Origin of the sequence: Kitasatospora sp. NPDC101157, from assembly GCF_044768255.1 — a bacterium.
Lineage (GTDB): Bacteria > Actinomycetota > Actinomycetes > Streptomycetales > Streptomycetaceae > Kitasatospora.
Genome location: NZ_JBIWPL010000021.1, coordinates 42,226 through 97,462, shown reverse-complemented (window position 1 = coordinate 97,462; position 55,237 = coordinate 42,226). Strand labels below are relative to the sequence as shown.

Below are 55,237 nucleotides of genomic sequence, written 5' to 3'. Positions count from 1 at the left end.
TGCGCCAGCCCGTAGCCGGTCTTCAGGTAGGTCGGCAGGTAGACCGAGAAGGCCACGTACCCGCCGAAGGCCACCGCGTACAGCGCGGACGCCTGCCAGGTGACCTTCAGCCGCAGCGTGTCCGCCAGCCGGGCGGCCATGGAGCCCGTCGGTGCGGCGCGACCCGGGGCGTCGCGCAGCAGCAGGGCGGCCAGCAGCGCGTACAGCGCGAGCACGACGGCGGTCACCGTGAACGGGGTGGCCATTCCGTCGGCCTTGACCAGCTTGACGGTGGTCAGCGCGCTGATCGCGGTGCCGCCCATGCCAGCCCCGAACACGCCGATCGCCAGCCCGCGCCGCTCGGGCGGGAACCAGGCGTTGACGAACGGCACACCAACCGCGAACGCGGTGCCGCCGATGCCGAGGAAGAGCCCGCCGACCAGCAGCCCGGCCAGCGAGGCATGGCCGCTCCACCCCAGGTAGAGCACCGGGACGATGGTGGCGGCCGACACCAGCGGGAACATCACCCGCCCGCCGAACCGGTCGGTCAGCGCGCCCACCGGGATGCGGCCCAGCGAACCGACGACCACCGGCACCGCCACCACCAGGGCCTGCTGGAACGCGCTGAGGTGCAGCGAGTCCTTGAAGCGCGGGCCGAGCGGGCTCAGCAGCGCCCAGGCCCAGAAGTTGACGGCAAAGCCGATCGTGACGAGCGCCAGCATCGCGGCGCGGCGACCGTTCGAAGCGGCGGGCGGCACAGCGGCCTGTGGCCGTACGGAAGGCGAGTTCATGGTCAGGTGTCTTTCCACTTCGCACACATGGCAGGGAGCGGCTGAATTGCCGTCCGCGTACCTCATGGTCGTCACCGTTCATGGGCCTTCCTAGGGACCTTCGGGCCCGTCCGGCGCGGACGTTGGTCGCCTTCCACGGCGTCCGCCCGCTCAACCACCCCAGCAGGAACGTGTCCGGCGGTGAGCCTCGGAAGAGTGAACGGCATCCACCCTGCCCCGGATCCCACCGCGCCCTGCCGCCGAGGTGCCCGTCCACACCCTGCCGCCGCCCGGCACGGCCGGCCGGATCAGGGACCAATGGCCCCATGACAAGGGCCTCTCGGCGCCCCGACCGGGCGGTTCGCGCCTTGCATGCTGGCGCTGATCGAATCGGAGGCAGCACATGAACGACCGCCCGCTGCGGCAGCCTGGCCGCTATCCCCGCCCACGGCCGCGGCGAGCGCGCGGCGCCTTCTGCGTCGTTCTCCGAGGCGGTCATGCTCCGGCTGTCCGCGACGTCTGCCCCGGCCCGCGAGCGGTCGGACGTACGCTCGGGAGCCGGCGGTGACCGGCGTGCGGACGTCCGCGACGGGTGGGACACGGGACGCGGGCCGGGCCCACGCGGGCGGCCCCCGTCCGGGGAGCGCCGGACAGCCGGTCCGGCGGCAACGCCAGAACACCGCGGAGCGGCCCTTCATCGTGATCTGGGAGTCCACCCGGGCCTGCCCGCTGGCCTGCCTGCACTGCCGCGCCGAAGCCGTCCCGGATCGAGACCCCCGTGAGCTCGACACCGAGGCGCCCAAGGACCTGATGCACCAGGTGGCTGCCTTCGGTCAGCCCGCCCCGCTCTTCGTGATCACCGGCGGCGACCCGTTCCAGCGGCCCGACCTCCTGGACCTGATCTCGTACGGCCGCGAGGCCGGCGTCAGGGTCGCCGTCTCGCCCTCCGGCACACCGACCCTGACCACCGATCGGCTGCGCGCCGTGCACGAGGCGGGTGCGGTCGGCCTCTCGCTCAGCCTGGACGGCTCGACCCCCGCCCTGCACGACGGCTTCCGCGGCGTGCCCGGTGTCTACCGCTGGACGCTGGGCGCCTGGGACACCGCCCGCGCACTGGGCATGAAGGTGCAGATCAACACCACCGTGACCCAGCACAACCTGCACGACCTGCCGGACGTCGTCCGCCTCGTCCACACCCACGCGGCAATGCTGTGGAGCGCCTTCTTCCTGGTACCCACCGGACGCGGGGCGGCACTTGGCGCCCTGACGGCCGAGCAGACCGAGGACGTGCTGAACTTCGTGTACGACGTCGGCCTGGCCGTTCCTGCCAAGACGACCGAGGCCCACCACTTCCGCAGGGTCGCCCTGCAGCGCCGCATCCTCGCCGACCGCGGTGAGGACCACGAGAGGGCACTGCGACTCGGCCCGCTGTACCGGGAGCTGCGCGACCGGGCGGCCGAACTGGGCCTCGACACGGGTGAACGCCGGGTCCGCCGCCCGCCGCTGGACGTCAACGCGGGCCGCGGCTTCGTCTTCGTCTCCCACACCGGGACGGTGCACCCCAGCGGGTTCCTGCCGCTGGGCGCGGGCAACGTGTGGGAGCGTCCGCTGGCCGAGATCTACCGGACCTCGGAGCTGTTCACTGGTCTGCGCGACGCCGACCGGCTGGCCGGCCGGTGCGGAGCCTGCGAGTTTCGTCAGGTCTGTGGCGGCTCCCGCTCCCGCGCCTACGGCCTGACCGGCGACCCGTACGCCGAGGAGCCCTGGTGCGGCTACCTGCCCGGAAGCTTCCCCCACCAGCGCGAGTTGGCCGAGCTCCTTGCCGGGCTGACCACGCGGAACTGCGACGGTGATCGGTCCGTGCCCCCGCGAGACGCGTCATGAGCGGCATCGAGGACACGCCCCGGGCGGACGGGTGCCGCCAACTCCCCCTCCTCCAGCCCGCGAACACCGAGGCCGGGACGGACGCCAAAGACGGCACGCGTCCCAGCCGGCTCCAGCGGTCAGGGGTGCGCGCCCGTCACCTGCGGGCGCACGTCCTGGTCGCGGGCTGGGCCGCCCTGGCGCTGCTGGCGGCCACCGCCCAGGGATCGCTGCCGGTGGCCCGCTGGCTGGCGATCCACCTCTTCCTGCTCGGCGCCGCCACCACCGCGATCGTGGTGTGGAGCGAGCACTTCGCCGTCGCGATGCTGCACGCCCGGCGGCCGGACCAGCGGTGGAGCACCGTACGACTGGCCGGGGCGAACCTGGCCGCGGCCGGTGTCGTCCTCGGGGTGTGGGCCGACCTGCCGGCGCTGATCGTGGCTGCCGTCACCGGATTGGTCGCGGCTCTCGTGGCGCACCTGGTGGTGCTGATCCGGCTGGGCCGGGGGGCGCTGGGCGGCCGGCTGGCACCGGTCGCCGCGTTCTACCGGGCCGGCGCCGTGGCGTTGGTCGCCGGAGCGGTGTTCGGCGGGCTGCTCGCCACCGGTGCGGCCGGGACGCGGTGGTACGCCGGACTGCGGCTGGCCCACATCCAAGTCGCTCTGTTCGGTTGGGTCGCCCTGCCTGTCCTGGGCACCCTCCTGATGCTCTGGCCCACCGTCCTGGGTGTGCGCATGCACGAGGGCACCACGCGGACGGCCGGCCGGGTGCTGGCCCTGACCGGCGGCGGCCTGACCGTTGCGGTCGCCGGGTTCGCTGCCGGGCCGGCGCTCGGCTGGCGGGCCGCGTCGGTGGCCGGACTCGCCGCGTACGCGGCTGGACTCGTCCTTGTCGTACGACTGTTCGCCATCACCGCGCGGCGCGGACACCGGCCCGTCTCGAAGGCCGCCGCATGGACATTGGCGGCGTCCGCCGGGTGGTTGGTGACGGCCGTGGTGCTTGACCTCGTCCTGATCGCCACCCGCGCTCCGGTGGCCGCGCAGGACGGCGTCGACACGTTGGTGGTGATGCTGCTGCTGGGCTTCGTCGCCCAGGTCCTGGTCGGCGCACTGACCTACCTGCTGCCGGTGGTCCTGTCCGGCGGCCCCGGGCAGCGGACGGAACTGCGGGCGGTCCTGGAACGGGCCTGGCTGCCCCGCCTGGCCGCTCTCAACCTCGCCGTCGCGCTGCTCGTCCTACCCCTGCCGCACCCCGCGTCCACGGTCGGTACGGCGCTGGCTGCTGCCACGACGACCGGGTTCCTCGCCCTCGTCGTGGCAGTGCTGGTTCGGCGCGACGGCCCGCAGCGGACACCGTTGCGGACGCCCGCAGTGCTCGGCACCGCGGTCGGCGCGATCGTGACCGTTCTCGCCGTCCTCGTGGCTAACAGCGGCCCCATCGGTAGCGGTTCGCAGGTGAGCGCCCCGGCGGGAGACCGGGCCACGGCCACCCGCACGGTGACCGTCACCCTCCAGGACATGCACATCCTGCCGACCCGGATCGAGGTCCCCCGAGGCACCGCACTGCGCCTGAGCGTCACCAACCACGACGCGCAGCGCCATGACCTCACCGTCGACGGCGGCCCCACCACCGCCCTGCTCGCGAGTGGGCAGACCGCCACCCTCGACCTGGGCCCGATCACCACCGGCCGGAAGGCATGGTGCACCGTCCCGGGTCACCGCGCTGCCGGCATGACGCTGGACATCGTGGTGACCGGCACCACCGCGCCCGACCCGCGGGGCGGTACTGGGATGCCGAACGGCATGCCGATGCAGGGCGGCACGCAGGACACCGGCGGCCAGGGCGGTGGCTCGGCGGGCCCCGGACTCGACCTGGCCGCGAACTTCTCCGCCGGCTGGCAGCCGCGCTCCGCCGCCCTCCCGTCGGCGGACACCGCCACCGTGCACCAGCTCGAACTGCACGCCACCACCACGACGGTGGAGGTCGCACCCGGCCTGCGGCAGCAAATGTGGACGTTCGGCGGCATCGCGCCCGGGCCCACCCTGCGCGGCAAGGTCGGCGACGTCTTCGTGATTACTCTGGTCAACGACGACCCGGTGATGGGCCACGGCATGGACTTCCACGCCGGCGCCCTGGCCCCTGACGGACCGATGCGCACCATAGGTCCTGGCCGGCGGCTGGTCTACCGGTTCACCGCCCAGCGGGCTGGGGCCTGGCTCTACCACTGCAGCGCCATGCCGATGCTCCAGCACATCGGCAACGGCATGTACGGCGCGGTGATCATCGACCCGCCCGGCCTCGGCGCGGTCGACCGGGAGTACCTGCTGGTCTCCTCCGAGCTCTACCTCGGCGCACCGGGCAGCACCGCCCAGGTCGCCAAGATGCGCCAGGACGCTCCGGACGCCCGGGTGTTCAATGGCATCGCCGCCCAGTACGCCAAGGCCCCGCTGAGTGCGCGCGCCGGTCAGCGGGTCCGGTTCTGGGTGGTCGCCGCGGGACCCAGCGACGGCATCGCCTTCCACGTCGTCGGAGCCATGTTCGACACCGTCTACAAGGAGGGCACCTACCTGCTGAAACCGTCGGACGCCGGCGGCTCCCAGGTCCTCGACCTGGCCCCGGCCCAGGGCGGCTTCGTCGAGGCGGTGTTCCCGCAGGCCGGCCACTACTCCTTCGTCGATCACGACATGCGCCACGCCGAGGCCGGGGCGCAGGGCGTGATGGAGGTGAACTGATGGGCGCGGTCGGCTGGTGGCAATTGGTGCGCTTCCTGCACGTGACCGGCGCCGTGCTGTGGGTCGGCGGCCAGCTGGCGTTGTCGCTGGTGGTGCTGCCGCTCGCGCGGCGTCTCCTCGCCGAGGAGGAACGGGACCGCCTCGCCGCCGACGTCGGACGACGGTTCGGGATCCTGACCGGAGCCCTGTTCCTGCCCATGCAGTTGGGCACCGGTTGGGCCCTCGGCTGGCACAGGGGCGCCACCTGGGCCTCGCTGAGCGAACCGGGGTACGGCCGGACACTGGCCGCCAAGCTCGGACTGTTCGCCGTGGTGATGCTTCTGGCGGCGGCACACGGCTGGGCCCACGCCAAGTGCCGCCCCGACCTCGCCCGGACGCTCGCCGTGGCCTCGCTGGTCGGCTCCCTCGGCATCGTCCTGCTCGCCACCGCGTTGCCCGCCACCTGATCCACGCGCGCGGCGGCCACCACGCGCCGCTGCGGCATCCAGCGGCCTCCGGGCCACCCGACACCCACCGGGAGCTGTCATGCAGACACCCGAACTCACCGCGGCCGCTGTGGAGAGCCTGTTGGCCGCGGCCGTCGCGGCGCCATCCATTCACAACACCCAGCCGTGGCGGTTCGGCATTGACGTGAATGCACCGGCGATCACGGTCCGTGTCGAGCCGCGCCGGCTGCCCATGGCCGATCCCCGTTTTCGGGCACAGCACATCTCCGTCGGCGCGGCCGTCTTCAACCTCCGCGTCGCCGCGGCCCACCTGGGCTGGCATCCCGTGGTACGACTACTGCCAGACCCGAACGCCCCCGACCTGCTGGCCAGTGTGCGGCTGGCACTTCCCGCCGCGGACCGGCCGCCGTCCTACGGCTGCCAGTACGAAGCCGTCATGCGGCGTCACACAAGCCGGATGCCGTTCACCGGCCGACCGGTGCCGGACCAGATCGTGAACGACATGGTCACGGCCGCCCGGGTCGAAGGCGCGCACCTCGACGTCCCCGGCCCCACCGGGACCCGAGAGTTGCTGCAACTGACCGCGCTGGCCGAGGCACGCAACGCCGCCGACCCCAACCGCACTGCCGAGGCCCGGACCTGGATCACACCGCCGGGAGCGCAGGCTCGCTACGGCATCCCCATCACGTCACTCGGCCCCCCTGACGCGGCCGGCCGGATACCGATGCGTGACTTCACCGGCCCGGGGCCGGGCTTGCGCCTGCCCGCACTGCGCTTCGAACGACACGCCCAGGTGGCCCGGTTGGACACCGCCGACGACCGGCGGGTCGACTGGCTGCGGGCTGGACAGGCCCTGGAGCGGGTGCTGCTGGTGGCCACTGGGCAGAGCGTACGGACCTCGATGCTGCACCAGGCGATGGAGTGGCCGGACCTTCGGGCGGCGATGGGCACACCGAACCGCCACTGCCGCAGCTACCCCCAGGTGCTGATCCGCTTCGGCTACGGCCCCGACGGCGGTCCCACTCCGCGCGCGGCCGCCGCCATGGCCCGGCAGTCGGGAGCCGGCGGGTCCTGACGGGACCACGGGTGGACGGGTCGTAGGCCAGCCATGCCCGCCGGGATCGACGGACGTACCAGAGCCCGTACTCGCTGTTGTGCGAGCACGGGCCCTGGTGCGTTGGCTGGTCAGTGGGGCCAGCTCCAGTCGGTGACTTCGGGCAGGTCGGTGCCGTGTTCGCGGATCCAGCTGTCGTGGCGGGTGCGGACGTCGGCCATCTGCTGGCGGACGTTCGCGGGCCCGGACGGCCAGGCCGGGAACGCGGTCGATGACGTCCATGACCAGGCGGTAGCGGTCGAGGTCGTTGCGCAGCACCATGTCGAACGGCGTGGTGGTGGTGCCGATCTCCTTGTAGCCGCGCACGTGGATGTCGGGGTGTCCGGCGCGGCGGTAGGTGAGGCGGTGGATCAGCCACGGGTAGCCGTGGTAGGCGAAGATCACGGGCTTGTCGCGGGTGAGGACGGCGTCAAACTCGCGGTCGGGCATGCCGTGCGGATGCTCCTCGGCCGGCAGCAGGCGGGCGATGTCGACCACGTTGACGACCCGGACCGCGAGATCGGGCAGGTGCCGGCGGAGCAGGGCGGCGGCGGCCAGCACCTCCATGGTGGGTACGTCCCCGGCGCAGGCGAGGACCACGTTGGGCTCCCGCGTGCCGTCCTCGGTGCCGGCCCAGTCCCAGATGCCCAGCCCGCGCGCGCAGTGCACCCGGGTCTCCTTCAGCGTCAGCCAGTCGAAGCAGGGCTGCTTGCCCGCGATGACGACGTTGACGTAGTCGTTCGAGCGCAGCACGTGGTCGGCCGTGACGAGCAGGGTGTTGGCGTCCGGCGGGAAGTAGACGCGCACGGCTTCGGGGCTCTTGTTGAGGACGTGGTCGACGAAACCCGGGTCCTGGTGGGAGAAGCCGTTGTGGTCCTGGCGCCACACGTGCGAGGTGAGCAGGTAGTTCAGCGAGGGGACGGGCGCGCGCCAGGGCAGTCGGCGGGTGGTGCGCAGCCACTTGACGTGTTGGTTGACCATCGAGTCGATGATGTGGACGAACGCCTCGTAGCAGGAGAAGAGGCCGTGTCGGCCCGTCAGGGTGTAGCCCTCCAGCCAGCCCTGGCAGACGTGCTCGGAGAGGATCTCCATCACCCGGCCGCCGCGTTCCAGGTGCTCGTCGGTCGGCAGCAGCCCCGCCTCCCACGCCTTGCCCGTGGCTCGGTAGACGGCCTGGAGCCGATTGGAGGCGGTCTCGTCCGGGCCGACCAGGCGGAAGTCGCGCCGCTCGGCGGTGTCGGCCATGACCTGCTCCAGCAGGTCGCCGAGCACCCGGGTGGGTTCGTGTGTGGTCGCACCGCGCTCGTCCACCGTCACCGCGTACTTCTCCAGTGGCGGAATCGGCAGCTGACGGGTAAGCAGCCCGCCGTTGGCGTGCGGGTTCGCCCCGAGCCTGCGCTGACCTGCGGGCAGGCAGGCGAGCACGTCCGGCACCGGGCGGCCCCGGTCGTCGAAGAGCTCGTCGGGGCGGTAGGAGCGCAGCCAGGCCTCCAGCTGGGCGAGGTGTTCGGGGTTGTCCCGCACCTGGTCGAGCGGCACCTGGTGGGCGCGCCAGGTCCCCTCCACCGGTACGCCGTCGACCTCGTGCGGGCCGGTCCAGCCCTTGGGTGTGCGCAGCACGATCACCGGCCAGCGGGGGCGCTCGGCGACGCCGTCGGTGCGGGCCGCGTGCTGGGCATCGGCGATCCGGTCGAGTGCGGTGTCCATCGCGGCCGCCATCGCCCGGTGCACCTGCGCCGGTTCGTCGCCGGCGACGTGCAGCGGTTCGTGGCCGTAGCCGCGCAGCAGTGCGTCCAGTTCCTCGTGCGGGAGGCGGGCGAGCACGGTGGGGTTCGCGATCTTGTAGCCGTTGAGGTGCAGGATCGGCAGCACCACGCCGTCGTGGACCGGATCGAGGGCCTCGCCGTCGCCGATCACGCAGGCGACCACCAGGCCGGGGTTGTCCAGCGCGGCGCCGTACGCGTGGGCGAGCGCGTAGCCCAGCTCGCCGCCCTCGTGGATGGAGCCCGGTGTCTCGGGGGCGGCGTGGCTGGGCACGTCGCCGGGGAAGGAGACCTGCCGGAACAGCGCGGCCATCCCCGCCTCGTCGCAGGTGATGTCGGGGTAGTGCTCGGTGTAGCTGCCGTCCAGCCAGGAGCCGGCCAGCACGGCCGGACCGCCGTGGCCCGGACCCCAGACGCAGATCGCGTCCAGATCGCGGGCCATGATCACCCGGTTGAGGTGGGTGTACACCAGGTTCAGGCCGGGGGAGGTGCCCCAGTGGCCGAGCAGCCGGGGCTTGACGTGCTCGGCCCGCAGCGGTTCGCGGCAGCGGATTGGCCATCAGGTGGATCTGGCCGACGGCCAGGTAGTTGGCCGCACGCCACTGGGCGTCCAGCTGGGCGAGTTCGCGCTCACCCAGCGGGGTGTGGGCACGGGGGCTGTTCGACTGCTCGGTACGCATCGGGAGTCGTCTGCGTCGGTGGTCGCTCGTAGCGTCTTCCCACGAAAGTCCCGCTCAGCGCTGCCGCCCCCGGCGTCGTCGACACCGGGGACGGCTTCACCCGGTCGGGTACGGCGGCGTGCTGCTCAGGCGGCGGCGCTCTCGGGCAGCCACAGGTCGGGGCCGAAGACCTCGTAGTGGATGCGGTCACCGGGCACGCCGGCCTGGCGGAACTGGGCGCGGACGGCGCGCATGAAGGGCAGCGAGCCGCACAGGTACACCTCGGCGCCGGCGGGCAGGTCCAGCACGCTCAGGTCCATCAGCCCGGTCTCGGCCTCCGGCTCCTCGACGCCGGGCTGCTCGTACCAGAACACGGCGCGGGCGTCCGGGAGTTCGGCGACGAGCCGGCGGGTCTGCGTGCGCAGGGCGTGGTCGGCAGGGGAGCGGTCGGCATGCAGCACCAGCACGGTGCGGGTGGAGCCGGTGGCGGCCAGGTGGTCGAGCATGCCGACCATCGGGGTGCAGCCGATGCCGGCGGACGCCAGCACCAGTGGCCGGTCGCCGTCGTCCAGGACCACGTCGCCGAATGGGGCGGAGAGGACGAGCTGGTCGCCCGCCCGCACCCGCTGGTGCAACAGGGCGGAGACCTCGCCGTCGGGGGTGCCGTCGCCGACGACCCGCTTGACGGTGATGCGGCGCAGGTCACCGTCGCCGGCGGGGTCGCTGGATAGGCTGTACTGGCGCAGCTGGTGGACGCCGTCGGCCATGAGCACCCGGACGCTGACGTACTGCCCGGCGCGGGCCCGGGGCGCGGGGGCGCCGTCGGCGGGGCGCAGCAGGAACGAGACGGTGTCCGGGGTCTCGTCGTGGCGCTCGACCACCGTCCAGGGTCGCCAGGTGTCGCCGGGCGTCACGTCGGCGGCCTGGTAGAGGCGGGCCTCGCGGGCGATCAGCGCGGCGGCCATCTGCCAGTACACCTCGTCCCAGGCGGCGGCCACCTGCGGGGTCACGGCGTCGCCGAGCACGTCGGCTATCGCGGCGAACAGGTACTTGTGGACGATGGTGTACTGGTCCTCCGTCACGCCGACCGCGGTGTGCTTGTGGGCGATCCGCTCCAGCAGGGCGTCCGGCGTGGCCTCGGGGTCGTGCACCAGGGCGCCGGCGTAGGCGGCGATGGAGCCGGCGAGGGCCTGGCGCTGGGCGCCGCTGGCCTGATTGCCGCGGTTGAACATGCCGTCCAGCAGTTCCGGCCGGTCGGCGAACATCGTCGCGTAGAAGCGGGTGGTGATCTCGTCCAGTGCGCCGCCCACGACGGGCAGGGTCGCGCGGATCACGGCAGCCGATTCGGCGGAGAGCATGACGACTCCAGGGGAGGGGAGGAGGGGAAGTGGCGCCGTCGAACGGGCCAGGGACTGGTCTACCAAGCCCCGGACGCCCCAGCCTTGGGCCGAACGTCCCGGTGCGCGGGATCAGGGCCGAACGGCCCTACGAGAGGGGCCGGCCGACCCCACGGAGCGACGCTGGCCCTGTGCCGAACGGCCTACGGCGCACCGGGTCCCTCGGCCTTCGAGGTGCGTGGGAGGGTCACCGAGGAGACGACGACGGGAATGGGGACCAACGGCCCTAGGCAGCCGGGCGCGGCCTGCCTTCACTGGGGACCATGCGCACGACCGAAGACCCGACCGAACACGGGCAGACCTCGCAGGCTTCCGAGGGCGTCGCCACCGGGGCACCGACCGGTTTGTCCCCGCGCAGCGCGGAGCTGTCCCGCGGTGAGGCATGGGAGCTGCTCGGCAGCATCTCCTACGGCCGGGTCGTCTTCAGCCAGTCCGCGCTGCCCGCGATCCGGCCGGTGAACCACGTGCTCGCGGACGACTGCGTGATCATCCGCACCAACCGCGGGGCCGCCCTGCTGAGCCCGGCGCAGGACGGTGCAGTCCTGGCCTACGAGGCAGATGTTCTCGACCCACTGACGCGCTCGGGCTGGAGCGTCATCGTCACCGGGATCGCCACACTCGTCACCGACCCCGAGGAGCAGCACCGCTACAGCGAACTGCTGCAGCCGTGGATCGGCGGCCATATGGAACACGTCGTCCGGATCAGCGCCGACCTGGTGACCGGCTACCGCATCGGCTGACCGCGAAGTCTCAAGCAGTCGTTCAGCGTGCTATGCCTCAGCTGTGGGCGTGCGGCAAGCGTTCGATCACGTTCCAGGCTCGCCGACGCAGGTCGTCCGGCATATTCGAGCGAGCGGCGACGTCGCCCACCAGAAGGGCCACCAGTGGCTGGATCGGGTCGCTCGTCGCTCGGAGCCGTTTGGACGGCTGAGCCGGACCAGCCGGGGGCGAGGTCCGAGCCTCCAAGCTCTCCCGCGACCCCTGCCCGGCTGTCAGTGGCTTCGCCCCCCAGCTACAGCTTGGCCGATGATGTGACATGTCCAGAGGCCGGGTGAGGGCGCTGACTCGGGAGAACAGGGCGCGCAGGGAGATCTCAGCAGCACTGCCCTCGACGGCCAGCCCTGGCCGGAGTTTCTGGACTGTCACCCCGCGTTGGTCCTGCCTGCTGCTCCCCGGCCGCGTCCTTCTGCTTGGAGGACGGCTGGGCTGACCGGCACACAGCCCTGAAACTCGCCCGGCCCGGAGGGTCTTGGTCGGCGGTACTCAGGCACTCCCACCTGGCCATTCACCGCCCCGGCGGAGTGCCATGGTTTGACGGCGAGATCGCCGCGGTTTGCGAATGGCGCCGAGCCCTCCGAAGCCACCGGGCACTATTTCTGATCATCGGCCCGTTCACCAGCGTCTTCGAGTTCTCGGTCGCCGCCGCGGTCGGCGAGTTGTTGCTCACGACCGTGCCGGCCCGCTTGGAAGGCGACAACTTCTGGTCCAGCGACCTGCGCAGCACACGACTCAGCCAGAATCAGCCGGGCTCGTTCCCGCAGGTCACCCCGCAGGGCGTCCCGCAGCGCATAGAGCGCCTCGATGTCGGCACGCGCGGAGAACAACCGCAGCAGCTGACTGATCCGCCGATCGTCGCCTGCGCTCACCGCCGCCACGATGCTCTCGATCAGGACAGCGGCGGCTTCATCGGACCCGTCCATCACGTTGCCTCCGACTCGCGCTCTATCGGGACCGCACCCCGACGGCCCGAACCGGCAACCAGCATCTCCCACACGGGATCAGGCTGACCTGGCAACGTCCGATCAGTCACCTGCCACAACGCCGCCAGCTGCGAGTAGATCGGCACATCAGCGAGCGGAAAACCGCGCTCGCGGCCAGCTCCGGAAGCATCACGGATCTCGTCATGCCTGCCCAACGACGGCGAAGGACTATCGGCACGCCCCGGTCAACCCCTGTCAGCGCCCGCGCCCGGTCGGCCCGCCCTCCCCATGGCGAGCTCAGATTCAGAGGCGGACGACAACCAGGGCGATGTCGTCGGGGCCGCCACGGGCGACGCCAAGTCGGGCGAGCAGGCTGTCGGCTAGGTACTCCGTGCCGAGTTCCGCGCACTCGGTCAAGGTGTCCATCAGTCGCGCGATGCTGGTGTCGATGTCCTCGCCGCGGCGTTCGATGAGACCGTCCGTGTAGAGGACCGGGAGGTTGCCGGGCGTGTAACCGAAGGTCGCCTGCGGGCGTGGGACATGGTGGGGCGTACTTCGAGCGGCGGGTCGGTGGCCTGATCCAGCAGGAGGCAGCCGCCGCCCGGGTAGGCGAGTACCGGTGGGGGTGGCCGGCGGTGCTGTAGATGAGCAGGCGGCTGCGCGGGTCGATGAGTACCTTGACGGCGGTGGTGCCCTGGGCACCGTCGGCGGAACAACAAGGCTCTCCCGGCCAGGCAGGCGGCGAATGCTGCCCCTCATGCCGCCGCGCCTCCCGGTGGCGCCCGCCCATCGAGGGCTCCCTCGCAGGGCAGCATTGGAACCCGCCCGCACGCTACCCTCCACCCGAGGGTTGATACCTCAGCGCCACCTGCAGCTGGTCGGCGCCCGCGCGGCGGGGAGTGGCCGGAGTGTGCCGCGACCGGTGGCCATCCCCGGGTGTACGCGGTGTCTCAACCCTGCGGTCGACGACGACTCCCGCGCCGCGGGCCTAGTGTCGTGTCCCACGGGTGAACCGGACGAGCAACACGGATGACCCGCCCACTCCGAGGTCACGCCTCTCGACGACGAGAGCCAGGACCGCGGTTGTCAGACGACGGCACTGCCGCCGTCGTCCCGATCCGTACTGGGGGAAACACCATGGCACCGAACAAGAGCACCACACTGTTGCTGGGAGGCCTCGCAGCCGCCGCCCTCGGCCTCAGCAGCCTACTCGGCGCGACCACGGCCACCGCCGCACCCGCCCGTCAGGCCATCACCCGCACCGCCAACATCCAGGCCGTCAACAACCTGGGCCTCAGTACCTCCGAAGGCCGCAGCGTGCAGTGCTATGTCCGCGACAGCGGCTACGACCCCGGCACGATCGACGGTCAGCTCGGTCCCAACAGCTGGAAGGCCTGGCAGCGTTTCCTCAACGATTCCGGCTACAACGCCGGTAGCGTCGACGGTCAGGTCGGCCCCCACACCATCCGTGCGCTCCAGAGCTTCCTCGTCGACTGGGGCTACGACACCGGCGGCATCGACGGTGACGCCGGACCGAAGACCAGGGCCGCCTGGAAGGCCTTCGCGGACAACGGCGGAGGCTGGTGCTGAGCGTGCGCCGCGGCGCTTCGTGAGGGCAACGTCGCGCGGTCCGGCCCAGACCGGGCCGGACCCCGGCAGACCGCTGGCCGGCCTTTCGAGGGGCTGTTTTCCAGCGCCCCGTGAGCTGGAGGCGGGCTCGGCAGGCCGTCACGGGCACCTTGGAGACATCGCGATCCGCACTGGCCGGCGAGCCCGCCGTGACTGGTCTGGGCCAGGGCTGGCGGTAGCGTTGGCGGTCGACGCCGCTGGAACTCAGCCACCGTCCATGGTGCTGACGCGAGCTTCTGCCGTGGGCGCGGCGAGATGATCAGGAAGTGTCCCATTGACTGGTCGGCTTCCGCTTCGGGCGACGGCGCCCGCGGAGATCCGGCGCTACTTCGCGCGGTCGAGGGCCTCCTGCTGCCGCTCTACGGGCGGCGGGTTCTGCTGGCGGCCACCTATCTGGACGACCGGATCAGTTCCGGTGTCCTTCGGATCGCCGAGGGTGACGGTCCCGACGCCAAGGTGGCGGTGTCGTCGGTTGTCCAGCTGGCCGAGGTAGTCGACGGGTGTGAGGACGGCGGCCGCCATGAGGACTGCCCGCGGCTGAACTGCACGGAAACGGCTCATATGGAGAGCGAGCACAGAACTGGGTTCCACCACCTGCACGCCGCCAGCGCGTTGCTGGTCGACAATGCCGACGCGATTCGCTTCGCCGTACCGCCCCGGCGGGTAGGCCAGGGCTGGTTCCTCGTGAGTGGTGAGCCGACGGGCCAGGCAGGGGAACGCTGTTGCCAGGACGTCGCAAGGACGACGCGGATGTCAGCCCCACCATTCTGAGGCGATGTTCTCCAGACGTCGACGCTCCTCCTCCGCCCTGGCTCGTTCCGCCGCCTTACCCAGTTCGACCAGCGTGTTCAGCGAGGCCGCGGCGGCCTCCGCCGTCTGCGACACCCGCATGATCGCCTTCAGCGCACCATGCCGGTCACCGCTGTTCCACCGCTCAAGGGCAAGCATGGCCAGCCGTCCGGCCTCGGTGAGCTCCTCGAGCACTACCTCCGGCAGAGATCCCAGCGATCCCTCGCCCATGTCCATGCTCCCGGACTGGTCGCCGCGTGGCGGGTCAGCGGGCGCCATGGTGCCCGGCCTTGGTGGCGCGGAGACGGTAGGACTCGGTGCCGGTCTCCAGCTCCAGCGTCTTGCGCCCCTTCCGCACCGGCGGGCGAAGCGCCTCCGCCACCGTGTTCCGGCTCACCCTGTAGCGCAGAGCCAGCTGCCGGCCCAAGACCGTCGGATCCTGACGGCGCTCGCACCGGATGTTCTGAGATACCAACTCGCGCGGCAGAGCCAACCCCGCCTCCTGACATGACCGTGATCAAGGATCATAGCCTGTCGCGGCCGACCGGAGCAGTCGACGACCCTGCTCCGCACGCGGCGTGTCGCACCCTCAGAGAGCGGTACGCAAAGTATGTGCCCGATTTCTCTCTGGCGCGGGACGGACTTGCAGGGCACATCAGTTGCGTGGCCTGCTGCCGCCCTCGCGGCCTGGGATCGAGACAGAAGAGGGCTGTCGAAGCCGGGCTCTTCGGCATACTGCGGTCATGAGCGACGAATCGGCACGGCTGGCGCGAGCCCTCGTCGAGTTCCGTGAAGCCGAAGGTATCTCGGAACGCGAGCTCGCACGACGTACCTGGCTGAGTCACGCGGCAATCAGGACCTACGAACGCGACTGCGGGGACCTACCCACTCCTACCGTTGCCCGCAGGTTCGAGGAAGTCCTTGGGTGGGCTCCGGGGAGCATCAAGGCCGCGCCGTCCGAGGCGACGAGCCTTGAGTCATCGGCCGATTCGAGTTCAGGCCTCGAGTATGTGCGCTGGTCAGGGTTGCTTGCCGGATGGCTATGGTCGCAGGGCGAACAGGCCCGGTTCGGGCTCGGCCAGGATATTGCGTCCGGTCAGGCGCTTGAGCTTCAAACGGACGTCGTTGATGTTGTTCGGAGCCGGCTCCAGGCCCATCGCCTCGCACACACCCCGTGCCCGTAGCGGACGGTCTGTCTGGGCGAACACCGCCAAGAGCGCGGCGGTACGGCCTCCGGCGGCCTGAAGTTCGGCGGCGAGCACTCGCGGGGGTTGACGGCGCTGCCGCACGTCGGCCGGAGGCCAGGTCGTTCTGGTTTCGGCTGCCGCGCGCCACCAGCGTCCGACGTCGCGTTCACGGTCGGCGGCGACATCCTCGTCGGGAAGCGGCTTATGGTCGTCTGTGTGGTCACCGGCGCTGGACGTGCGGCTCGCCAGTGAACACGGACGGCGCTCCGCGGCGGCTGTCCAAGCCCCTCGTCCAGGTCATACCCCCCAGGAACGTCTCACCGTGCGCGTCGACCTCGCCGACGGCAAGGTCACCGCTGCCGTGGCCGCCGCCCTGCTCGCAAAGGCCCGCAGCGGCTACCCCGTCCGCGGCTTCCCCCACGACCCCGTCTCTCAAACCCTCCACCAGAGTCGGTGCGCACTCACCCAGGCCGGAACGGCGGCCACCCGCCGACGCGGCCTGCCCTACTCACCGAGGCTGTCCCCTTCGATACCGCGACCACCTACCCCTCGTCGGCTCGGCTCCGCTCCTGTCACCATCATGCCCGGCTCCCTGTACATGCAGCCGGGCCCTCGATCGTCGGCTCCTGGGGTCGCACCGGCAGCCCGGCCGGCACCCGGCACGTGGGTGCCGGCCGGGCTGCCGGTGTACGGGGTGCGGTAGTCTGAGCAGCTCTACTGGGTGGCGTCGTCTTTCCAACCGGCTTTAGCGCACTCTGCGACGATCGCCTGGAGGGCGTCATTGTTAATGCGCGCAATGACATCCGGCGGGGTCGTGATCCGTTCGGCGTTCTTCTTGATGTCAGCATTGTCAGCAAGGGGCCTGTCGGCAGCGAGGGCAGTGATGTCACCCTGCGCCGCTTCCCCGCAGATTTTTCGGTCACCGTTGCTCAGCGATGACAGGTTCGACGACGAACAGCCAGCCGACGCCATGGCGATGCAGACGGCGATGACGGCGGCTGCGGTGGTCCGCGTTGACGCCCGTGACATGGATACCTCCTGGGAAGCAATGGAATGAAGGCCTGCGCTGACGGCGAGGGAACCGGGGCGCGCCTGCCGCCAAAGCGCCGGGCGCGTAGATGAGGCCCGCGGCCACGCAGCAGCGGAACACTGCGAGGATGGCTCGACTCAGAGCTGCCTGGCGTCAACCGCTCGGTTGAGATCCCTGTAAACCCTGGCTGTACTATGCGGTGCCGAAGCCGACCTCTCCGGCGGCCCGCGCCCGGGTGCTGGGCCAAGGGCCTTGGCGACTCTGAACGGCGGGCGGGCTCGCGGGACTCGGGCTCCCAGCGGCGGCTGCCGGCATCACGTCATCAACCCGAGGGTGGACGACCTCCGATGTGGAGTTCCTTACTCTGCTGGGATGCAGATAGGCACATGGCGGCGTCGTGTCGATCCGCTGGTGACGGACACAGCCCTTGCGTGCGTTCTGGCGATCGTCACCATCGTTTACGCTCGGCAGAGTTATGGGGCCCGCTACCAGAGCGAGGGATGGCCTTCCTTCGGGCTCCTCGCGGTCGCGCTCAGCCTTGCGGTGAACCTTCCCCTGGCAGTGCGCCGTCGGGCCCCGTGGCTGGTGTTCGCCGTCTCGTGCACGATGTTCGCGGCGTATACCGCAACAGGATTCCAGCCGTCGGTGAACCTGTGGGCGCCACTGCTCGCCTGTTACACGGTGATCGCGCGGGAACCCGCGGGCCGTGCGGCCTGGGCGGCCGCAGCGACGGCCGCAGCGTGGATCGGCAGTGGTCTGGCGGCGCACCTGTCGCCCGAGCTGTCGGTGGCGCAGACGGCGATCGGGGTCGGCGTCGTTTGGGCCTTCGCGACCGGCAGCCGACGACTGGCCCACCGCAACGCCCAACTGGCCGAGCTGACGGCGCAACTGGAACGTGAACAGGAACTGCGCGCCCAGCACGCGATCACCGAGGAAAGGTTGCGGCTCGCCCGGGAACTCCACGACATCGTCGCCCACCACCTGTCGGCACTCGCGGTCCAGGCGGGACTGGCCGACTTCGTTTTCACTTCCGACCCCGCGGCTGCCCGCCAGGCCGTGGTGTCGATCGGGGACAGCAGCCGGCAGGCCCTGGAGGAGATGCGCGGGCTGCTCCATGTGCTGCGTGAGGGCACCGGCTCCGGTGACACCGACCACCTCTACCGGTCATCGCCCGGCCTGACACGCCTGGACGAGCTGGTGGAGCGCGGCCGCTCGGCCGGTTGCGAGGTGTCCCTGTCCCTGTCGGGGCCCCGGCGCGCCTTGCCCCAGGGCGTGGACCTGTGCGCGTACCGGATCATCCAGGAAGCGCTGACCAACACCGTCAAACACGCCGGCCCGCAGGCCCGGGTCACCGTCAGCCTGGAGTTCGGTACGAACCACCTGACGGGGCAGGTGACCGACGAGGGCGGCAAACCACCAGCCGCGTTGCCCTCCAGTGGCCTGGGCTTGCTCGGGATGCGTGAGCGGGCCAGACTCTACGGCGGGTCGCTGCGGGCCGGTCCCCGAGCCACGGGAGGGTTCGAGGTCGTCTTCACCCTGCCGCTGGCCCCGCTCGACAAAGCCGCGGACAGCTGACGACTGCCCGGCATCTCACAAGGGGGAGAGGTCACGATGACACGCCTGCTCGTCGTGGATGACCAGGTACTCATCCGGGCCGGGCTCGCAGCCCTGGCTACGGCCGCGCCCGGCTTCGAGGTCGTCGGTCAGGCCGCCACGGGCGAAGAAGCCGTCGACCTGGCAGCGGCACTTCGCCCGGACGTGATCCTCATGGACATTCGCCTGCCAGGCATCAGCGGCATCACCGCCCTGGAGTACATCCTGGCCCAGGCCGTCGACCCCAAACCGAAGATCGTCATGCTGACCGTTTTCGACCTCGACGAGTACGTATACGCCGCGCTCAGGGCCGGCGCCAGCGGCTTCCTCCTCAAAGACACTCCGCCCGAACGCCTCCTGGCCGCCGTCACCCTGATCGCCGACGGCGAGATGCTCTTCGCCCCGACCGTCACCCGCCGGCTCATCGAGACCTTCGCTCCCCAGCCGACCGAACCTCGGCAGCACCCGGCATCTCTCACCGAACTCACTGCGCGGGAAACCGACGTCCTTCACCTCGTCGGACAGGGCCTCACCAACGAACAAATCGCCCAGCATCTGGTGGTGAGCACCGCCACCGTCAAGACCCACCTCAACCGGGTGATGTCCAAACTCGGCCTGATCAGCCGCGCCCAGGCCGTCGTCATCGCCTACGAGAGCGGCCTGGTCGTTCCGGGCCAGCACGCGCACCACACCCCATGGGCGAGCGGCGCGAGCCCTGTGACCTCGGAACCCGGCCCGTGACCGGCACCCATATGGCAGCGGGCGTCGCCACTACAACCGCCCGCTGCCATACCGTTATAACCCACCACTGCCCGCCAGCGCACGGCAACCATCCCCTTTGCGCCTTTACCAGCGCGACCCTGGCCGCGGCACCACGGAAAGATCAGTTCCCCGATCAACAGCGGTGCGGGTTACCAGTTCTTCGCGAGGCCCCAGGTGCCGCTCAGCCCGCCGTGCCCGGCGCAGTACACATAGGAGCCCCGCCGGTCACCGGCCCAGCGCTCGACACCGTAGCTGGAGAAGCCGTCGTTGCAGAGACCGAACGCGTAGTACCGCTTCGTCGGGCCATTGCCGTCGCACCATCCGCCGCCCGTATTCCGATCGTGCCAGTAGTGGCACTTGCCGCCCCACGACTTCGCCCCACTGTCGCCGGCCGCTGCCGCCGGGAACGCCAAGAGGACACCAGCCCCCGAGCCCATGACCATCAGGGCGAGGACGCCGAAGACGCGTACCCGAATACTTTTCGCGCGCTTCATGGATCGGTACCTTCCACTCGCCGAGGCGCCCGGTGCGCCCGAGCGGTACGAGGCTAGGCGCGCAGCATCAGCCAGTCGTCCACCGCATGGTTGAGCCGCCCCTTCCAACCTGGGTTGGACGCCGGTCGCGGCCTCCAACCCATGCAGTGCTCAAATCCGCCCGCTCGTACCCGAACAGGGACGCCGCGGTCCGTCGGGATCTTCGATGATGGCCCGTGCCCCAGGCGGTCTTCTCGAGCTCATGGCCGACCGATACCTGGGACGACGACTGGGACGGTCCCATGTCCGTCCACCCGGACAAATCCGTGCCTGCTCTGCGTGTTCTCCCGGTCGTGGTTCGCATCCGCGCGAGGCGCTCACGCCGGACCTGCGGCACGCCCACCCGGACGAGTGGCGGCAGTGGCCAGCGATTCTCGATCCCGTGTCAGTTCGGCCAGTCACATGACCTGTCACGTGCCGCGAATGGATGACGGGGAGCTGCCTTCAGTACGAGACGGATGCCAGTGCTCGGCCCCGTGCGTGCTCTACCTATCCCCGGACTCCCCTTCAAGGAAGCGAGAGACTTCGGAGGCGATACTGGTACGGGCGGTGCTGGGCCGCGGGCCGCGCCCTGTGGATTGCTCGTCTACTCCTACACCGCCAGCCCATACATACCTGCGTGACTGGACGCCATCGATGTGCAGTCCTACCTGGATATCCATCGTCTTGAGCCTCGAAGCGAGTCCGGCGCCGAGGATGCTGGCCGTCGCACGGTGCATCGGGTAGACGTTGAATCCGCGGATGAGTTTCGAGTTGTACTCGTCGACGAGGGCGCTTTCGCCGTCCTTGCCGATGCGTACATCGAGGCCCCACCGGTCGAGGTCGATGGTGAAGTACTCGTCGGCGCGGTTCTCCACGGTGACGCGGAAGTCGAAGTAGCTCAGGCCCTTCGCATCGTCATGACGAAGCCTCGGGGGGTCGACACGTTTCAAGTCGTACACACGTATCCGGACGCCGGCGAAGGCGTCGTCGTACTCCTGCCAGTCTCCGACGATGTTCGGCACGTGCATAGCTGCTCTCCAAGGACATGGGCCAGCGACTTTGATGCCTCCGCTCCGCCTGCGGTGGGAAGCGGTCCACCTTACGACCTCGCGCATGGTCGGCTGCGACCGACGCCTGGTGGAAGCCCGCTTTCGTTGATCAGGCGGCCTGCCCGTCGCGATTTTGGGCAAGTGTGTGCAAGCCCTTCAAGTGGGTGCTGCCGTGCTTGGCTGGCTCACGGGCGAGGAGCGCCCGAAGGCTCCCCGGGCAGTGTTCGGAGTTCCAGTGCCGCGACAGCGCGGCTGCCTGGCCGCGCAGTTCAGGACACCACGAAGGCGACGCTGTGCCTGGCCCGGGTGACCGACTTACCTTGCGGACGGGTCTGCGGATGGACGAGCTGCCTCGCGCGCACCTGCGGTTTCCGACGTGAAGGACGGCCGAACCCGTCGCCGCCCGTTGAACCCACAAGGTAGGTCTTCACAACTTCGGCGGGCGCCGCGAAGCCCGCTGGTCAGCCGCGGCCGGCGCCGCACCTTCGCGCCCGACGCGACCGCTGATGGTGCGGTCCGTCCTTCTCATCTCCCTCACCCGGCGCCGGCGGCTGGACAGCGCCGACGGCTACGGCCGCGCCGGGTGGCATGTCGGTCAGCGGATGGGGCGGCGTCCCCCATGGCGAAAGAGCACGCTGCCCAGGACCAGGGCGACAACGAACACGACAATGCCGATGACCAGCAAATACAGCAGGCCCTTGACGACGGCGCCGATCAGGCCGAGCGCCACGGCCACCAGGACGAGCAGCAGGATCCCAGACCACGGCGAGAGCCCTTTCCCTCAGCGGCACGCCAGCTGCCATATGAAAGCTCCTCTCCACCCATGGTGATGGCACAGCGTCCGCGCCGCCCGACGAACAACCCAGGGGTTTACCCGACACTCGCATCGACGTCGCCAACAGTGCGAACCAGGACAGCCTGGACGGACAGCGTCCTCAACTGCCGGTGATCACGTCGGGAAGCGAGGGCCAGGACGGCGCGTCCACTAACGGCCACGTGACGATGGTTCCCGCCTGAAACGGACTACGCGCAGGGGACGACTCCTCACGATCCACTCGTTCACCGGCCGACTCACGTACCTGAGGAGGGCTGGCGCGCGTGGTGGTGGGGGGGCCTCGTGGCCTGCGGGGCGGGATCGTATTCTGCGGGCATGACCAACGCCCTTACCCTGAGTCCCCAAGCCGCGTTCGAGATGCTGCTGGCCGGCAACCAGCGGTTCGTCACCGGGATACCGGAGCACCCGAACCAGGATGCCGCGCGCCGGACCGAGATCGCGCCCGCGCAGGCGCCGTTCGCGGTGCTGTTCGGCTGTTCCGACTCCCGCCTGGCGGCCGAGATTATCTTCGACCGGGGCCTGGGTGACCTGTTCGTGGTCCGCACCGCAGGGCACGTGCTGGGCCCGGAGGTGCTGGGCAGCATCGAGTACGGGGTGAGCGTGCTCGGCTGCCCGCTGGTGGTCGTCCTCGGCCACGACTCCTGCGGCGCGGTCGCGGCCGCCAGGGCGGCGGTCTCGGACGGCGCCACGGTTCGCGGCTATGTGCGTGACGTGGTCGAGAAGGTGACCCCCAGCGTGCTGGCCGCCAGGTCCGCCGGGCGTACCGAGGACGCGGACTTCATCGCCGAGAACGTCCGGCACACCGTCGACCTGCTGCTGGAACGCTCCCACACTCTCGCCCAGGCGGTCGAGGCCGGCACCACTGCGGTGGTCGGCCTGTCCTACCGCCTGGCGGACGGCACCGCGCACCTGGTCACCGCCCGTGGTTTGGACGCGGAGCCGACCACGAGCGCATGACGCTCAGCGCTCCCGCAGGCCAGGTGCGATCTCGCGCAGCCGCGCCGCGCTGATCGCGCCAGCACGCACCAGGACGGGGGCCTCGCCGGTGACGTCCACGATCGAGGACGGCACCGCCGCCTCGGTGCGGCCACCGTCCAGGTAGACGGCGACCGTCTCGCCGAGCATGTCCTGGGCGGCGTCGCAGTCCTGCGGGGACGGCTTGCCGGTCAGGTTCGCACTGGAGACGGCCAGCGGCCCGGTGGCCTTGAGCAGGTCGAGGGCCACCGGGTGGTCGGGCATGCGCACCGCCACGGTGCCGCCGGTCTCGCCGAGGTCCCACCTGAGGGAGGGCCTGTGGCGGGCGACCACGGTCAGCCCGCCCGGCCAGAACGCCGCCATCAGTTCCCGGGCCAGCCCGGGCAGGTCTTCCACCAGGTCGTCCAGCGCGTCGGGGGAGCCGACCAGCACGGGGGAGGGCATGTTGCGCCCGCGTCCCTTGGCCGCCAGCACCCGGGCGACGGCCTCGGGCCTGAAGGCGTCAGCGCCGACGCCGTAGACGGTGTCGGTGGGCAGGACCACGAGCTCTCCGCGCCGTACGGCGGCGGCGGCTTCGCGCAGACCCTCGGCACGCTCCACCGCGTGGGAGCAGTCGAAACGAACAGACATCGTTCTCCGTCCGAGCGGGTTCTCGGCCCGCAACCGTTCATTCACCGGGCCCGTGACCGGCCCGGTGCCCCGTCAGGCTACCGCCCTCACCGTTGCCCGCAGCCGCGCGAGCACAGGGGACGTGGGGTCTGAGCGCGCCGCCTGATTGGCGGACCCGCCGGTCAGGCGAGGTGAGCGTCGGCGTCGTGGCTGGTGTCGTCGTGGGCGATCTTGTCCGCGAGGGTTTGCAGGTTGGCGTCGCGGGAGGCTTTGAAGAGCACGACGTCGCCTGCTCGCAGCCGCTGCTGCAGCTCCGCGAAGGCGGCCTCAGGGTCTGGCACGCGGATGGCGTCGACGCCGCCGTGCCGGGCCGCCTGCTCGATGCACCGCGCCTCGGTGTGGCCGACGGTGACCAGGTGCAGGATGCCGAGTTCGGCGGCCAGCTCGCCGAGGCGGGTGTGCTCGCGTTCGCTGTCGTCTCCCAGCTCGCGCATCTCGCCCAGGACGGCGATGGCCCGCCGGCCGTGGGACATGGCGGCCAGGGCCGTGAGGGAGGCGCGCATGGAGTCGGGGTTGGCGTTGTAGGCGTCGTTGACCACGGTCACCCCGTCGGGGCGCTCGGTCACCTCCATCCGCCACCGGGAGGCGGGGCGGGCAGTGGAGAGCCGGTCGGCGAGCTGATCGACATCCAGGCCGGCCTCGCGGCCGATGGCCGCGGCCGTCAGCGCGTTGGCCACATGGTGCTCACCGACCAGCTGCAGCGTGACATTGGCCCGGCCCTCGGGGGTCACGAGCTTGAAGCGGGCGCGGCCTCCCTGGTCGAGCTCGACGTGCTCGGCCCGGATGTGCGCCTGAAGGTCGCGGCCGACCAGCACGACCCGTGCCCGGGTGCGCGAGGCCATCGCCCGTACAGCCGCATCGTCCGCGTTGAGGATGGCGAGCCCGTCGGGCCTCAGATCCTCCACGAGTTCGCCCTTCGCCTGGGCGATGGCCTCTCGGCTGCCGAACTCACCGAGGTGGGCGGTGCCGACGTTGAGCACGGCTGCGATGTCGAGGGGGACCATGGCGGTCAGCTGCCGCAGGTGGCCGATGCCGCGAGCGCCCATCTCCAGGACGAGGAACCGCGTCGCCTCGTCGGCGCGGGAGACGGTCTCCGGGGTGCCGATCTCGGAGTTGTGGCTGCCGATCGTTGCGACCGTTGGCCCGGCCGCGGCAAGCACGTGGGCGGTGAGGTCCTTGGTGCTGGTCTTGCCGCTGCTGCCCGTGATCCCGATGACCCGCGCGGTCAGGCGCTCTGCCAGGCGGGAAGCGAGAGCGCCGGCCGCGGCCAGGACGTCATCGACGACGATGGCGGGCACCCCGACCGGTCGGGCCGCGAGGACCAGGGCGCTGCCGGCCTTCACGGCGGCGGCGGCGTAATCGTGCCCGTCCACGCGCTCACCCCTCAGCGCGAGGAAGATCCCGCCCGGGCGGACGTCACGGGAGTCGTAACTCATACCCGCAGTGACCTCACCGGTCGCCGCGGCGTCGTGCAGCCTGCCACCGGCGATCTCAGCGACCTGAGCGAAAGTCATGGCAATCATCGATGGTTCTCCTCGATGCTGGCGGCACGGGCTACCCCGAAGACGCTACCCCCACCCCGGGCCGATGCGGCGACAACGCGTTCGCCACGGGCGGCGTCATACGGAACAGACGCCACATGGCAGACGGGCTTCTCTTCCCTCTCGCCTCCCTCGGCCGCGGAGCAAAGGCGGTTCGACGCTCGACGCTCGACGCCTTGACCCAGACTCCACCGGAGCGGCTGACCAGGCCCGTCCCAGGGATCCAGCGGTCACCGCTCCAGCCGGCCCGGCCACCATTCGCCCTCGACCCGGAGGTCCACCCAACTCCAGGCGCCGCTCGCTGCTGTCCGTCTGCGGGCTCGGTGCGGCATGCCGTACGGCCGAACCCGGGGCACCGTGGGTAGAAGAACCGTTTCTCCGCACAGCTGGGGTGAGTAACGATGCCTACCACCATCGTCCCCGTCCACCTGGCCTTGTTCGCTCCGGCCGCAGCCGCCCACCTGCCCGCGGGCACGGCGTCGGATTCTGCGGCGCCTCTGTGGTTCGTGATCGTCGCCGCGATCCTGGGCAGCAGCGTCATCGCCGCCATCGTGGCCGCCGTCACTAACATCCGCATCGCGACATGGCGACAGAAACAGGAGAAAGACGCTCTGAACCAAGCCGCGGACCTGGCCAAGGACCAGATGAAGCAGACCGCGGACCTGGCGGAGAAGCAGGTGAAGGCAACCGCGCGACTGGCTGAGGAGGAGATGGGTGGCGCGCAGCGGCGCTTGAGTGATGAGCTCGATGCGCAGCGGGAGCGGCTGGCGCAGCAGCTGGCGCAGGACCGGAGGAAGCTGCTGTCCGATCGGTTCGCCGCGATCTCCGCGCAGCTAGGAGATGAGTCGCGTTCGGCGCGGCTGGCCGCGGTGTACGGGCTGGCGGGGCTGGCCGACGACTGGGACCAGCCTGGTGAGGAAGGTCAGCGCCAGACCTGCATCGACGTGCTGTGCGCGTACCTGCGCATCCCGGTCGGTCCCTGTCCTGACGAGCACGCGTCTGCGCAGGTGCGGGGTGCGTGGCGGGCCGAGCACGAGGTGCGGCACGCCATCATCGGACTGATCCGCGTCCACCTCCTGGGGGACGCGCACACGTCTTGGCAGAGGTACAGGTTCGACTTCACCCGCGCCGCCTTCGATGGCGGCAGCTTCAAAGATGCCGAGTTCCGTGGGCCGGTGAGGTTCCACGGCGCGACCTTCCGCCCCGGCAACGGCAACGAGGTGACCTTCGAAGGCGCGTCGTTCGGCCCCGGCTGCCAGGTGGAATTCTTGGGAGCCACCTTCGCCAGCACCGGCAGCCGTTCCATCGTCTTCCGCGACACCGAGTTCGCCGGCGGCTCGGTGATGTTCAAGGACGCCCACTTCGACGAGGGCGCCGTCGTGTTCGACGGCGCCCGGTTCACCGGCGGGCACGTCGACTTCCGCGGCGCGGAGTTCAACGGCGGCCAGATCACCTTCGATCACACCCGCTTCACGGGCGGGGAGGTCGACTTCCGCGGTGCCAAGTTCAACGGCGGCCAGATCACCTTCCGAGAGGCCCGGTTCGACGGCGCTGCCACCGTTGTGTTCGACTTCGCCCACTTCCATGCCGAGGTCGGCTTCTGGGACACCCGGTTCAACCGGGGCCTCGTCAGCTTCGATCATGCGGCCTTCGGCCCGGGACCGGGGAAGGTGGACTTCGGCGGATCGTTCTTCCGGGGGGCGGACGTACAGCTGGAGACGGCGAACTTTAACGGTCTGACCGTCGACCTCTCCAAGCCGAGCGCCTGGGACCGGCCGCCGAAACTCCCGCCAGAATCCCGGCAAGGACTGCACCTACCGGGATTCCGCCACGCCGCATAGAGCGCCGGCGTCTATCACCCGCGGCTGTGACGCAAGCAGCTTGCTCGGCCCTGCCCCCAACCCAACGAGTCACCGCCCGGGACACTCTCGGCAGCAGGACCGGGGACCAGCCGCTGCCCTCGCCCCCTGTTGCCGAGGCGACAGCACCGGCCACTGCCTGGGCCCAGCCAGCGGCCCCAGCAGGCAGCGCCGGGATGCGAACACCGCTCACGCCGACGACGTATAGGCCGTCGTCGCGGGGCATGAGCGCGGTCCTGGACCCCGGATTCACCTCCGCGGACCTGGTGGCGATCGAGGCTCGCAAGGCGCTGGAGGCGGCTGGCGGGCCTCCGCGCGTCGTGATCACTGACCACACAGCCGAAGGCGCCGGCGGGTTCCCGAAGAAGCCGGTCGTCGCGCTCGCCGGCGTCCGCCTCGGCCTGACGGATCCAGTTGCGCAGGGCCTCGGGGTGGACACCGAGATCCTCGGCCATCCGTCGGATGACGGGCTTCGGGTCGGCCGTGCGATACATCCGTACCGCGCGCTCACGCAACTCCAGCGGGTACTTCTTCGGGGCAGCCATGGTCTCGGGTCCGCGCGCTCGTGGACGGGCGGTACCGGCTTCACGAGCGCCTTGGCCGCGGCGGCATGGGCACGGTGTGGCGTGCCACGGACGAACGGATGAAGCGCGAGGTCGCGCTCAAGGAGCCGGCTCTGCCCGAGGGGATCGACGAGCGCGAATGGGCCGACCGCGACACCACCCCCAGGCGTCGACCGCCAGCCCCGACCCGGCCTGGTCCGCCGTCTTGGCAGAAGACCAGCTGACCACGCCTTCCACCGCCTGGCCCGCTGCGACGAACGCCGCACAAACGTCATCAACGCCCTCAGCGTTGACTACGAGCAGCATTGGTAGCGAAGCTGTTACGACGGTACGAGGGGCGATCGCTATGGCCAGAACGCAGCAAATCTTGTTCATCCAGGGCGCCGGCACAGGCGCGCACGATGAATGGGACGACAAATTAGTCGACAGCCTGAGGCGAGAGCTCCGGGGTGGGCATGACGTCCGCTACCCCCGTATGCCCGACGAGGGCGACTCGAGTTACGCCCGGTGGAGCCCCGTGATCCGGGACGAGATGGCGCACCTCAGGGACGGGGCGGTTGTGGCCGGCCATTCGGCAGGCGGGACGGTTCTCATCCATACACTCGCCGAGCAGCCGCCACAGTGCCGGTTCGCAGCGCTCGTGCTCATCGCAGGCCCGGGGCAGGGGTGAATCAGGACGCCTTGAGCAGCGCCTTGAACCTCGCGAAGTCCAGGGTCTGATCAGCGGGCGGGACCGTGACCTACGAACTCACACAGAGTGATCTGGTTGCCGGAGCCCAGGTCAACCCCACACTACTCCAAACGAGTGTCGCTGTCAGCCCTGGGCCACCTGAAAATTGCTGCTCAGCGCACTCTCTGCGCGGCTAGCATCCCCAGATGCCTCTTCGCCAGTATGTCTACTTCGCCTTGTTCAGCCCGCATGTCTCCGCCGACGAGATGACCTCGCAACTGGCTATCGCTCCTGACGAGGTGTCCGTTCGCGGCAGCCGGATCACCGGGCCCGAGGCGATTCCTGTCAGCCATAGCTGGAAGGTCGTCTGCCGGGATCCCGACCTGTGTGTCGACGAGCAGATCGCCCGCATCCTTGACAGGATCCAGCCCCACACGGCCCGCATAGCCGAGCTGGCAGGCCAGCTGGCGATCGACGATGGCGGGGCAGTGCTGCAGGTCGTTCGCTACTTCAGCGATTCCGACGACGAATCGCCCAGCCACCCGGACGCTCCTGACACTCTCAACCTCTTCGGTTGGCATCTGGGGCGCGATGTCCTGGATTTCCTCGCTGCAGTCGGCGCTGAGCTCGATGTCGACGAGTACGACATGGCCCCAAGCGACGGCACCATCTGAGCGCGCGACCTCGCGCTCGCTCAGCGCGGAGCCAGTACCGGTGTGGTCCTGGCCGCGGTGGGTAGCCGGCCTGAGTCTCCACAGGACGCACCGAGGCAGGGGGATGAGATGAGGACCTCGAGCGATGGCGGACACCGCTTGTCGCTGACCCTCGCCGAAGAGGCGGGCGCGCCGGTCACCCGAGGTCGGGATTTCGCCCGCCGGGCCCTGGCCCGCTGGCACCTGCCCGGCCCGGACCCCGCCGCCGCAACCCGGTTCCTCTACGACGTGCTTCTGGTGACCACCGAGCTGCTGTCCAGTACCTGCCTGTACGGTGGCGGTCCCCGCGAGCTGGCCCTCGAGCGCCGTCCCGGCGTGCTGCGCGTCGAGGTCGCCGACTCCAGCCCGGCCAGGCCGCGCCGGCTGATCTCGGAGCCCGGGCGTCCGGGCAGGTGCGGCCGGCCGAACCCTGACTTCACACTGCCCCGATGCCCTGAGCACCACCGCGGACCGGGCCGTCAGCCAGCCGCGACTGTGATGTGTTCTCAGGCCGGTGGCGATGGTTGTGCGGGGATCTGGGCCGGCCCGTCTGCGGCGGCGGGGACGGTGTCTTGTTCGGGCCAGGTCGAGGCGATCCGTTCCAGGCCGTTCCACAGGTCCTGGGCGCGTTCGCGCAGGCCGACCGCGGTACAGCTGCCCGTGTCGACCGCGGTGAGGTATGCGTCGATGCCGGTGAGGGCATGGTGGACCTGGCGGCGCAGCGGTTCGACGCGCCCGGCGTCTTCGCCGCGTTCGTGGGGCGCGCCGATCCGTGCGGCGAGTAGCAGGCGCAGCCGCTCCAGGCTTTCCCTGTTCATCGCCTCCATCGCGCACCATCTCCCTGCCGCAAGACCCTCCGGTACGGACCGCTCGCGGACACCGCAGGTACTGCTACTGTCCGCCCGTCTGCCTGACATGTCAACCGTTACACGAATCTGATGTCGTGTGTTCTGAGGCATGAAACTGCCGTCGTATGGTGGAGTCATGGACGACAGAGCGGCGGCAGAGCGGCAATGGACCTTCCTGACCAACCACGCTCGCGTCCTCGTCCAGATCGCCCGTGACCCCGGCGTTAGGGTGCGTGACATCGCCTCTTGCTGCCTGCTCACCGAATGGGCCGTGCAGCGCATAATCACCGACTGTGCCGGTCGTCCTCCAGCAGGTCGATCTCGGCGAGCATCTCGTTCAGCTCCGCAAGAGTTGCGACCTGCGGCGGCGGGACCAGGTGGGTCCGGCGGAACCTGCCGCCCCCCTGCTCGACTCCGCCCTTCTCGTGGGCGCCTTCCTCACCCGGAACACAGTAGAACGGGGTGACAGCGAACCACGACCTGAAGTTCACCCAGCCGGTCGACTCCCGACGCTCCCGCCCGAAACAGACTTGACGCGCCGCCGGCCGCAGATTGTCGTAGCGGATGCGCCGGGCCGGCACGCTCAGCGCCTCGAACGCCGCGACGTGCCCCTCCAGGAACGCCTGCTGCGAGGCCGTCGCGTAGACCCGGTGGACGGCCTTGCAGCTGTAGGACATCCGCAGCGTGAACAGCACGCACTTCACCCGCTCCCCGGCCAGGTCCACCCAGACGTCCGCGAAGTCGACCTCCGCCTCCTGCCCGGGTGCCTTGGCCTGCGGGACCGTGCCGTCCAGGTGCCGCCGCCCCTCCTTGGCCAAGGCCGCCAGCTCCGGGCGCCGCCCGCCACGTAGTCACGGATCGTCGAGTACGAGGCCAGGTCGAAGTCGAACTCCACCGCGAGGCGGACCTTGATCCGCTCGATGGTGTGCCGCTGCTTGCGCGGCGCCTCCAGATCCGCCCACAGCATCTCGTCGATCCGGGCCTTCACCGGCTCCAGCACCGACAGGCGCGGCTCCGGCTTCTTGCGCTTCTTCGGCACCGGCGAGCGAAGCGCCTCCGCCACCGTGTTCCGGCTCACCTTGTAGCGCAGAGCCAGCTGCCGGCCCGAGACCGTCGGGTCCTGACGCCGGTCCCGCCGGATCTTCTCGAACAGCAACTCGCGTGGCAGAGCCACCCCGGCCTCTGACATGACCGTGATCAAGGACCACAGCCTGTCGCGGCCAGCCGGAGCAGTCGACGACATTGCTCCGAACGCGGCGTGTCGCACCTCAGCCCGGGTGGCTCTCAATCTCATTGCCCAAACCGGTGGCTCTCGCTCCCACTGTCCGACCGGCTCTCAAACGACGACCTGCCCAATACACGTCCGACCGGTTTCAGCGAGGCGGCTGGGGCGCGGGTATGTCCGGGTCGACGGGGAACACCCGGTCGGCTCCGGTGACCTCCAGTAGCCGCGCGACCCGTTCCGAGGGCTGGACGAGATGGACGACGGTGCCCTGGCGGTCGGCCTGGATCCGGGTCAACAGCAATGCGTTCAGCCCGGCCGAGTCGATGAACGTCACCTCGCGCAGGTCGAGCAGCAGCATCGGCGGGACCGGCCGGGCGGCCAGGGCGCGGTGCGCGGCGTGGTTGAAGACGGGGACCTGGTCCATGTCCAGCTCTCCCGCACACGCCAGAACCGGCCCGGCCAGACTGTCCCAGGCCGTTACCGTGAAGACGGCGGTGTCGTCGATCGCAGCGCTCCCCTCGCGATGCCACTTTTTTCCGTGGCATGACCACTGTAGGCCGCGGCTTGCGGGCCCGCCGGGCCGCCAGCCGCGGCTACGGTGAGGCCAACTGCCAGCCGGTCACGCGCCCATGGACCGGTCGGGTCCCCCGGGCGCAGCCATTGGTGGAGACGCGGCGCACTTCCGGTGGCCGGCGCAGATCGGCCCGCGCCCGCTCGGGGGTTCGGGCACGGGCCGGCTCCTCCAGCGTGTAGGTGCGGACGCTCCCACGCACTCCCGGCTACGCCAGCGCGGCGACGGAGCCCTGCTTCGGGGTGACGTCGGTCCGGTGGGCGGGGCCTGCGCGGGACCGGCTCCGGCAGCGCGGCGCCCGCCCACCGGGCCGTGCTGCCGGAGATGGCCGCGTCTGACACCCACCATTCGCGCGATACGGCCACGGCGGAGTCGGCAGCACCGTGGGTGGATGGTCAACAGCTCGACCCGTACGCTCTTGCCGGCACTGTCGGCCGTGGTGCCCCAGCAGGTGGCCAGGCGCTCGACGATGAGAAGCCCGTAGCCGCCCGGGAATCCGAATCTTGAGGTGCGGTGGTAGGGCGAAGCCGGGCTGCGGTCGCTGACCTCCTCCCACAGCACTCCCGGGCGGTGCTCGAGGTGCAGCTCACGAATGCCGCAGCCGTGGACGCAGGCATGGCGAGCAGTTCGGTCGTGATCTGAAGAACGTCGTCGAGCAGACCGCGACGGGGCCCGTGACCGAGCAGGTCCCGCCGAGCCAGAACGTTCCGAACGAAGTTCAGCCCCTGGGCGATGGGCATGTCCGGCTTGGGCGGAAACGGCAGGCACGCACGGTATCGGGTCGCGAAGGCGGGTCCCATGAGGCGGTCCCAGGACGGGGGGACTGGGCTTCTCACCCACGCGGCTACCCGGCGCCACCGCCATACACCACACTCCCTCGCCTGGAGCAGGCAATGAGCCGCCTGTCGCGCCCGCTGCCATCCCCGGGCCCATCGGGTATGGCGGCGTGGTCAACCAGCTGACGACAGAGGCACCCCGGGCCGGGGCCGCAGATCCCCGGTCGGTAATCCCCGGCCAGGCCGGGGATTACCGACCGGACCCGCGGGCCCCCTTACCTCACCGATGCCCGTGGACGGCCCCTGACGGCGGCCACCGCGCCCGTCCTGACGTGGCCGGTCTGTCGGGGGTGTGCGCCCCCCTTTCGGTGCCGCCGGGACCGCTCGTCCCACCCGGTGCCGCGGACTCCCCACCGCCCAGGCCGCGCAGCTCAGGCGCTGCGCGGGTGAAGATCGGGAGCGTTTGCAGTCCTTTTCGGACTCCGCCGAAAGGTGGCATTGGCGGCCGACGGGAGCTCGGGGCGCATTGTCGGCTCGTTTACTGGTCCGCAAAGTGCGCCGTCGGGCACATGCCATGAGATGCGCCCCGTTCGCGCTGTTGTGGACGGTCCTGGCTGACGGCATATTTCGGATGGTCATCTCGCGGCCGGGACTCCGGGCCGCATGACGGTGAGAATCGCCCCGCCCGACGGTCCCTCCGTGGCGGCGGCCCCGTTCTCCGCCGGCGTTGCCCGTTCTGTGCCCGTGCTCCGTGCTCCGTGCTCCGAGGAGGGCTTTCGTTGGACAACCGCTACGAGGTCTACGCGTTCGCCGACCTGGTCTTCTATGACTCGCCCCGGCGCTGGGGTGCGCAGGAGGAGTTCGACGCGGTCAGCTGGCCGCTGCCGGCGGGCTGGCAGCGCGGGGACCAGGAGATCTGGGCCGTGGTGCGGCCTGCGGATGTCCAACTGCCCCAGCAGGGCTGGAAGATCCACGTGTCGTCGCGCGTCGAGGACGCCGAGGAGGTGCTGGAGCAGGTCTTCGCGTTCTGCCTGCGTGAACGCATCACGTTCAAGTTCCTGCGCGGACTTCCGGTCCTCCAGATGCAGAACTCCAAGTACGCGTCGCGCGGCGCCAGCGGGAAGTTCTGCACGCTGTACCCGGTGGACGACGCGCAGTTGGAGCGATGTCTCGACGGTCTGGGCAGCGCGCTGGCCGGCCGCAAGGGCCCGTACATCCTCAGTGACCTGCGCTGGGGCGACGGGCCGCTCTATCTGCGCTACGGCGGCTTCGCGGAGCAGCGCTGCCGCAACGAGGCGGGCGAGCGGGTGCTCGCGCTGGCCGGTCCGGACGGCCGGCTGGTGCCGGACGTGCGCGGCCCCGGGTTCGCGGTGCCGTCCTGGGCACCGGTGCCGGCCGTCATCGCGCCGGCCCTGGCCGCGCGGGCGGCGCAGCAGGACACCGGACTGCCCTACTCGATCGAGCGGGCGCTGCACTTCTCCAACGCCGGGGGCGTGTACCTGGCTCGGGACGGTGCCGACGGACCTCGGCTGGTGCTGAAGGAGGCCCGGCCGTACGCGGGCCTGGACCAGCGCGGGACCGACGCCGTGACCAGGCTGCGCAACGAGCACGCCGTCCTGGCCCGGTTGGCGGGCGTGCCCGGCGTCCCCGAGCAGCGCGGGTTGCTGACGGCCTGGGAACACGAGTTCCTGGCCGAGGAGTTCGTCGAGGGCACGTCGTTGAGCGAGTGGCTGGGGGGCCGCTACCCGCTGGTCCATCCGGGCGTCGACGAGGCCGACATCGCCGACTACACCCGCGAGGCGCTGGCGCTCGTGGAGCGGATCGAGCAGGTGGTGGCGGCGATCCACGACCGCGGCGTGGTCTTCGGCGACCTGCATCCGCGCAACGTGCTCATCCGGCCGAACGGCGAGGTGTGCTTCATCGACTTCGAACTCGCCAGCACCGTGGACGAGTTCGTCCGCCCGGCACTCGGTGCGGCGGGCTTCGCGGCGCCACCTGGCTACACCGGTCAGCAGATCGACCGGTACGCACTGGCGGCGCTGCGGCTGTGGCTCTTCCTGCCGCTGACCCAGCTCCCCGCGCTGGACCCGGGCAAGGCGGACGAGCTCGCCGACGCGATCGAGAGCCGTTTCCCGGTGCCCGAGGGCTACACCGCCCCGATCCGCAGTCTCCTCGGGCCGGCGCCGGCAGACGGCCGGGCCGTCCGCCCCGAGCTGGGCAAGCGCCGCGAGGAACTCGGCGCGATGCTGGGGGCGCCGGAAGCCGACTGGCCGAGAATCCGTGACTCGCTGGCCGCCGGGATCGCGGCGATGGCCACCCCCGAGCGGGCGGACCGGCTCTTCCCCGGCGACGTGGCCCAGTTCACCCACGGGGGCCTGGGCCTCAGCCACGGCGCGGCCGGCGTGCTCTACGCCCTGCACGCCACCGGCGCAGCGGTCGATCCCGAGCACGTCCGCTGGCTGGTGCGTGCGGCCGACCGCCCGGTCGAGCCGGGCCTCTACCACGGCGGACACGGTGTGGCCTACGTGTTGGACCTGCTCGGCGAACGCGACGCGGCGCTCGACCTGCTGAGCCGCCTCGCCACGGCCCCGGAGGACGAACCGCGGCCCGGCCTGGCCAACGGTGCGCCGGGCATCGCCCTCACCCTGCTGCACTTCGCCGGGGCCACCGGAGAGCGACGGCTGCTCGACGAGTCGCTCGCGCTGGCCCTCGCCTCGGCCGCCGCGCTGGAGAAGGCCGGCCGCAGCGATCCCGCCCGGCACGCAGGACTGCTGGGCGGGGCCTCCGGGACCGCGCTCGCGTTGGTCCGGCTCTACGAGCACACCGGCGAGAGTGCGCTGCTCGACCAGGCCGAGACCTTGCTGGAACTCGACCTCGACCGGTGCAGAAAGGTCGCGGACGGCAGCCTGCAAGTGGTGGACGGCCGTCGGGTGCTCCCGTACGTGGAGACCGGCAGCGCAGGGATCGGCCTGGCGCTGCACGCGCTGCTGGAACACCGCCCCGACAGCCCGTCGGCGCGCCACGAGCCGGCGATCCGCCTGGCGGCAGCCCCCGAGTTCGTCATCCAGTCCGGCCTGTTCAACGGCCGGGCGGGGCTCATCGGCTACGCGGCGCTGACCCGGCACCGCGCCGCCGAGCCGGGCGCCGCGGCGTTGCTCGACCGGCAGCGGGCGCTGCTGGCCTGGCACCAGGTCTCCTACCGGGGCGAGCTCGCCTTTCCGGGTGACCAGCTGCTGCGGCTGTCCGCGGACCTGGCGACCGGCTCGGCCGGTGTGCTGCTGGCACTCGGCACCGCGCTGGCCGGCACGCCCTTCCTGCCCTGGACCGGCCGGTCCGACTGACCGGCCCTGGCTGCGGGCCACACCCCGGCGCCCGGCCGGTCCGACTGACCGGCCCGGGCTGCGGGCCACACCCCGGCGCGCGCCCTGCGCGCGCCCCACGAACTCCCGGCCGTCGGCCGGGTGATCCACCCCCAAGTGAAGGAGAACAGTCATGGCGATCCTGGACCTGCAGACCATCGAGCTGGCCGAGACCGAGGCGGTCGAGATCGACGACACCCTGGCCCAGGTCAGCTCGCTGAGCGCGCTCAACTGCACGGTCAGCACCGTCAGCACCCTGCTCTGTCTCTGACGCGTAGGCCCGCCCGCTAGGGCAGCCAGGAGCGCGACGCCGGCCGGGCCGTCCACATGGGCCCGGCCGGTCACCGGGCCGCGGCGGTAACCCACTGCCGCGGCCCGGCACGCACCCACCGCAACCGCCCGACCCGGTGACGTGGCACCGCCGCACCGCCCGTTCACCGCACCGCCCGAGAGGTCTCCGTGGCCGACCAGCCCGATCGCACCACCCTCCGCCCGGCGGAGCGGATCCGACTGCGCCGCGAGCTGACCGCCGAACCGTGGTCACTGGCCCTCGCACTCCTGCTCGCGCTGGCCTCCACCGGCGCCGCCCTGGCCCTGCCGCTCCTGGTCCGGACGATCATCACCGACTTCTCCGCGCACCACCCGCTCGGCCCCGACATCCTGCTGATGTGCGCCTCCGCGGCAGCCGGAGCGCTCGCCCAGGCGCTCTCCAGCTTCCTGCTCGCCCGCATCGGCGAGCGGATGACCTACCGGCTGCGCACACGGATCATGGAACACACGCTGCGCCTGCCGCTCGCCGTGGTCCGGGCCCAGGGCACGGGCGAACTCACCGCCCGGATCACCTCCGACGCGCTGCTGCTGCGCCAGGTCGTCGACGTCGCCACCCAGCTGCCGCTGGCCGCACTGACGGTGACGGCGACGCTGCTCGTGATGGTGTGGATCGACTGGATCCTGACCGTCGTCACCGTCCTCGCGTTCGCCGCGCTCACCACCCTGGTGCTGCTGATCGTGCGCCGCATGAAGGCCAACGTGACCGGCCAGCAGGACGCCGTGGGCCGGATCGCCCAGCGCTTCACGGCCGACCTGGAGGCACTCAGCACGATCAAGGCCTACCGGGCCGAGCCGATGGCCGCCCGGGCGCTGGCCGAGGACGCCGAACGGCTGCGCGCCGTCTCCCTGGTCGGCGGGCGGCTGAATTCCCTGATCCCGGCCGTGCTGACGCTCGGCAACCAACTCGCGCTGATCGCCGTGATCCTCGCCGGCGGCGCCCGGATGGCCACCGGCGGCCTCCAAGCCGCCGCGTTCGCCGCCTTCCTGCTCTACCTCCTGCAGACCGTGCCCTCGATCAGCGCACTGGCCACCGGCTTCGGCCGGCTCCAGTCCGGCCTGGCGGCCCGCGACCGCTGCACCGACCTGCTGGCCACCGCGCCCGAGGCGGAGCCGCAGGACGCCGAGCGCACGGTGCCGCCCCCACCGCCGGGCGTCCCCTCGGTGGTGTTCAAGTCCGTCTCCTTCACCCACACCGGCTCCCGCGACGCCGCGCTGCGCGAGGTCTCCTTCAGCACCGGGCGCACCGGTCTGACCGCCGTGGTCGGCCCCTCCGGAGCGGGGAAGAGCACCACCCTCTCGCTCATCGACTGCTTCGTCCGGCCCGCCTCGGGTTCCGTCACCGTCCTCGGCCGCGACACCGCCCAGTGGCCGCTGAACGCACTGCGCGCCCGGATCGCCTACGTCGACCAGGCATTCACACTCGTCGAGGCGACCGCCCGGGAGAATCTCCAACTCGGCCGCACCGATTCGGCCGACGACGCCGAACTGGCCGCCGCGCTGGACGCCGTCGGCCTCACCGAGGACATCGCCCGCCTGCCCCACGGACTCGACACCCCCCTCGGCCGCGAGTGCGACCTGTCCGGCGGCCAGCGCCAGCGGATGGCACTGGCCCGGGCACTGCTGTCAGACGCCGAGATCGTGCTGCTGGACGAACCCACCAGCCAGCTGGACGGGCTCAACGAGCAACGCTTCCGCGCGATCGTGGCGGACTTGGCGGCGACCCGCGCCGTCATCGTGGTCGCCCACCGGCTCTCCACCGTCCAGGACGCCCAGCACGTGATCATGATGAACCGCGGCACCGTCGTCGACGCCGGCGACCACCTCACCCTGCTGGAGCGCTGCCCCCCGTACCGGGAACTCGTCACCAGCCAAGCCATCCTCACCCCCTGAACGGGTCCGGCCCCCTCGGGCGGCCTGCTGCCGGAGATCACGGACCAGCCGACTGCCGGTGCCGTTCAAGCTGACCGGGACACGCGAGCGCTTCTGACCGCCCCTCCCGCCCGATTTGCCTCGCGGCGACGGTGACAGACTCAACCGCATGAGTGATCACTTGGCGCGTGCGGGGCGACGCCCGCTGTCCCAGCCGTCTTCCCACCTCGACGCCGCGGTCGACCAGCCGCTCGGCGAGCGCCCGCTTCCGGCGGAGCGTTCCCCCTTCTTGCTCCCGACCGACGACATGGCCCCCGCCCCGGGGGCGCGCTCTACGGGCGCCAAGTACCGACGGCCCGGTGAGGACGGCCTCGGTAGCACAGGCGCAGCCACGCCATGGTGAGTGCCGCCGCGGGGCCACGGCGCGGCACCGGCATACAGTGGCGCAGCGCGGTGGTGATGGTTGTCGAATCCCTTCCTGACCGACCACGGGCGTCGTGCGGTCAGGTTCGCAGGTCCCATACGCCCGCGCCTGGGCCCCGGGCTGGTGTGCGGTGTGGTGCCGGTCGTGGTGGGTAGCCGCGCGGGGTGGAGCAACCGAACGACGATGTTTCGTGGGACTGGGTGATGGGAGCCGCTTTCGACGCCGAGCGCCGTGTGTGTCTGTCGTTCGTTGGGTCATCGGACACGGTCATCACCCGGGGCCGTGACTTCATTCGCTGGTGCCTGACCCGATGGAATCTGCTCGACCAGGGCCCTGGCGGCCTAGCACCGGAGCTGCTTGACGACCTTCTCCTGATGACGAGCGAACTTCTGGCCAATGCCTGTGTCCACGGCGGTGGCCCCCGCGAACTGGTCCTCGAACGACGTCCTGGGGTGCTGCGCGTGGAGGTCAGCGACCGCAGCCTGGCCGCGGCGCGCCGCCGCGCGACCAGGCCCGGGTACCCGGGCGGCTACGGGCTCCTGGTCGTCGACCATCTCGCCGCCTGCTGGGGCACCAAGGCCGCTACCGGCGGCAAGACAGTCTGGGCCGAGCTACCGACCACCCGCCCACGGTGGTGCTGACCGGAACCGACCCGGACGTCAGCCCAGGCGCCGTGCCTGCGGCCGCTCCATGGCCTCGTCCTGGACGTGGAGGGCGACCTCGTCCATAAGCTGCTGCAGCAGGCTCACGTGTGCATCGTCGGGTTTCCATGTTTTCCAGGCGCTTGAGGATCTTCTCGACCCCACTGTGGTCCTCGAGCTCCTTGTCCGCGAGCCGGTCGCCAGCTTCGAGGTGCTCTCGCACTGCTGGGCAGAGGCACCGCTCCTCCGTGACCGGGCGCCGCACCACTCGATGGTGAGCTCGTCCCCCAGGTCCCGCAGCTGCTGGCGGCTACGGCCACCATCGCCTGGATCCGAGCGACGATACCCTCCACCTCGCGGTGGTCGACCGCCTACTCCTCGATCACGTTCCCGCTGTGCCCCACGCGTTGTACTCGCTGTCTGCTGGGGCGGCGCAGGCGTTCGGTGAAGTCAAAGGCAAGAGACGCAGCAAGTCCGCCTCCCGGCACTAGTGATCGGAGGCGGACTTGCGTTCCAGGCGTGTTTAGTCAGTGCTTGAGGGCATCCTTTGCCTTCTGGCCAGCCTGGAGCATGTCACCCTTCGCCTGATCGGCTTTGCCCTTGGCCGTGAGAGTCTCGTTTCCGACGGCCTTGCCGGCGGCTTCCTTAGTCTTTCCCTTAACGGTCTCTGCCGTATGTTCTATCTTCTTACCTGCGCCCATGACCATCCTCCTCATGAGCTCGGTTACCTGCACCGCGTCTGCCCCGTATCGGTACCTTTACGCCCGAAAGCTATGGAGGACGCTGGCCGTCGACCCACATGGGTCAAGCCGGGCGGCGTGGGGGTGGCCTGGTCGAGAGAATGAAGGCATGAGTAATGGTTTCCGGGATCCGGTGCTGATCTTCGACGGAGACTGTCTGTGGTGCTCGAAATGGGTCATGTGGGCGATCCGTTTCTCGGGCGGATGGGAAGCGATGGCCTTGCAGCGGGCGGATCTGCCAGCGCTTGACAAGCGGGTCGGCGGCTGGGATGTGCTGAAGCCAGCCCGATGCGGGCATCGCTTGCTGTGGGTCACGCCCAGGGGAAGGCAATATTCGGGCGTAGAGGCATGCGCGCGGCTACTGATGCGCTCGAGCGGACCCCGGGCATATCTGGGTGGTCTTCTGGCTCTGCAGCCAGTCAGGGCGCTGGTCGGTCTCGTGGCGCTGCTGGTGGTTCGATACGGGCACCGGACCTACCGCGATCCCCTTCCTGTGCCGCTGCCAGCGCGGGAGTGAGTGGGTTCGGAGATGCGTGAGCAGTGTCAAGCGCCTGGTCGCGTCTCGATCGAAGTTGCTGGAGACCGGTGACGCGCCCGCCACCTCAGGCCTGGAGTTCGTCTCCTCTCAGGCGTTCAGGGGCATCTACGTGCCGCGTGGGACACTCCGCCGCACCTACGGTGCCTGCCGTACCTACCGCGTCTTGGTCCGCGCCGGCCACTCGGTCGCGCGGTGCGCGGAGGGTCGAGCGAGGGGTCATCCGCGGACCACACCACGGTCCCGGAGCCAGCCGTGCGGCGTCCTCCGGATCTGGTCAACGGTTGGGCTGAGATTGGGGCTCAGGCAGCTGCGGCCGCCATACCCAGCCGGGTCGGCCGGTGACCTGCTCCGCCACGGGTAGACGCGCCGTAAAAGGTTGCGGAGCCGGACGACAAGAAGGCCCAGGCATGAACCCCGTCGAACGCACCCTCCGCGCACTCGACCGCGCCCAGCAGCACCACACTGTGCCGGGAATGGTCGTCGGCGTGATCAAGAAGTACGGAGATGACCGCGGCAGTCTGCTCACAGCCCTGATCGCCTACTACGGGTTCATGGCCCTGATCCCGCTGCTGCTCCTGCTCAGCACCATTCTCAGCTTCATCCTCCACGGACACCCCGGCGCCCAGAAGACCAGCGTCAACTCCGCGCTCGCCGACTTTCCCATCATCGGCGACCAGCTCCGCCAGAACGTCCACTCCGTCCAGGGCAGCGGCCTCGCCCTCGTCGTTGCCCTCCTCGGCCTGGTATATGGCGTGCTCGGTATCGCCCAGGTCCTTCAGCACGCCATGGCCGAGGTCTGGAACGTGCCCGGAGTGGTCCGCCCCGGCTACTTCCCGCGCCTGGCCCGCAGCCTGCTGCTATTCAGCACCCTCGCCGTGGGCCTGCTACTCGCCACGGCCGCCGCTACCCTCGTCGCCACCACTCTTGGCGGGCTGGCCGCCCACATCGGCGCCCTTGTCCTGTCCGCCTTGCTCAACACGGGCCTGTGCCTGGCCTCCTTTCGCATCCTGACTCCCAAGATCATCTCCACTCGCGCTCTGCTGCCCGGATGTGCGATCGCCGGGCCTTTGTTCACCGTCCTGCAGGCCTTCGGTGCCGCCCTCGTGGCTCACCAGCTGCGCCATGCCACAGCTGTCTACGGGTTCTTCGCAACCGTGATCGGCCTGCTCTCCTGGCTCGCTCTGGCCGCGACGATCACCGTGTACGCGGCCGAGACCAACGTGGTACTGCACCGGCGACTGTGGCCGCGAAGCATTCTGCAGCCACCGCTCACCGAGGCAGACGAGAAAGTCCTGGAATCCATCGCGAACCAGGAAGAACGCCGCCCCGAGCAGCACGTCGACGTCGACTTCGACGATGACAACGCGTCCCCCGAGGACGGGCGGCCGCACCAAGACGACACCTGACCCGTAAGGTTGGGACCAGTCGTAGGCCCCAACGAAATGCTTACGAAAGCATTGACTGACCGGGGTCCGAGGCCCCGGGTGGCCTGATCTAGGCCGGTCCTTCGCACATGACGAGTTCGGATGAACTGGTGATGCGACCGGTACCCGGTGGGGTGCCGGTCGTTGAGCCTGGCGTGCCGATATCCCGTTCACGGTGCGGCATTGGAGCCAGTGCAGGATGTGGTCGATGCTTGGGTTTCGGCGCCCAGGCTGGCGGCTGGCCTGGGCGGCCATGTCCCTGACGCGATCGGGCGGCCGGTCCGCGCCTGGTGGGCCTGGCAAGTCGTCGCCTTCGGCTTCCCGGCTGGAGGATGGCCAGGGCAGGAGCAACGGCGCTGCCAGCTGCAAGCCGGGTGGCTGCTCGCCTCCGCCGCCAGCTCGGCAGTCGGGCCGGTGCGCGGTGCGGGTTGGCTGCCCCGGGGCCGGTCAGCGGGCTTCCTCCAGGTACTCCTCATCCTCCTCTTCCGGTTGTTCGTCCTCTTCCCCGTAATCGCGATCGTCGTACTCGTCGTCGTTCTCGTCCTCGGGCTCCTCCTCTTCGTCGTCGTTCTCGTCCTCGGGCTCCTCCTCTTCGTCGTCGTACTCCTCCTCGGGCTCTTCTTCCTCCTCGTCGTACTCCTCCTCGGGCTCCTCCTCTTCGTCGTATTCGTCTTCTCCGAGCCGGTCGTCCTCGGTGGCTTCGTCTTCCATCGCCTCCTCGTGCGTGCGCACCACCTCGCCGTCGCGGATCTCACCGCGCCAGCCTTGGGCTTCGTCGTTGGACAGGGAGACGTGCCGCTGGAAGTTCTTGAAGTCGAGGCGGAGGCGCCGGCCCTGGGCGCGCCAGATGTTGCCGGTCTTCTCGAAGAAGCCGCTGGGGTAGTACTCGACGACGAGCACGATGCGGGTCAGGTTCGGGGTGAGCTCGTGGAAGCTGACGGCCCCCCGAGTACTGCCCTTGGCTCCTTCGGAGGTCCACACGATGCGCTCGTCCGGGATCTGCTCCTGGACCGTTGCCTTGAAGCTGCGTTTGGAGGGCCCGACTTTCACCTTCCAATCGGTGGTGACTTCATCGCCCTGTGAAACGCTCTGCACACCCTTCGCGAAGCCGCTGAAATCCTCGTACTGCGTCCAGTGGTTGTACGCGGTGCGCACAGGGACCCCGACATCCAGTGCCTCCACGATGTTCATCGTCTTCTTGCCCGCCTTGCGGCCGGGCTTGCCGCCTCCCCCGAACGTCTCCTTGGCCTTGTCGACGACGTTGTCCTTGATGCTCTTAGCTTTCTCGCCCACGAAGGCCTTGAGCGGAGAGTCACCCTGCAGGACACGGGAACCGACCTTGGGCAGGACGCCTCCGTTCTCGGCGACGTCACCAAGGGTGTCGGTGAGGTCGGAGACCTTCTCACCCGCCTTCTCCACCAGGTGCTCCAGCTGGGCGCCGAGGAAGTTGGCGACTTCTTCACGTAGTTGGTCGACTCCCGACCCGGCTGTGGACCTGTCTCCCGTGGCGGCCATGGCTCACCTCCGCCGGGTCCGCGTCGACGGCTTGGAGGCGGTGCTTTTGCTCGCTGCGGTCCTTTTCGCTGCGGTCTTCTTCGCTGCGGTCTTCTTCGCCGGCGTCGGCGCTTTCTCGCGCGCGGGCTTGGATGCGGCGGTCTTCGACGTCGTGGCGCGGGCCGACGACTTCTTTGCCGCTGGCGGACTCTTGGCCGTGGTCTTCTTCCCCGCCGGTGCAGCCTTCCTGACGGGTCGGCGGGCGGCGGTCTTCGGCGCGCTGGTGCTCGGCGCCGTGCGGGAGGAGCGCGGCTGGTCACCGGCGGGTTCGGCGGTGCGGCGTCGCCGGGCCGGTTTCGCCGGACGAGTTTCCTCGGGCTCGTCCTCCTCCTCGGGCTCCTCCTCGTACTCTTCGGCCTCTTCGGGCTCTTCCTCCTCCTCCGGCTCCTCTTCCCATTCCTCCTCCCCGGCTTCGGCCTCGTACGGTTCCTCCTCGTCCTGCCCCTCGTCCGGCTTCCGTTTTCCGATGTTGAGCGTGCGCTCCCTAAGCGAGTCGGCCAGCTCACCGATGCGCCGGTCGGCGGCTGCGGCGACGGCCTTCTTGCCTGTTTCCAGCAGTTCGCCGCGGACCTGTTTGTTCAGCTCGGCGACCTGCGGGACCTCGGCGAGCTTGCGTATGCCTTCGGTGGCGAGCTGGCGCGGATCCAGACCAAACCGGCGCCCGGCAAGGTAGGTGGCGGCCGCGAACGCGAGACGCCCCTTCTTCGCGCGCCCGAGTACGTAACCGCCCACGACAGCCGCCGCCAAGGCGACCTTGGTGGTGTCATTCATAGGGGGCATCCCTTTCCGGCGATCGCCCCTTCGCGAGTGATCGGCACCAGCGAAGGGGCCGTTCCTTGTCTTTCCGCGCGCGTGATGGCCGGTCTTGTGGTCGGCGCGACGCCGACATGCGACAACGATCCGTCGCTGCGACATCGGTCACGGCAGCCCGCGTCGGAAGCGGCGCTGGGAGAATCGGGGATCGTGACCCCGTCGAGCCCGGCAGAAAAGAACCCAGTTCCCAGTCTGGCATGCCACGGTGTTCCCGCACCTGGAACCGATGTCGCGCCGAGTGCACGGCCCCGTACTCCACGCCCCACGCCGACCAGCCACCGCGAAGCAGGCCTGCGGCGCCGGGGCATGAGACACAAGTCGACGGCTATATTGGTGCATATCGGGCATGTGTGGTATGTGAACGCTTTTGGAGCAGGCTTTCCCCGATCCGGAGAAGGGCATGACCACTGGCAACGAGCACGACGAGGAACCGAGGAGGGCCGGCGCGCGTCCCACGCGGTCGCCGGGCCGGACGCCGCAGCCCCGTCGACGTGTATCCGCGTCACGCGCCATGCGTATCGCTGCTCAGCAACTGCAAGACCTCCTCGGACGTGTCCCCGAGTCGGTGTCGGCCCTGAAACCCGTCGAGGGCGGCTGGCAGGCCGACGTGGAGGTGGTGGAGCTGGAACGCATCCCCGACACGACCAGCGTGCTGGCCAGCTACCGGGTAAGGCTCGACGAAGAAGGCGAACTGCAGTCGTACGAGCGGATCCGTCGCTACACCCGGGGACAGGTCGATCGCCCGACCTGACGAATCCCGCAGCGCGATGACCTGCAAGAACGCCCGCGTTCACCGTGAGGGCGGGCCGCGAAGGGAGGCACCATGACTGTGGTGCCGCAAAGCGCAGCCGGCGTTTCCCGCAGCGGGAACACCGGAAGTCTCTACGACGTCCTTGAGCTGATCCTCGACCGGGGCCTGGTCATCGACGTCTTCGTCCGGGTCTCGCTGGTCGGCATCGAGATCCTCAAGATCGACATCCGCATCGTCGTCGCCAGTGTCGACACTTACCTCCGGTTTGCCGAGGCGTGCAACCGCCTCGACCTGGAATCCGGGCGCAAAGCACCCGCTCAGCTCACCGACATCGTGGGTGAGGTCACGGAAGGGGGTGCCCGGGGCAAGAGCAAGGGCGCGCTGAGCGGCGCCGTCGACGCTGTCACCGACGCCCTCCACCTCAGAGACGCCAACGAGGAGGAGGAAGAGGAGGAGCCCGCGCCGAGGCGCACGCGGCCCGCCCGTCGGCCCACCAGACGACGGGAGGAATGAGATGGCCGTCTACGTCTACTCCATCACCGCAGCCGGTCATCCCCACGACCTGACCGGCCTCGACACGGTCGGTCCCGTCCCAGCAGCCCTGCGGTCCCTGCGGGCCGGGCCGCTGGCGGCCGTCGTCAGCGACGCACCTGCGGAACTGCGGCCCAAACGACGCGACCTGATCGCCCACCAGGCCGTTCAGGAACGCCTCGTCGCCGACGGGGCGGTGCTGCCGCTGCGCTTCGGCCTCACCGCTCCCGACGACGACGCCGTCCGGGCCGCCCTGGACCAGCACCGCGAGGAGTACCTCCAGCGGCTGAGCCACTTGGAGGGCTGCGCCGAGTACCACATCAAGGCCGCAGTCGAGGAGGACGCCCTGCTGCGGCAGATCCTGCGGGAATCACCCAGAGCCCGGCAGCTCAACGACGACATCAAGGCGGGCAACAGCAACCCCGAGCTGCCGCTCGCCCTCGGGGAACTCGTCACACAGGAGGTCCTCGCGCGCCAGCAGGCCCTGGCAGCCGGCATCACCGAGGCACTGCGTCCCCACACCCGCGAGGAACTGGCCTCCGAGCCCACCGGGAACGACTTCCTGAACATCTCCTTCCTCGTTGACCAAGAGCACCGAGAGCTCTTCCTCACTGCGGAAAAGGGCCTCGCCGACGAACTCGGCGCCGACTGCGACGTCCGGCTGTACGGCCCCCTGCCCGCCTACAGCTTCGTCTGACCTCGTCTGAAGGGTGTATAGCCATGGGTCTGATCACCCAAATCCTCACCCTCCCGCTCGCGCCGGTGCGCGGCACCGTCTGGGTGCTCGAACGCGTCATCGAAACCGCCGAGGACGAGTACTACGACCCGGCACCCGTCGAACACGACCTTGCCGAACTGGAGCGAGCACTCCTGGCCGGAGAGATCGACGAGCAGACCTTCGACCGGCGTGAGGACGAACTCCTCGACCGCCTCGACGAAATCCGGGCCCACACCCAGCGCCGCGCACCATGACCGTGTAGCAGCCACGCGGCGGGACGGAGGACAGCAGTGAGTGATTCTCTCGCCAACCGTATGGGCTCGCTGCCCTCCCGGGCCGCGCCGCCCTACCAGCCGGCCTCCTCCGCCAGTCTCGCCGATATCCTGGAGCGGGTGCTGGACAAGGGCGTCGTCATCGCCGGCGACATCCAGATCAACCTCCTCGACATCGAACTGCTCACCATCAAGCTGCGCCTGCTCATCGCCTCCGTGGACAAGGCCAAGGAGATGGGCATCGACTGGTGGGAACACGACCCCTCACTGTCCTCCCGCGCCGACCACTCCACTTCCCGGCTCGAAGAGGAGAACCAACGCCTGCGCGAACAGATCGAGGCCCTGCGCGCCGACGCCGCCCTCCCGCCTGTCAGCGCTCCGGAGGCAACAACGCCGCGCCGCCGTCCGGCCAAGCGGCCCACCGCTCACCCACGACCCGGTCCAGGTGACACATGAGCGACGCCTCCCTCACCTACGCCTACGCCGTCGCCCGCGATCGCACCCCCGCCCTGGCCGTCGAGGCGGGCACCCTCACCGGCGTCGCCGGAGCACCCGTCCGCCTCCTGACTCCCGACCGCACCGCCGCACCGGTGGCCGTCGTCAGCCACGTTCCCGCCGAGGACTTCCACGAAGCGGCCCTGCATCGGCATCTGGAGGACCTCGGCTGGCTCGAAGCCCTGGCCCGGGCCCACCATGGCGTCATCGAAGCGCTGGCAGCGCACACAACCGTCCTTCCACTGCGCCTGGCCACCGTCTACCTCGACGACGACCGGGTGCGCGCGATGCTCGACGACAACCAGAAACTGTTCTTTGACGGCCTGGAACGCCTGCGTGGCCATGTCGAGCTGGGCGTCAAGCTCTACGTCGAGGCCGAACCCCGGCCTCCCGCCGCAACGGATGCCCCGCCTGATCCGGCGCTCAGTCCGGGACGAGCCTATCTACGCCGCCGCCGTACGGAGCAGGACGCCCGCCACGACGCCCACCGGGCAGCTGAAGAGGCAGCACAACGGATCGCAGTGATCGCCCGGGCCCACGCGGTGCAGTGGGCACGTCACCGTGTCCAGGAAGGCGAATTGGCAACCGGCCCCGGGCAGAACGTGGTCAACGACGCCTACCTCGTGCCCGCAGACCATGTCCGCGCGTTTCGCGAGGAGACCCTGCACGCCACCGATGGTCTCTCCGGCCTGCGGGTCGATGTCACCGGTCCGTGGGCCCCCTACTCCTTTGCCACCCTTACCCCTCCCGAACGCGGCACGGCGGGCGCACCGTGAACCCTTCAGGAAACACCCCGGCTCCGACCACCGGCTCGTCTGCGCCACAGCGGCAGGTCGCCCTCATCGACCTGCTGGACCGCCTGCTCAGCGGCGGAGTGGTTGTCACCGGTGACCTCGTCCTGTCCGTCGCGGACATCGACCTCGTGCGGGTCTCGTTGCGCGCCCTCATCACGTCGATCAGCGAGCGCACGCCCGCCCCCTGGGCGGCACACGCCCCATCCGAAGAGGGGGGGACGCCGTGACTACCGACAAGCCACCCCGTCCGGACCGCCGCCAAGAGGTCGCCGAGGCCGCCACACGCGCGTTCCGCGTCCTGCCGGCCACCACGAGCGATCAGGCAGCCACAGGCCGGGGCCGCCCGCGCCATGCACCCCGAAGGATCACGACCAGTCCCGAGACCGTCGAACGGGACCTGATGAAGCTCGTCCTCACCCTCGTCGAACTCCTCCGACAGCTCATGGAACGGCAGGCCCTGCACCGTGTCGAAGCCGGCGACCTCACCGAGGAGCAGGAGGAGAACCTCGGAGCCACCCTCATGGCACTACACGAGCGCATGAACGACCTGTGTGCCCGCTACGGGCTCACCATGCAGGACCTCAACCTCGACCTCGGACCGCTCGGCCCCCTCCTCACGCCGGACGAACCGCAGTAGGCCCGTCCTGCGCCGCAGTGCAGATGTCCGTGGACGGCGAAGGCCCGGACACCGGGCCGGGCCCTTGGTCCCGTCAGGACAGAACCGCGTCCGCCACCGTCTTGAGCGCGCTGGGCGTCTCGGGCCTGCGGGGCGCCTTGTCGCGCGCTTCGGTCAGACGGACTCCGATCTCCTGCAGCTCCTTGCGACCCAGCGCTTCGCGCACCTTGGGGAACCAGTCGTTCTCCTCGTCCTCGATGTGGTGGGTCACGCTTTCGATCAGCACGGTGGTCTTGGCGTCGAAGCGTTCGTCGTCGGGGCTCAGGCCGGCCAGCTCGGCGCACAGCAGATCGGCGACGTGGTGCTCCTCGAAGGACTCCAGGATGTCGCCCTCCAGGTCCGGAACGAGCCTGCGCACCTCGGGGTACATCACCTCGTTCTCGATGTAGGTGTGGACCGTAAGGGCCTCCAGGATCTGGTTCACCGTCTCAGCCCTGGTCGCCTTGTCGGCGTTGTGGAAGGCGCGGAAGAGCCGCCGGATCTGTTTGTGGTCTTCCTTGAGCAAAACGATGGCGTCAGTGGACACAAGGCCTCCTTCAAGCCGCGGACAGTGTGGACCGTGTGCCCTGACACAGCACCGCGCATGCCTTGAAGGAAGCCGAACGGAGGACGGACTCTGCTCACCTGCCGCAACCAGGTCGGCATGACCTCCCACGGCTCCCTTCGCCTGCCTGGAAGCGGCCAGCCGGGCATGATCCACTACTGCGTGATTCCCGGCTTCCTCCGAGAGGATCCGGGCCCCGCACGGGCGGTGACGGCGCTACTGCCAGCCGGCGCCATGGTGTTGCTGGCGGCAGGCACGCCCGGCGGCGAGGGCCTGGTCGATCAGCGCACACACGCGGGGCAGGTCCGCCACGTCGAACATCGCGGCGGCGGGCAGGGCGAGAGCGAGGGCGGCTACCGCGCCGACAGCCACCGCTTCGATCACGTCCAGGTCGACGGGCTGGTGGCAGCGCCGGGCGCCGAGCAGCACGTAGCCGTCGAGGTGCGAGCGGGTCTGCCAATCGACGCCGCCCAGGTAGCCGTCCCCGGGATCCAGGTCGCTGCCGACTCGGGCGACCGCTTCGGCGAACTGGCGCAGGACCCGGCCGTGCGCGGGGTCGGATTGCCGGTCGGCGAGGTGGCCTACCCAGGCCGCGGCCCTCGCCGTGCAGGCGGCGACCGCGGCCAGCGCGTCCCCGTCGTGCCCGCTCGGCCCACCGGCGACCGAGTCGGCTTCGTCTTCTCCCAGGCCGGGAACGCCGGGCAGGCCGGCCCAGGACATGGAATGGCTCATGCCCTTGCAACGGCCCAATGCGGACCGAGGTCACGCCTGTACGGCACTCGATGCCGGGGTCCTGTGAGCCGAGTCCGGCATAGACCGCCGTGCAGGGCTGTGCCTCCCATCGGCCGCCGGCCCCAACCTGCCTCGTAGTAGGCCTCCTTCGCGGGTGCGGGGCCGCGCAAGAGGGGAGAGAGGGCGAAGGCGGCCGGAATTCCGCCGTGGCGCCGACTGCCCCGAATGCCGTCCGGTCCCGAGACGGCACGGGGGAGTATTCCGGGACTCGTGGCACGGACGGCTCGGGTGTGCCCATCGGCGCACCCGATTACGTTCAACGAGCCGAGCGAGGCACGTCCAGGTCAACGGGAAAGACCCGGTCGCATCCGGTGATCTCCGGCAGCCGCGCCACCTGGTCGGAAGACGGGGTGAGCTGGACGACGGCGCCCCTGGCGGGCGGCCTGGCTCCGGGCCAGCAGCAGCGTGTTCAGCCCGACCGAGTCCAAAAAGGTCACGTCGTGCAGGTCCGGCGTCATCGCGGCGCCGCCCGGCTGCACCGGCCAGCACGGCGACTCCAGGCACCCGGGGCGGCTCCATCCCCACCGCCACTCCCGGCGTCGCACCGGGCGGCACCGATCCGTCGGCCACCCAGCACCCCCGGCAATGCCGCCACCCCCACGGATATCCCGACCTACGCAGCACCCACGCCCACCGGCGCGGTCCAGGACCAACCGCATCGCACCACATCCGGTGCAAGCCTGCAAGCAATATGGGCACACGCTCCGGGGACAGGCGGTTGCGGAAACGGAGGGAGATCGCACTGAGCGCCTCGGACAAGGCTTCGAACCTCGGTGACAAGGTCAAGGGCAAGGTCAAGGAGGCCGCAGGCACGGCGGTCGGCAACGAACGCCTGGAAGCCGAGGGCAAGGGTGACCAACTCAAGGGCGACGTGAAGCAGGTCGGCGAGAAGGTCAAGGACGCCTTCAAGGACTGACCGCGCCACCCGTCGGAGGGAGCGGGCGTTCACCCGGGCGGACCACACGGCGCGGCCCGGGAGGCACATGGCCGTGGCCGTCGGGGGACTGGCCCGCCGCCCGCTGTGGCTGGCCGGTCCTGGGTTTTTGCCGGTTGCGGGCAGGTCGCGGGTGGGGCGGGATGGCCGAGGGATCTCGCGTGCCTGACTGCCTGATGGCTGGCGCGCGGGTCCGGTTCAGCAGACCGACGAGTAAGGAGTGGGTTGGTTATGAGCAGGGTCCAGGAGACGATCGACGTCGACGTGCCGATCAGCACCGCGTACAACCAGTGGACGCAGTTCGAGCAGTTCCCGATGTTCATGGAGGGCGTCGAGGAGATCACGCAGATCGACGACCGCCACAACCGCTGGAAGACGAAGATCGCCGGTGTCAGCCGGGAGTTCGACACCGAGATCGTCGACCAGGTCCCGGACGACCACGTGGCGTGGCGCACGGTCACGGGCGAGGTGAAGCAGTCCGGCATGGTGTCCTTCCAGCCTCTGGACGCCGGCCACACCCGGATCGTGATGTCGATGGACTACCAGCCCGAGGGGCTGGCGGAGAAGGCCGCCGACATGGTGAACATGCTCGACCGGCAGGTGAGGGGCGACCTGAAGCGCTTCAAGAACTTCATCGAGAAGCGCGGCAGCGAGACCGGCGGCTACCGCGGCAAGCTCTGACCCGGCAGTAGTGTGAGGGCCCCGGCTGGTGGCGGATCCCGCCCGTCGGGGCCGTCCGGCTTTGTCGGGCGGGTGGGGATGCTGGGCCGGGCCGGGCGCAGCGCGCCGCTGGGATGCGTGCCGGAGCCGGGCCGGAGCACATGAAGGCCGGCCAGGGCCCGGGTGGCCTCCGAGAACCGCGGCCGACCCCTGCCCGAGTGGCACCACCCTCGTCGGCTCCCTCTCTCCAGCAGCAGCCGTTGCACGGTCGCAGGGTCGAGCCGTCGGACTTGGGGCCGGTCGGCACGGAAAACTGCGGCGCCCCTGCGAGGCTCGGTGTCGCGGTCGTCGCCGCGGTGCGGGACAACCTTGACGACGGCGCTCCTCGCGTGGAGGGCGAGAGTGGCGACGGTCCACAGTTCGCCGTCGTCGGGGTGCGCGAAGGCGGCCAGGACCGAGCCCGGCATAGCACCGGTCACCACAATCCCGGCTCTTCGACGACGTTGGCGGGCGTGCAAGCTGGGGACCCGCCGTGCCGCCGAGGGCCACGGGCACGCTGACGATCACCGAACGGCGGCACGTCACGGACGCCACCGGTTTGGGAGCCGAAACCGGCATCGGTTCCGTGCCGGGACCGCCACCGAACCCGTCGATGCGGGCACACGCCGCGTGGCAAGCGGACGGCGCCCGCCGGGGGGCGCCCGTCGCGCGGATACCGGTCGGCGAAGGCCCCGTCCCTCCACAGGCCCGTCGAAGCGGTCACGAATGCATATTGCCGTCGTCCCGCCGGAAGGCGTCCCGCAGAGGGAGGTTGCCCGTAGGTTGCGAGTGACCGCGAATCGGTCACTTTGCCCTCCGGGGAGACGGTCGACGACGCGCTCGTGCGTGCCATGCGGGTTCACGGGGCGCGGGCCGAGGTTCTCACGGACAAACGGCAAGCAGTTCACCGGCCCCTGCACCCGGCCAGCCGGGACAGGGCCGAACAGGACGGGGCTCTCAGTTGCTCCGGTAGAGGTCTCGCGCGGCCGGCCGCGGTGGTCTCCTGGAAGGGGAAGCCGAGTAGACCCCGGAGGTGGTCACTATGCAGCAAGCCGTGCACTTCGACGCGATCTTCCAGGACAGTCCGGGAGACCGTCACGTTCAGGTCCGGATGAACGGCAATGTGGTGTTCAACGACACCTTGGAAGGACAGGGCTCTGTAAAGGGGATGGACATTACGGAACCCATCGTCGGCGCCGCCCACATCGAGTTGGGGATCGTCACGGATGACGGCGCCTTCCACGCCTGCCGGTATACCGACATCCCAACCTTCGGCGGTCCGCCCCCGTTCGAACTCGTCCTCCCGGACAGCGGACTGTTCCCGCCCAGCCCGGCGCACTTCGACACCGCGGCCACCACCGGCCTACCAGCCTTCGGAGGAGGAACCTACGAACTGTTCTACGAAGGGAGCATCGTCTGACCTAGGAGGGCGGAGGAGATATGCGCGAAAGGTGCCACTTGGTTACGCAGTGTCAGAGCCGCGACCCTGAACTGCAGGACAAGGCGGTCAAGTTCCTCGACCTCCTCGCCTTCAGCGTGGTCTCCACGACCATCGACATGACTCCCACGTTGTCCGGGATGGCCCGCGAGGGCTGGACCCTGCACGCGAACGACCTCGCGGTGCTCAGCCCGTACCGGCGAGAGAACGTGCTCCGGTTCGGCGACTACACCACGGGGCAGCTCCCCATACCCCCACCCGCCTACAGCCCGAGCCTGCACACAACCTCCGGGGAAGGAGGCCCGTAGTAGCAAGCACCGCCATCAGGAGGATAGGACGCGCCGCAGGACGGCCTGGAGGTCTACTGCCGGGTCGGTGCCGCGCCAGGCCACGTGACCGTCCGGGCGGACCAGGACGGCGCCCGGAGCGCCGCCGGTGCCGGTGCCGGTGCCGACCAGACGCTCCCAAAGCCCAGGGGTGGCGTCCCCGGCGCCGACGGTGCTCACGGCCTGGAACGCGAGGGGGATTCCCGTCTGCTGCGCAGTCTCGGCCCGCCTTCGCCAAGCCGGGGCGTCGGTCGCGGTGAGCAGGGTGAAACCGGGGCCGACGAGGTCAAGGGTCGATGTCACGCCTGCATCGCCGCCGGTGAGGCGGACGTGGGGTGCGCGCTGTCCCGGATGGCAGCCCGGGCGGTAACCGTCCGGGCTGAGCCCGGTCTGCATGGGCGCAGTGTCGGGGTCGGGGATGACCGCAGTCGATTGGTAGGTGGCGGTCAGGAGGAGTTCGTCGTCGATGCGGTAACCGGCCCGGCTCCGGGCGTTGGCCGAGGAGATGTCGATCACCTGGCGGGCGACGGGACGGCGTTCGGCCGCGTAGCTGTCCAGCAGGGCGTCGCCCGCGTTTCCGGTGGTGACGGCCGCGAGTTTCCAGGCGAGGTTGTCCACGTCGCCGATGCCGGTGTTCATGCCGTGCCCGCCGGTGGGCGGAATGACGTGGGCGGCGTCGCCCGCCAGCAGCACGCGAGAACGGCGGTAGGCGGTGGCGAGCTGGGCGTCCATCCGCCAGGTCATCGTGTCGCGGACCGTCACGTCCAGGTCGGGGATTCCCGCGGCGGTACGGATGAGCCCCGCCAGGCGCCCGTGGTCGGACGGGTCCGGATCGGGCGTGTCCAGGGTGAGCGGGTACTGGTAGATCCAGTGGCGGTCGTTGTCGACGGCCATGAACCCGCCCCGTCCGGGGGCGGTGAGGAAGTACGAGGCGCTGGCACGGTCGGCCACGATCTGGCCGAGCGGTGCCTCGAAACGGATGCTCAGGTAGCGACCCAAGCCGGTGGGGCCCTCCATGGCAATCCCCGCTCCGGCGCGCACGGTGCTGGCGGCGCCGTCGCAGCCGATGATCCAGTCCGCGCGCACGTCGTGCCGGGAACCGGTGGCCGCGTCCTCGACGACGGCCAACACACCCAGTCTGTCGTCCGTGAAGGAGACCAGGCGGGTCCCGAAGCGGACCCGTGGGCCGGCCAGCTCGACGGCGTGGCGCAGCAGGATGGGCTCCAGCGCGTCCTGGGAGCAGATGATCCCGGGCGACGGCGTGTGCTCATCACCGTCGTCGTTGTCGGGTCGCTGAGCGAGGCCGGTGCGGACGAAGTCGGGATCGACTAAGTCGTGGCCGCGATAGAAGTAGACCTGCTCGGCCGGCAGGCCCGCCCCGCGGATCTGCTGCTCCAGGCCGATGCGCCGGAAGATCTCCATGGAACGGGCCGAGATGCCCCGAGCTTTGGGGTGGCGAGAGGTCGTGGGGCGCGTCTCGACCAGCACATGGTCCACCCCGTACCCGGACAGCAGAGCCGACAGCGTCAAGCCGACCGGCCCGCCTCCGACGACCAGCACGGACGTCTGCGAAGCAGTCATGGTGACCTCCTTCCACGGGCTGACACCACCCGATGTAACGAATAAATCCAATTTAGACGTTACCATGGGGGTGGAACTCGACCCGCAGCGGGAGGCGCGCATGCAGCAGGGCTTCGGCGACGACAATCCACGCGGCCTGTACTTCCTGGTCGACCTGGTCAACACCGGCCAGGACAGGACCGGGCTCACCGAAGCCGCCCTCACGGACCTGGTGGCCCGGCACGGCGGCCCTCCGGGCCTGCTCACCGAAACCCCAATCCAGGAGATACGCGAAGCCACTGCGACCATCGCCGGCATCCTGGACATCAAGGACGCAGACCAGGCCGCCGACGCCATCAACGCCCTGCTCGACCAATACCCCGCCCAGCCCCGCCTGGTCCGGCTCCCGCACCGCCCCTGGTCGCTCCACGCCCGGCCCCCCACAGACGCGCAGCCGGCCCACTGGCTGCTGTCCACCGCCGCCCTCGCCCTTGCGCTCTGGCTCAGCGAACGCGGCTACTGCGCCTGGGGCCGCTGCGCAGCGCCCGGCTGCGACCACTACTTCATCGGCACCGGGCGCCGCTCACCGCAGCGCTACTGCTCAACCCGCTGCGGCACCCGGGTACGCGTAGCCGCCCACCGGAGTCAACAGAGCTGATGAACCCCCAGGGCTTCCTAGGCGGAGGACAGGTCCAAGGGAGTCGCTGTGCGTAGTCATGCTGCTCAGGGTGCCCACAGCAACATGCCGATGGTCTTTGGAGTGGATACGCGCGGTAGCGCCGGGGCGGTGCCCCGGGCGGCACCCCCGATGACCACACAAAAACACCCAGCCCCC

54 protein-coding genes and 3 pseudogenes (1 of these 57 cut by a window edge) are annotated in these 55,237 nt (G+C 70.2%); 32 read left to right on the top strand and 25 right to left on the bottom strand.

Features of this window, described 5'->3' with window-relative positions:
- Positions 1 to 770 carry the 5' portion of an MFS transporter gene (locus ACIRVF_RS31825; protein ID WP_402825495.1) on the bottom strand. Its footprint begins 478 nt before the window's first position, so the window shows 770 of its 1,248 coding nt (coding positions 1–770); the start codon lies at positions 768 to 770; its stop codon lies beyond the left edge, outside the window.
- Positions 771 to 1,448: 678 nt separating this feature from the next.
- Between ACIRVF_RS31825 and ACIRVF_RS31820 the strand changes: the two genes are divergently transcribed.
- From ACIRVF_RS31820 to ACIRVF_RS31805, 4 genes are all read left to right on the top strand, one after another.
- Positions 1,449 to 2,633: a TIGR04053 family radical SAM/SPASM domain-containing protein gene (locus ACIRVF_RS31820; protein WP_402825492.1), complete on the top strand. Its 1,185-nt coding sequence runs from the start codon at positions 1,449 to 1,451 to the stop codon at positions 2,631 to 2,633.
- Positions 2,630 to 5,344 (top strand): multicopper oxidase domain-containing protein, encoded by a 2,715-nt coding sequence (locus ACIRVF_RS31815; protein WP_402825490.1) that lies wholly within the window; start codon positions 2,630 to 2,632, stop codon positions 5,342 to 5,344. The genes ACIRVF_RS31820 and ACIRVF_RS31815 overlap by 4 nt, the downstream gene beginning before the upstream one ends.
- The gene (locus ACIRVF_RS31810; RefSeq protein ID WP_402825487.1) at positions 5,344 to 5,790 is read left to right on the top strand and encodes a hypothetical protein; all 447 of its coding nucleotides are present in this window, start codon (positions 5,344 to 5,346) and stop codon (positions 5,788 to 5,790) included. The genes ACIRVF_RS31815 and ACIRVF_RS31810 overlap by 1 nt, the downstream gene beginning before the upstream one ends.
- A 79-nt stretch (positions 5,791 to 5,869) precedes the next feature.
- Entirely contained in the window at positions 5,870 to 6,865 is a 996-nt protein-coding gene (locus ACIRVF_RS31805) for an Acg family FMN-binding oxidoreductase (protein WP_402825484.1), read from the top strand.
- Positions 6,866 to 6,975: 110 nt separating this feature from the next.
- Here the strand turns inward: ACIRVF_RS31805 and ACIRVF_RS31800 are convergent.
- Both ACIRVF_RS31800 and ACIRVF_RS31795 read right to left on the bottom strand, forming a co-directional pair.
- Positions 6,976 to 9,326: pseudogene (locus ACIRVF_RS31800) on the bottom strand (phosphoketolase).
- Positions 9,327 to 9,451: 125 nt separating this feature from the next.
- Positions 9,452 to 10,663 (bottom strand): globin domain-containing protein, encoded by a 1,212-nt coding sequence (locus tag ACIRVF_RS31795; protein WP_402825481.1) that lies wholly within the window; start codon positions 10,661 to 10,663, stop codon positions 9,452 to 9,454.
- Between the two features lie 302 nt (positions 10,664 to 10,965).
- Between ACIRVF_RS31795 and ACIRVF_RS31790 the strand changes: the two genes are divergently transcribed.
- A complete protein-coding gene (locus ACIRVF_RS31790; RefSeq protein WP_402825478.1) occupies positions 10,966 to 11,442 on the top strand; it encodes a pyridoxamine 5'-phosphate oxidase family protein in 477 nt (158 codons plus the stop codon).
- A gap of 630 nt (positions 11,443 to 12,072) precedes the next feature.
- Here ACIRVF_RS31790 and ACIRVF_RS31785 read toward each other — a convergent pair.
- Entirely contained in the window at positions 12,073 to 12,402 is a 330-nt protein-coding gene (locus ACIRVF_RS31785) for a hypothetical protein (RefSeq protein ID WP_402825475.1), read from the bottom strand.
- 303 nt (positions 12,403 to 12,705) lie between these two features.
- Positions 12,706 to 13,114, bottom strand: a pseudogene (locus ACIRVF_RS31780) (PP2C family protein-serine/threonine phosphatase); the annotation flags it as partial.
- A gap of 425 nt (positions 13,115 to 13,539) precedes the next feature.
- Here ACIRVF_RS31780 and ACIRVF_RS31775 point away from each other — a divergent pair.
- Both ACIRVF_RS31775 and ACIRVF_RS31770 read left to right on the top strand, forming a co-directional pair.
- The gene (locus tag ACIRVF_RS31775) at positions 13,540 to 13,992 is read left to right on the top strand and encodes a peptidoglycan-binding protein (RefSeq protein WP_402825472.1); all 453 of its coding nucleotides are present in this window, start codon (positions 13,540 to 13,542) and stop codon (positions 13,990 to 13,992) included.
- Positions 13,993 to 14,286: 294 nt separating this feature from the next.
- Entirely contained in the window at positions 14,287 to 14,802 is a 516-nt protein-coding gene (locus ACIRVF_RS31770) for a hypothetical protein (RefSeq protein ID WP_402825469.1), read from the top strand.
- Here ACIRVF_RS31770 and ACIRVF_RS31765 read toward each other — a convergent pair.
- Entirely contained in the window at positions 14,785 to 15,057 is a 273-nt protein-coding gene (locus ACIRVF_RS31765) for a hypothetical protein (protein WP_402825465.1), read from the bottom strand. The two genes, ACIRVF_RS31770 and ACIRVF_RS31765, sit on opposite strands and share 18 nt — an antisense overlap.
- A gap of 28 nt (positions 15,058 to 15,085) precedes the next feature.
- Positions 15,086 to 15,247 (bottom strand): hypothetical protein, encoded by a 162-nt coding sequence (locus tag ACIRVF_RS31760; protein ID WP_402825462.1) that lies wholly within the window; start codon positions 15,245 to 15,247, stop codon positions 15,086 to 15,088.
- A 316-nt stretch (positions 15,248 to 15,563) separates the two neighbouring features.
- On the opposite strand from ACIRVF_RS31760, the pseudogene ACIRVF_RS31755 reads away from it, so the two are divergent.
- A pseudogene (locus ACIRVF_RS31755) lies at positions 15,564 to 15,734 on the top strand (helix-turn-helix domain-containing protein); the annotation flags it as partial.
- A 126-nt stretch (positions 15,735 to 15,860) separates the two neighbouring features.
- On the opposite strand, the gene ACIRVF_RS31750 reads toward ACIRVF_RS31755, so the two are convergent.
- Positions 15,861 to 16,082, bottom strand: coding sequence for a hypothetical protein (locus ACIRVF_RS31750; protein WP_402825645.1), 222 nt, complete (start codon positions 16,080 to 16,082; stop codon positions 15,861 to 15,863).
- 639 nt (positions 16,083 to 16,721) lie between these two features.
- Positions 16,722 to 17,036 carry a hypothetical protein gene (locus ACIRVF_RS31745; protein WP_402825459.1) on the bottom strand — a complete coding sequence of 105 codons (315 nt, stop codon included), beginning with the start codon at positions 17,034 to 17,036 and terminating at the stop codon, positions 16,722 to 16,724.
- 373 nt (positions 17,037 to 17,409) lie between these two features.
- On the opposite strand from ACIRVF_RS31745, the gene ACIRVF_RS31740 reads away from it, so the two are divergent.
- Together ACIRVF_RS31740 and ACIRVF_RS31735 are read left to right on the top strand one after the other, a co-directional pair.
- Complete coding sequence (locus ACIRVF_RS31740; RefSeq protein ID WP_402825457.1) at positions 17,410 to 18,612, top strand: sensor histidine kinase; 1,203 nt, start codon at positions 17,410 to 17,412, stop codon at positions 18,610 to 18,612.
- Positions 18,613 to 18,648: 36 nt separating this feature from the next.
- A complete protein-coding gene (locus ACIRVF_RS31735) occupies positions 18,649 to 19,371 on the top strand; it encodes a response regulator (protein ID WP_402825454.1) in 723 nt (240 codons plus the stop codon).
- Between the two features lie 170 nt (positions 19,372 to 19,541).
- Here ACIRVF_RS31735 and ACIRVF_RS31730 read toward each other — a convergent pair whose 3' ends face one another.
- The 3 genes from ACIRVF_RS31730 to ACIRVF_RS31720 all read right to left on the bottom strand — a co-directional run bounded on the left by ACIRVF_RS31730 (position 19,542) and on the right by ACIRVF_RS31720 (position 21,692).
- Positions 19,542 to 19,886: a hypothetical protein gene (locus ACIRVF_RS31730; protein ID WP_402825451.1), complete on the bottom strand. Its 345-nt coding sequence runs from the start codon at positions 19,884 to 19,886 to the stop codon at positions 19,542 to 19,544.
- A gap of 524 nt (positions 19,887 to 20,410) precedes the next feature.
- Positions 20,411 to 20,935: a hypothetical protein gene (locus ACIRVF_RS31725; protein WP_402825447.1), complete on the bottom strand. Its 525-nt coding sequence runs from the start codon at positions 20,933 to 20,935 to the stop codon at positions 20,411 to 20,413.
- A gap of 616 nt (positions 20,936 to 21,551) precedes the next feature.
- A complete protein-coding gene (locus ACIRVF_RS31720; protein ID WP_402825444.1) occupies positions 21,552 to 21,692 on the bottom strand; it encodes a hypothetical protein in 141 nt (46 codons plus the stop codon).
- 414 nt (positions 21,693 to 22,106) lie between these two features.
- Here ACIRVF_RS31720 and ACIRVF_RS31715 point away from each other — a divergent pair, with 414 nt between their 5' ends.
- The gene (locus tag ACIRVF_RS31715; RefSeq protein WP_402825441.1) at positions 22,107 to 22,748 is read left to right on the top strand and encodes a carbonic anhydrase; all 642 of its coding nucleotides are present in this window, start codon (positions 22,107 to 22,109) and stop codon (positions 22,746 to 22,748) included.
- A gap of 3 nt (positions 22,749 to 22,751) precedes the next feature.
- On the opposite strand, the gene ACIRVF_RS31710 is transcribed toward ACIRVF_RS31715, so the two are convergent.
- Positions 22,752 to 23,396, bottom strand: coding sequence for an L-threonylcarbamoyladenylate synthase (locus tag ACIRVF_RS31710; protein ID WP_402825439.1), 645 nt, complete (start codon positions 23,394 to 23,396; stop codon positions 22,752 to 22,754).
- 161 nt (positions 23,397 to 23,557) lie between these two features.
- On the bottom strand, positions 23,558 to 24,958 hold the full coding sequence (murF, locus tag ACIRVF_RS31705; protein ID WP_402825436.1) for a UDP-N-acetylmuramoyl-tripeptide--D-alanyl-D-alanine ligase: 1,401 nt from the start codon (positions 24,956 to 24,958) through the stop codon (positions 23,558 to 23,560).
- A 419-nt stretch (positions 24,959 to 25,377) separates the two neighbouring features.
- Here murF and ACIRVF_RS31700 point away from each other — a divergent pair, with 419 nt between their 5' ends.
- Positions 25,378 to 26,817, top strand: a complete 1,440-nt coding sequence (locus ACIRVF_RS31700) for a pentapeptide repeat-containing protein (RefSeq protein WP_402825433.1) — start codon at positions 25,378 to 25,380, stop codon at positions 26,815 to 26,817.
- Positions 26,818 to 26,831: 14 nt separating this feature from the next.
- Here the strand turns inward: ACIRVF_RS31700 and ACIRVF_RS31695 are convergent, their stop codons facing one another.
- Positions 26,832 to 27,329 carry a transposase gene (locus ACIRVF_RS31695; RefSeq protein ID WP_402825639.1) on the bottom strand — a complete coding sequence of 166 codons (498 nt, stop codon included), beginning with the start codon at positions 27,327 to 27,329 and terminating at the stop codon, positions 26,832 to 26,834.
- A gap of 945 nt (positions 27,330 to 28,274) precedes the next feature.
- Between ACIRVF_RS31695 and ACIRVF_RS31690 the strand changes: the two genes are divergently transcribed.
- Positions 28,275 to 28,742, top strand: coding sequence for a DUF4279 domain-containing protein (locus ACIRVF_RS31690; protein WP_402825430.1), 468 nt, complete (start codon positions 28,275 to 28,277; stop codon positions 28,740 to 28,742).
- A gap of 524 nt (positions 28,743 to 29,266) precedes the next feature.
- Here ACIRVF_RS31690 and ACIRVF_RS31685 read toward each other — a convergent pair.
- From ACIRVF_RS31685 to ACIRVF_RS31670, 4 genes are all read right to left on the bottom strand, one after another.
- The gene (locus ACIRVF_RS31685) at positions 29,267 to 29,578 is read right to left on the bottom strand and encodes a hypothetical protein (protein ID WP_402825427.1); all 312 of its coding nucleotides are present in this window, start codon (positions 29,576 to 29,578) and stop codon (positions 29,267 to 29,269) included.
- 314 nt (positions 29,579 to 29,892) lie between these two features.
- A complete protein-coding gene (locus tag ACIRVF_RS31680; protein WP_402825424.1) occupies positions 29,893 to 30,426 on the bottom strand; it encodes a hypothetical protein in 534 nt (177 codons plus the stop codon).
- Positions 30,309 to 30,797 carry a hypothetical protein gene (locus ACIRVF_RS31675; protein WP_402825422.1) on the bottom strand — a complete coding sequence of 163 codons (489 nt, stop codon included), beginning with the start codon at positions 30,795 to 30,797 and terminating at the stop codon, positions 30,309 to 30,311. Before ACIRVF_RS31675 ends, ACIRVF_RS31680 begins: the two co-directional genes overlap by 118 nt.
- Positions 30,798 to 30,981: 184 nt before the next feature.
- A complete protein-coding gene (locus ACIRVF_RS31670) occupies positions 30,982 to 31,281 on the bottom strand; it encodes an STAS domain-containing protein (protein WP_402825636.1) in 300 nt (99 codons plus the stop codon).
- Positions 31,282 to 32,959: 1,678 nt separating this feature from the next.
- On the opposite strand from ACIRVF_RS31670, the gene lanKC reads away from it, so the two are divergent.
- The 4 genes from lanKC (at position 32,960) to ACIRVF_RS31650 (ending at position 38,803) form a co-directional block, all read left to right on the top strand.
- Positions 32,960 to 35,521: a class III lanthionine synthetase LanKC gene (gene lanKC, locus ACIRVF_RS31665; protein ID WP_402825420.1), complete on the top strand. Its 2,562-nt coding sequence runs from the start codon at positions 32,960 to 32,962 to the stop codon at positions 35,519 to 35,521.
- 151 nt (positions 35,522 to 35,672) lie between these two features.
- Positions 35,673 to 35,810, top strand: coding sequence for a SapB/AmfS family lanthipeptide (locus ACIRVF_RS31660; protein WP_402825418.1), 138 nt, complete (start codon positions 35,673 to 35,675; stop codon positions 35,808 to 35,810).
- 188 nt (positions 35,811 to 35,998) lie between these two features.
- The gene (locus tag ACIRVF_RS31655; RefSeq protein ID WP_402825416.1) at positions 35,999 to 37,759 is read left to right on the top strand and encodes an ABC transporter ATP-binding protein; all 1,761 of its coding nucleotides are present in this window, start codon (positions 35,999 to 36,001) and stop codon (positions 37,757 to 37,759) included.
- A 606-nt stretch (positions 37,760 to 38,365) separates the two neighbouring features.
- Positions 38,366 to 38,803, top strand: coding sequence for an ATP-binding protein (locus ACIRVF_RS31650; RefSeq protein ID WP_402825633.1), 438 nt, complete (start codon positions 38,366 to 38,368; stop codon positions 38,801 to 38,803).
- A 527-nt stretch (positions 38,804 to 39,330) separates the two neighbouring features.
- On the opposite strand, the gene ACIRVF_RS31645 is transcribed toward ACIRVF_RS31650, so the two are convergent.
- Positions 39,331 to 39,504 carry a CsbD family protein gene (locus tag ACIRVF_RS31645; RefSeq protein WP_402825413.1) on the bottom strand — a complete coding sequence of 58 codons (174 nt, stop codon included), beginning with the start codon at positions 39,502 to 39,504 and terminating at the stop codon, positions 39,331 to 39,333.
- 148 nt (positions 39,505 to 39,652) lie between these two features.
- Here ACIRVF_RS31645 and ACIRVF_RS31640 point away from each other — a divergent pair, with 148 nt between their 5' ends.
- Entirely contained in the window at positions 39,653 to 40,060 is a 408-nt protein-coding gene (locus tag ACIRVF_RS31640; RefSeq protein ID WP_402825411.1) for a DCC1-like thiol-disulfide oxidoreductase family protein, read from the top strand.
- Between the two features lie 428 nt (positions 40,061 to 40,488).
- Complete coding sequence (locus ACIRVF_RS31635; RefSeq protein ID WP_402825409.1) at positions 40,489 to 41,487, top strand: YihY/virulence factor BrkB family protein; 999 nt, start codon at positions 40,489 to 40,491, stop codon at positions 41,485 to 41,487.
- Positions 41,488 to 41,952: 465 nt separating this feature from the next.
- Here the strand turns inward: ACIRVF_RS31635 and ACIRVF_RS31630 are convergent, their stop codons facing one another.
- Positions 41,953 to 43,020 carry an SRPBCC family protein gene (locus ACIRVF_RS31630; protein ID WP_402825406.1) on the bottom strand — a complete coding sequence of 356 codons (1,068 nt, stop codon included), beginning with the start codon at positions 43,018 to 43,020 and terminating at the stop codon, positions 41,953 to 41,955.
- Positions 43,021 to 43,023: 3 nt separating this feature from the next.
- On the bottom strand, positions 43,024 to 43,830 hold the full coding sequence (locus ACIRVF_RS31625; RefSeq protein WP_402825403.1) for a histone protein: 807 nt from the start codon (positions 43,828 to 43,830) through the stop codon (positions 43,024 to 43,026).
- A 442-nt stretch (positions 43,831 to 44,272) separates the two neighbouring features.
- Between ACIRVF_RS31625 and ACIRVF_RS31620 the strand changes: the two genes are divergently transcribed.
- The 8 genes from ACIRVF_RS31620 (at position 44,273) to ACIRVF_RS31585 (ending at position 48,070) form a co-directional block, all read left to right on the top strand.
- Entirely contained in the window at positions 44,273 to 44,623 is a 351-nt protein-coding gene (locus ACIRVF_RS31620) for a gas vesicle protein (RefSeq protein WP_402825400.1), read from the top strand.
- Between the two features lie 72 nt (positions 44,624 to 44,695).
- On the top strand, positions 44,696 to 45,136 hold the full coding sequence (locus ACIRVF_RS31615; RefSeq protein WP_402825397.1) for a gas vesicle structural protein GvpA: 441 nt from the start codon (positions 44,696 to 44,698) through the stop codon (positions 45,134 to 45,136).
- A gap of 1 nt (position 45,137) precedes the next feature.
- The gene (locus ACIRVF_RS31610; RefSeq protein WP_402825394.1) at positions 45,138 to 45,851 is read left to right on the top strand and encodes a GvpL/GvpF family gas vesicle protein; all 714 of its coding nucleotides are present in this window, start codon (positions 45,138 to 45,140) and stop codon (positions 45,849 to 45,851) included.
- A gap of 23 nt (positions 45,852 to 45,874) precedes the next feature.
- On the top strand, positions 45,875 to 46,126 hold the full coding sequence (locus ACIRVF_RS31605) for a gas vesicle protein GvpG (protein WP_402825391.1): 252 nt from the start codon (positions 45,875 to 45,877) through the stop codon (positions 46,124 to 46,126).
- 36 nt (positions 46,127 to 46,162) lie between these two features.
- A complete protein-coding gene (locus ACIRVF_RS31600) occupies positions 46,163 to 46,600 on the top strand; it encodes a gas vesicle protein (RefSeq protein WP_360429198.1) in 438 nt (145 codons plus the stop codon).
- Complete coding sequence (locus tag ACIRVF_RS31595; RefSeq protein WP_402825387.1) at positions 46,597 to 47,415, top strand: GvpL/GvpF family gas vesicle protein; 819 nt, start codon at positions 46,597 to 46,599, stop codon at positions 47,413 to 47,415. The genes ACIRVF_RS31600 and ACIRVF_RS31595 overlap by 4 nt, the downstream gene beginning before the upstream one ends.
- Positions 47,412 to 47,660 carry a gas vesicle protein gene (locus ACIRVF_RS31590; RefSeq protein WP_402825385.1) on the top strand — a complete coding sequence of 83 codons (249 nt, stop codon included), beginning with the start codon at positions 47,412 to 47,414 and terminating at the stop codon, positions 47,658 to 47,660. Before ACIRVF_RS31595 ends, ACIRVF_RS31590 begins: the two co-directional genes overlap by 4 nt.
- The gene (locus ACIRVF_RS31585) at positions 47,657 to 48,070 is read left to right on the top strand and encodes a gas vesicle protein K (RefSeq protein ID WP_402825382.1); all 414 of its coding nucleotides are present in this window, start codon (positions 47,657 to 47,659) and stop codon (positions 48,068 to 48,070) included. Before ACIRVF_RS31590 ends, ACIRVF_RS31585 begins: the two co-directional genes overlap by 4 nt.
- 73 nt (positions 48,071 to 48,143) lie before the next feature.
- Here ACIRVF_RS31585 and ACIRVF_RS31580 read toward each other — a convergent pair whose 3' ends face one another.
- Entirely contained in the window at positions 48,144 to 48,635 is a 492-nt protein-coding gene (locus tag ACIRVF_RS31580) for a hemerythrin domain-containing protein (protein ID WP_402825379.1), read from the bottom strand.
- A 234-nt stretch (positions 48,636 to 48,869) separates the two neighbouring features.
- Entirely contained in the window at positions 48,870 to 49,373 is a 504-nt protein-coding gene (locus tag ACIRVF_RS31575) for a hypothetical protein (RefSeq protein WP_402825377.1), read from the bottom strand.
- Between the two features lie 814 nt (positions 49,374 to 50,187).
- On the opposite strand from ACIRVF_RS31575, the gene ACIRVF_RS31570 reads away from it, so the two are divergent.
- From ACIRVF_RS31570 to ACIRVF_RS31555, 4 genes are all read left to right on the top strand, one after another.
- Positions 50,188 to 50,361 carry a CsbD family protein gene (locus ACIRVF_RS31570; RefSeq protein ID WP_402825630.1) on the top strand — a complete coding sequence of 58 codons (174 nt, stop codon included), beginning with the start codon at positions 50,188 to 50,190 and terminating at the stop codon, positions 50,359 to 50,361.
- A gap of 249 nt (positions 50,362 to 50,610) precedes the next feature.
- Entirely contained in the window at positions 50,611 to 51,060 is a 450-nt protein-coding gene (locus ACIRVF_RS31565) for an SRPBCC family protein (RefSeq protein WP_270141138.1), read from the top strand.
- A 1,060-nt stretch (positions 51,061 to 52,120) separates the two neighbouring features.
- Positions 52,121 to 52,498: a hypothetical protein gene (locus tag ACIRVF_RS31560; protein ID WP_402825372.1), complete on the top strand. Its 378-nt coding sequence runs from the start codon at positions 52,121 to 52,123 to the stop codon at positions 52,496 to 52,498.
- Between the two features lie 38 nt (positions 52,499 to 52,536).
- On the top strand, positions 52,537 to 52,824 hold the full coding sequence (locus ACIRVF_RS31555; protein ID WP_402825369.1) for a Tn3 family transposase: 288 nt from the start codon (positions 52,537 to 52,539) through the stop codon (positions 52,822 to 52,824).
- A 15-nt stretch (positions 52,825 to 52,839) separates the two neighbouring features.
- Here the strand turns inward: ACIRVF_RS31555 and ACIRVF_RS31550 are convergent, their stop codons facing one another.
- Positions 52,840 to 54,423, bottom strand: a complete 1,584-nt coding sequence (locus ACIRVF_RS31550) for an FAD-dependent monooxygenase (RefSeq protein ID WP_402825367.1) — start codon at positions 54,421 to 54,423, stop codon at positions 52,840 to 52,842.
- A gap of 64 nt (positions 54,424 to 54,487) precedes the next feature.
- On the opposite strand from ACIRVF_RS31550, the gene ACIRVF_RS31545 reads away from it, so the two are divergent.
- A complete protein-coding gene (locus tag ACIRVF_RS31545; protein ID WP_402825364.1) occupies positions 54,488 to 55,060 on the top strand; it encodes a CGNR zinc finger domain-containing protein in 573 nt (190 codons plus the stop codon).
- Positions 55,061 to 55,237 lie beyond the last annotated feature (177 nt).

Coding starts and splice junctions, on each gene's coding strand:
- ACIRVF_RS31710 (WP_402825439.1), bottom strand. CDS start 23,396: ATGTCTGTTCGTTTCGACTGCTCCCACGCGGTGGAGCGTGCCGAGGGT.
- ACIRVF_RS31790 (WP_402825478.1), top strand. CDS start 10,966: ATGCGCACGACCGAAGACCCGACCGAACACGGGCAGACCTCGCAGGCT.
- ACIRVF_RS31675 (WP_402825422.1), bottom strand. CDS start 30,797: ATGTCAGAGGCCGGGGTGGCTCTGCCACGCGAGTTGCTGTTCGAGAAG.
- ACIRVF_RS31575 (WP_402825377.1), bottom strand. CDS start 49,373: ATGTCCTGGGCCGGCCTGCCCGGCGTTCCCGGCCTGGGAGAAGACGAA.
- ACIRVF_RS31795 (WP_402825481.1), bottom strand. CDS start 10,663: ATGCTCTCCGCCGAATCGGCTGCCGTGATCCGCGCGACCCTGCCCGTC.
- ACIRVF_RS31695 (WP_402825639.1), bottom strand. CDS start 27,329: ATGTATCGCACGGCCGACCCGAAGCCCGTCATCCGACGGATGGCCGAG.
- ACIRVF_RS31645 (WP_402825413.1), bottom strand. CDS start 39,504: ATGGGCGCAGGTAAGAAGATAGAACATACGGCAGAGACCGTTAAGGGA.
- ACIRVF_RS31650 (WP_402825633.1), top strand. CDS start 38,366: ATGGGAGCCGCTTTCGACGCCGAGCGCCGTGTGTGTCTGTCGTTCGTT.
- ACIRVF_RS31625 (WP_402825403.1), bottom strand. CDS start 43,830: ATGAATGACACCACCAAGGTCGCCTTGGCGGCGGCTGTCGTGGGCGGT.
- ACIRVF_RS31810 (WP_402825487.1), top strand. CDS start 5,344: ATGGGCGCGGTCGGCTGGTGGCAATTGGTGCGCTTCCTGCACGTGACC.
- ACIRVF_RS31715 (WP_402825441.1), top strand. CDS start 22,107: ATGACCAACGCCCTTACCCTGAGTCCCCAAGCCGCGTTCGAGATGCTG.
- ACIRVF_RS31595 (WP_402825387.1), top strand. CDS start 46,597: ATGAGCGACGCCTCCCTCACCTACGCCTACGCCGTCGCCCGCGATCGC.
- ACIRVF_RS31735 (WP_402825454.1), top strand. CDS start 18,649: ATGACACGCCTGCTCGTCGTGGATGACCAGGTACTCATCCGGGCCGGG.
- ACIRVF_RS31610 (WP_402825394.1), top strand. CDS start 45,138: ATGGCCGTCTACGTCTACTCCATCACCGCAGCCGGTCATCCCCACGAC.
- ACIRVF_RS31730 (WP_402825451.1), bottom strand. CDS start 19,886: ATGAAGCGCGCGAAAAGTATTCGGGTACGCGTCTTCGGCGTCCTCGCC.
- ACIRVF_RS31615 (WP_402825397.1), top strand. CDS start 44,696: ATGACTGTGGTGCCGCAAAGCGCAGCCGGCGTTTCCCGCAGCGGGAAC.
- ACIRVF_RS31630 (WP_402825406.1), bottom strand. CDS start 43,020: ATGGCCGCCACGGGAGACAGGTCCACAGCCGGGTCGGGAGTCGACCAA.
- ACIRVF_RS31660 (WP_402825418.1), top strand. CDS start 35,673: ATGGCGATCCTGGACCTGCAGACCATCGAGCTGGCCGAGACCGAGGCG.
- ACIRVF_RS31560 (WP_402825372.1), top strand. CDS start 52,121: ATGCAGCAAGCCGTGCACTTCGACGCGATCTTCCAGGACAGTCCGGGA.
- ACIRVF_RS31565 (WP_270141138.1), top strand. CDS start 50,611: ATGAGCAGGGTCCAGGAGACGATCGACGTCGACGTGCCGATCAGCACC.
- ACIRVF_RS31605 (WP_402825391.1), top strand. CDS start 45,875: ATGGGTCTGATCACCCAAATCCTCACCCTCCCGCTCGCGCCGGTGCGC.
- ACIRVF_RS31690 (WP_402825430.1), top strand. CDS start 28,275: ATGCCTCTTCGCCAGTATGTCTACTTCGCCTTGTTCAGCCCGCATGTC.
- ACIRVF_RS31545 (WP_402825364.1), top strand. CDS start 54,488: ATGGGGGTGGAACTCGACCCGCAGCGGGAGGCGCGCATGCAGCAGGGC.
- ACIRVF_RS31620 (WP_402825400.1), top strand. CDS start 44,273: ATGACCACTGGCAACGAGCACGACGAGGAACCGAGGAGGGCCGGCGCG.
- ACIRVF_RS31775 (WP_402825472.1), top strand. CDS start 13,540: ATGGCACCGAACAAGAGCACCACACTGTTGCTGGGAGGCCTCGCAGCC.
- ACIRVF_RS31770 (WP_402825469.1), top strand. CDS start 14,287: ATGATCAGGAAGTGTCCCATTGACTGGTCGGCTTCCGCTTCGGGCGAC.
- ACIRVF_RS31765 (WP_402825465.1), bottom strand. CDS start 15,057: ATGGACATGGGCGAGGGATCGCTGGGATCTCTGCCGGAGGTAGTGCTC.
- ACIRVF_RS31805 (WP_402825484.1), top strand. CDS start 5,870: ATGCAGACACCCGAACTCACCGCGGCCGCTGTGGAGAGCCTGTTGGCC.
- ACIRVF_RS31815 (WP_402825490.1), top strand. CDS start 2,630: ATGAGCGGCATCGAGGACACGCCCCGGGCGGACGGGTGCCGCCAACTC.
- ACIRVF_RS31740 (WP_402825457.1), top strand. CDS start 17,410: ATGCAGATAGGCACATGGCGGCGTCGTGTCGATCCGCTGGTGACGGAC.
- ACIRVF_RS31550 (WP_402825367.1), bottom strand. CDS start 54,423: ATGACTGCTTCGCAGACGTCCGTGCTGGTCGTCGGAGGCGGGCCGGTC.
- ACIRVF_RS31700 (WP_402825433.1), top strand. CDS start 25,378: ATGCCTACCACCATCGTCCCCGTCCACCTGGCCTTGTTCGCTCCGGCC.
- ACIRVF_RS31785 (WP_402825475.1), bottom strand. CDS start 12,402: ATGGACGGGTCCGATGAAGCCGCCGCTGTCCTGATCGAGAGCATCGTG.
- ACIRVF_RS31745 (WP_402825459.1), bottom strand. CDS start 17,036: ATGTCACGGGCGTCAACGCGGACCACCGCAGCCGCCGTCATCGCCGTC.
- ACIRVF_RS31640 (WP_402825411.1), top strand. CDS start 39,653: ATGAGTAATGGTTTCCGGGATCCGGTGCTGATCTTCGACGGAGACTGT.
- ACIRVF_RS31685 (WP_402825427.1), bottom strand. CDS start 29,578: ATGAACAGGGAAAGCCTGGAGCGGCTGCGCCTGCTACTCGCCGCACGG.
- ACIRVF_RS31725 (WP_402825447.1), bottom strand. CDS start 20,935: ATGCACGTGCCGAACATCGTCGGAGACTGGCAGGAGTACGACGACGCC.
- murF (WP_402825436.1), bottom strand. CDS start 24,958: ATGATTGCCATGACTTTCGCTCAGGTCGCTGAGATCGCCGGTGGCAGG.
- ACIRVF_RS31635 (WP_402825409.1), top strand. CDS start 40,489: ATGAACCCCGTCGAACGCACCCTCCGCGCACTCGACCGCGCCCAGCAG.